Here is a 47,392-nt window from a genome sequence, read left to right on the forward strand (position 1 = left end):
CAGCACCTGTGGCTCCTCCAGCGGTACGGCCTTGAGAATCGGGTGAGGGGTACGCGGCATGGCGATCGAGGGGACGGCCGCCACGCCCAGCCCGGCCTCCACCAGGCCTATCGCCGTGGTGACGTGCCGGGTCTCGCAGATGCTGTCCTTCGCAGGGTGCAGGCGCTTCAGCGCCTGGCTCATGATGAGGCGGTTCCCCGATGTCTTGTCCAGGGCGATGTAGTCGTGCTCATACATCTCCGACCAGGTCACCGAGGCCCGGTCCGCCAGGGGATGATCACGCCGGCAGGCCATCACATAGCGCTCTTCGAGCAGCAGGTCGAACGTCACTTCCGGGCTCAAGTGCCCACTGAAGCTGACGCCGAAATCCGCCTCGCCACTGGCCACGGCGCCGTTCACTTCATGGGCGCTCGCATCCACGACCGTGATCCTGATGCGTGGATACAACCGATGAAACTCGCTGATCGCCTGCGGCATGAAGTAATAGGCCGCCGAAGGCACGCAGGCGACCGTGACGCGCTCCGTCCTGCTGGAGGCGATATCGCTGATGCTCATCAACGCGTTGTCCAGCTCGTCGAGCACCCGCTCCACTTCGGGAACGAAGGCACGCCCGATCGCCGTCAGGCTCACCCGGCGGGTCGTCCGCTCGAACAGCTTCACGTTGAGGGCGGATTCGAGTTTCTCGATGCGCCGGCTCAGTGCCGGCTGGGTGATCTTCACCGCCTCGGCCGCCTTGCGAAAACTGCCGTTCTCCACCACGGCCCGAAACGCCTGGAGGTCGTTCAAATCGAAGTTGATGCTCATCCGAGTCACCGTATTGATAACGGGAGTGCATCAATACCATGTTTGGAAAACTCCGGGTCGATGGGATTCGCTTCGGTTCCCCACCTGGGCTGTGCAGGTGGGGAAGGGCGCTTCGCCAGATGGCTCGCGGATTCCGGCGCAGTGATCGGCGGGCTCCCTGGCTGTATCGCTCGTCGGCCTCGGGCAGGTCCACTTTCCCTTCTTGCCTGCTATTGACCTTAACTTAGCTTGAGGTTCTATCGTCCTGCCCGTTCTTGCCCGCCACCCAGAGCGTGGCAAGCGTCTTTTGCAACCAACAAGGACCCGGAATGGACACCCAGACTTCATTGATGATCTTCCAGGCCACGTGCTTCCTCGGATTCGCGCTGTGGCTCGGCATTGCCCTGGTCAACAACCTGCACGGTTTCGCCAGCTCGGTGGGGGCGGTGGGGGCGACGCTGTCGATGGCGCCCTTGCGCCAGCCGCCCGTGGTCGACATCCCCTTGCTCAGCCGGGCACTGGTTTCGCCGACGCTGCATCGCCTGGCGCTGGGGGTGATCGTGGTGCTGCAGGCGGTGGCCGTTCTCGCCGTGTGGGCGGGGTGTTATCTCCTGCTGTTCGGCGGTGGCCTGGAGGCCGCTCGACCCTGGTTGAACCTGGCGCTGAGCGTGGCCCTGGCCTCGCTCTTCGCCATGCTGCTGGGCGGGCTCTGGTTCGCCTACTGGATACGCCAGGAGGGCCTGCAACTGACACACCTGGTGCTGGTGATCTGGGTGTTGCTGAACTTCCTCGTGCTCAATCTGCGCTGGAGCTGACCTTGTGAAGATGATGGTGATAGGCGCCAGCCGGGGCCTGGGTCGTGCGTTGGTGGAGGGGCTGGGCAAGCCGGGGGACCGGATCGTGGGTGTGTCGCGCAGCCGGCCGGATCGGCTGGCGGTCGCCGCGGGCGTCGACATCCAGTGGATCGAAGCCGACCTGGCCGAGCCGAAGGTGGCCGTGGCGCATATCGAGGCCCAGGCACCGGCAGAGCTCGATGTGCTGATCTGCAACATCGGCATCTGGGAGCCGCAGGCCTTCAGCGAGGGCTACGACTTCCTGAACGACAGCGATGAGACGCTCGCCAGGTTGGTGGAGGTGAACATCACCGCCACGCTGTTGTTGCTCAAGCGCCTGGTGCCGCGGCTGCTCGGCTCTGCCAGGCCGCAGCTGATCCTCACCGGCTCCACCTCCGCCCTGCACCGCAGCGGGCGGCCCGAGGTGGCGTTCGGTGCCTCCAAGTTCGCGCTGAACGGGATGGCCGATGCATTGCGCGAGGGCTTCCGCGAGCAGCGGCTGGCGGTGACGGTGCTGCAACTGGGCTATCTGAATAACGATGACGGCCTCGCCACTCCGCTGGATGAGGCGGCGGCACGAGGGGAGGGTCAACTGATCCCGGTGCACGACGTGGTCACCCTGGTCGACGCATCGTTGCGCCTGTCGACGGCGTCCTTCGTGCGCGAGCTGGTGCTGCCGGCGATGGCAGACGAGCGCTTCTGAGGCGGATCGGGGGAGAGGGTAGAGGGCTTGTCATGAGAGCGGACGCCGCCAACGGGCGCGGAGAAGCGTGGGGCGATCCGCTATAATCGTGCGGTTGCTGACAGGAGGTTCACCGATGCCAACGCCGTCCCTGCAAGCCAAGAGGGCTTATTACGCCAAGGCGCGCCAGTCCAACTACGCGGCCAGCCTGCGCCTGGAAGGGTTCGAGACCACGCCAGCCGACGGCGAGCGAAAGCTGCCCTCACGTGAGTCCGTACTGAGTGCCTACCGCTCCAGGCAAGACTGATGGTCGACAAGTACGGTACGGGCTAGGACCCGTACTGCTACCCCGCCACCCGGGTCCTGCGCAATCGCCTGGGTCTGACCAGCGACGTGGCTCTGAACCGAGCCGAACGCTCCCTCTCCAAGATTGCTGCCAGCGCATCTCTCGAACACCTCATCGTCAATGCGGGCTATGAAATCAGCTGGTGGTCGGTAGAGGCGGACGAGTGGCTGCGGGCCAATATCGAGGCTGTGTTCTGTGACTACCGGGGCCTTGAGCGAATCTTCGAGCGCTGCATTGGCGGGCCCATCGCTTAGCGTGCGGCGGGTCTGTCGTGTGCGGACTTCCGCCTCCGGTCTGGCAGGTGCCCCTTCCGTGTGTGTCCGTGTTTCCAACGCCACCCGCATCGCGCCTTACATCCCCGCCATCGCCTCTCTACCGCCCACGCCATAGCCCCCGTTCTCCCTGCATTGCTAGCGTCGCTTTCGCCCATTCGGGGCTCGCTTCAGGGAGAAGCCTTCATGCCGAAAATCGTGCGTATAGCGGACATCATCGACGACAGCCCGCTCTCCTGGTTGCAGGTGCGGGTACTGGTCCTGTGTTTTCTCATCGTGTTGCTGGATGGCTTCGACACCGCCGTGATCGGCTACGTCGCGCCGGAGCTGATCCTCGAGTGGGGGCTTGAGCGCAGCGAGCTGGCGCCGGCCTTCGGCGCAGGGCTGTTCGGCATGCTGCTGGGGGCGGTGTGCTGCGGGCCGCTGGCCGATCGCTTCGGGCGCAAGCGTGTGCTGCTGGCCGGCATCCTGGTGTTCGCCCTGGGCACGCTGGCGGCGGCGTTCTCCACCTGGCTGGGGCAACTGGTGGTGTTGCGCTTCGTCACCGGCATCGGCCTGGGCGGCGTGCTGCCCAACTGCATCACCCTGTCATCGGAGTATTCCCCACGGCGCCGGCGCATGCTGCTGGCCACCCTGAGCTATTCGGGGTTCATCCTCGGCCTTGCCCTGGGTGGCAGCGTGGCGGCCTGGTTGATGCCGGCGCTGGGCTGGGAGGGGATGCTCGCCCTCGGCGGCCTGGCGCCGCTGGTCCTGGTGCCGGTGCTGATGCGCTGGCTGCCGGAGTCGCTGTACTTCCTGGTGGGCCACAAGCGCCAGCGCAAGGCGCTGTTGCGCCTGGTCACCGCCATTGGCGGCAGGGACAGCTGGCGCGGCGCGATCCTGGTGGGCGACCTGCCCGAGCAGCCGCGCTCGCCGGTGTCCGTCCTGTTCCAGCGGGAACGGGTGCTGCGCACGCTGATGCTGTGGCTGACCTTCTTCTGCGGGCTCTTCGTGTTCTACCTGCTGACCAACTGGCTGCCCACCATCCTCCGTTCCAGCGGCTACGGAGCGAGCGAGTCGGCGCATATCGCCTCGATGATTCCCATGGGCGGGGTGCTCGGCAGCATCGCCATGGCGCTGGTGCTGGACCGCGTCGGGCCGCGCTGGGTGCTGCCGTTGCAGGCGGCGTTCTCGGCGCTGGCCCTGGGGATGATCGGCTCGCAGCTGGGCAGCGCCAGGGAGCTGATGCTGATGGTGTTCATCGCGGGCTTCGGCCTCAGCGGGCTGCTGGCCAACCTGAGCATCGTCGCCGCCACGCTGTACCCGGTGGATGCCCGGGCCACGGGCGTGAGCTGGGCACTCTCGGCGGGGCGCGCCGGGTCCATCGTCGGCTCCATGCTGGGCGCCTGGCTGTTCGCCCAGGCAGGCAGTCTGCCGGGTTTCTTCCTCTGGCTAGCGGTGCCGGTATTGGTGGCCAGCCTGGCGCTGGCGGTGCTGGGCTATCGCCGTCGCGCCTTGCTGAGCGTGGCACCGGAATGACACTTCCCGATCGGCCGGCGCGCGCCCTTTTGCGTCGGTCGCCTTTCTACCCGGCTCGCCAGCGGTCCACCTCGGCCGAGCACCCCTCTGGCGAGGCCGGAGGGGAGTGGGCGGTGCTGAATGTCGCCGCCACCGCGCGTCGCCAGGGGCCTGCCCCGGGCGCCGCTCATAGCCAGGGCCCACGCAGGCCCATGAGTGAAGGAACCACCATGAACGAGGCAACGCTCTACATCGACGGCTGCTGGGTCCGCCCGAGCCGTCCCAACCGTTTGAGCAGCATCAACCCCGCCACTGAAATGACCCTGCAGGAGTTGTCGGCGGCCGGCATCGAGGAGGTGGACCTGGCGGTGCAGGCCGCGCGTCGTGCCTTCGAGGGGGAGTGGGGCCAAACCGGGGGTGCCGTGCGTGCACGTTTTCTCGAGGCCATGGCCGATGACCTCGAACGCCGTGCCGATGAGCTGGCCCTGCTGGAGGTGCTCGACAATGGCAAGCCGCTGCCCGAGGCCCGGCAGGATGTCGCCGAGGCCATCGCCTGCTTCCGCTACTACGCCGGGCTGGCCTGCGAACTGGACGAGCGCCAGGAGCAGCCCCTGGCGCTGGACGACCCACGCTTCAGCTGCCGCATCCGCCACGAGCCCGTGGGCGTGGCCGCGCTGATCGTGCCCTGGAACTTCCCCCTGCTCATGGCCGCCCGCAAGGTGGCACCGGCCCTGGCAGCGGGCGCCACCTGCGTGCTCAAGCCCTCGGAACTGACTCCGCTGACCGCCTTGCAACTGGGCCACACCGCCCATGCGGTGGGCCTGCCGCCGGGTGTGCTGAACATCGTGCCCGGCCGTGGCCACGAGACGGGGCAGGCCCTGGCGCAGCACCCGGAGGTGGACAAGCTGGCCTTCTCCGGGAGGCTGATCACCGGCGCCAGGCTGGTGGCCGATACCGCTGCCGACTTCAACAACCCGACCCTGGAGCTGGGCGGCAAATCCTCTCTCATCGTCTTCGACGACGCCGATCTCGATGCCGCCGTGGAGTGGGCCCTGTACGGCATCTTCCGCAACCAGGGCCAGGCCGGCAGCGCCACCTCGCGGCTGCTGGTGCAGCAGGGCATCGCCGAGCGCTTGCTGGAGCGGCTGGTGGAGGCCGTGCGCGATATCTGCATCGGCCCCGGCACCGAGCCGGGCGTGCAGATGGGGCCGCTGGTCAGCGCGGCCCGCTACAGCCAGGTGATGGAAGTCATCGCCCAGGGCCGGCAGGACGCGCGCCTGCTCACCGGCGGCCGCCGCCCGCCGGGCTTGCACATCGGCTACTTCATCGAGCCCACCGTCTTCGACGAGCCCCACACCGGCAGCCCCCTCTGGCGCCACGAAATCCTCGGGCCGGTGCTGAGCGTGAAGCGCTTCGGCACCGAGGAGCAGGCCGTGGCGATGGCCAACGACAGCCTCTACGGCTTCGCCGCCGCCGTGATGAGCACCGACCTGGACCAAGCCCGCCGCGTCGCCGGGCAACTGCGGGTCGGCGTGGCCTGGATCAACTGCTCGCAACCGGCCCTCGTCCAGGCCCCCTGGGGCGGCACCCGCCTCAGCGGCCTCGGCCGCGAGCTGGGCCCCTGGGGGCTCGACAACTACCTGGAGGTGAAGCAGGTGACCGAATACATCAGCGAGGAGCCCTGGGGGTGGTACGGGCGCTAGGGCGGGGCCGGCAACGGGGGCATGCAGCCCTGCGCTACACGAACAACAACAAGAAAGGGGTAACGCAATGCAGAACTCGACAATGCGCCGTGGGCTCAATGCCCGGCATATCCGCTTCATGGCCCTCGGCTCCGCCATCGGCACGGGGCTGTTCTACGGCTCGGCGGCGGCCATCCAGCGCGCCGGCCCCTCGGTGCTGCTGGCGTACCTGATCGCCGGCGCGGCGGTGTACCTGATGATGCGCGCCCTGGGCGAGATGGCCGTGCGCACACCGGTGGCCGGTTCGTTCGGCCACTACGCCAACCACTACCTGGGGCGCTTCGCCGGCTTTCTCACCGGCTGGACCTACGTCTTCTCGATGCTGATGGTGTGCCTCGCCGACGTCACCGCCTTCGGCATCTACATGGGCCTGTGGTTTCCCGATACGCCGCGCTGGGTCTGGGTGCTGGGCATCGTTTTCGTCATCGCCGCGATCAACCTGTGCAACGTGCGGGTGTTCGGCGAGCTGGAGTTCTGGCTCTCGCTGCTCAAGGTCGTGGCCATCGTCGCGATGATCCTCGCCGGGCTCACGGTGCTGGTGTTCGGCATCCGCCTGGGCGATGCGGGCGGGGTGGCCTCCTTCGCCAACCTCTGGGCCCATGGCGGCTTCTTCCCCAATGGGCTGGAGGGCATGGTGGCGTCCTTCACCATCGTCATCTTCGCCTTCGGCGGCATCGAGGTGATCGGCCTCACCGCCGGTGAAGCGCAGGACCCGCAACGCATGATCCCCAAGGCCATCAACTCGGTGCCGCTGCGCATCCTGCTGTTCTACGTGCTGACCCTGCTGGTGCTGATGGCCATCTACCCCTGGCCGAAGATCGGCAGCCAGGGTAGCCCCTTCGTGCAGATATTCAGCGGGCTGGGCATCGACGCCGCCGCGACCCTCCTCAACCTGGTGGTGATCTCGGCGGCCATCTCCGCCATCAACAGCGATATCTTCTGCACCGGCCGCATGCTCTACGGCATGGCCGGCAATGGCCAGGCGCCGGCGTCCTTCGCCCGGCTCTCGCCTGCCGGCGTGCCCTGGATGACGGTCCTGGTGATGACCCTCGCGCTGCTCGTCGGCGTGCTGCTCAACTACCTGCTGCCCAACGAGCTGTTCCTGCTGTTCGCCTCCCTGGTGACCTTCGCCGTGGTCTGGGTGTGGCTGATGATCCTGCTTTCCCAGGTCGCCATGCGCCGTCGGCTCGACGCGGATGAGGTCGCCGCGCTGCGCTTCCCGGTGCCGTTCTGGCCCTGGGGGCAGTACCTGGCGATCGCCTTCATGCTGTTCGTCTTCGCCGTGATGGCGAGCTTCCCCGACACCCGCACCGCGCTCTATATCGGCGGCCTCTGGCTCATGCTCCTCGGCATCGCCTACCTGATGAAGGGGCCTGGCGACGAGCCGGCCGATGCGGCATCGACCCTTCGTCCCTGATCACGCACGCAAAGGAAACCGCCATGACCCGGCACCGCTACGAATTCGAGCTACCCCATTCGCTGATCGAAGACTTCCACCGCGACGGCGCCATCTGCGTGCGCCAACTCTTCAAGGCCCAGGAGGTGGCGCTGCTCAGGCAGGGCATCGAGCGCAACCTCGCCAACCCCAGCGAGCGTGCCAAGGTCGCCAGCCGTCCCGACGACCCGGGCTGGTTCTTCGAGGACTTCTGCAACTGGCGGGAATTCGACGAATACCGCCGCTTCATCTTCGAGAGCCGCGTCGGCTCGGTCGCCTCGCAGCTCATGGGCGGCGGCACCGCGCGGCTCTATCACGACCACCTGCTGGTCAAGGAACCCAACACCCGCCAGCGCACGCCCTGGCACCAGGACCAGCCCTATTACAACGTCGAGGGCCGGCAGAACTGCAGCATGTGGATGCCCGTCGACCCGGTGGCGCGCGCCTCAACGCTGGAGTTCGTCGCCGGCTCCCACCTCGGCCCCTGGCTCATGCCGCGCACCTTCCTCGACAACCAGGCCCGCTGGTTCCCCGAAGGCTCCCTGGCCGACCTGCCGGATATCGAAGCCGACCGCTCCCGCTTGAACATCCTCGGCTGGGAGCTGGAGCCGGGCGACGCGGTGTTCTTCCACATGCTCACCCTCCACGGCTCCGGCGGCGGGGGCGGCAACCGCCGACGCCGCGCTTTCTCCCTGCGCTTTCTCGGCGACGACATGGTCCACGCCCCCAGGCCCTGGAACACCTCCCCGGAATTCCCCGGGCTGGCGGACGAACTGGCAGCCGGCGCACCCATGGAGCACCGCCTGTTCCCGGTGCTCTGGCCGAGGGTTTGAGGGGGAGAGGTGTGGGTTGGGCCGAGGCACGAGGCCCAACGCGCGGGGTTTAGCGTCACGGCGGTGGCTCATCTGAGGTTCCGCAGCCCTGGGATGTCGGGACAGCCGCCAATGCTCACGCTGACGGCGGCAGTTGGGTCGCCTGAATGACGCCGTTCTCGGTGCGTGATCAGAGCGGTGCTGGTTCGCTTTGATCTTTCAACGAGTTAGGTATACGTTACATTCAATTCCATTTGTTACGTATATAGAACATGGATCATTCCCTTATCACGGCACGTCTTGGCGAGAAGATCCGGCAGTGCCGCCTGAATCGCGGGCTCACGCAGGCCAGGCTGGCTGAGCTGGCGGGTATCACCCGGCAGAAGGTCATCGCTATCGAGAGAGGCGATTTGTCGGTTGGCATGGTGGCCTACGCGCGAGCGCTGGGAGCCATGGACTGCGAGTTCGCGCTGGTACCTGCGGCCATGCCGACGCTGGACGAGATCCAGGGAGTGTTCGCCTGATGACAGCCGTGCTGCGGGTGGCAACGCCGGAGGGCGAGAGCGGGAGGGTTCTCGACTCCAACGGGGACTATCTGTTTCGCTACCACGAAGAGGCCAGGGCGCGGGCGTCCATCAGCCTGCTTATGCCTGTGCGTGTTGATGAATACCGCCACCGGGAGCTGCACCCGATCTTCCAGATGAACCTGCCGGAAGGCTATGTCCTGGAACAATTGCGCAATCGCCTGGCCAAGATGGTGCGTGTCGATCCCATGTTGCTGCTGGCGCTTTCCGGCAGCAGTTCGCCTATCGGGCGGGTAGCCGTCAGCTCGGATGAGGTCGATGCGCTTCTGCGGCGACAGCAGTTCCCGGGCGAAAGGCTGGAGGAAATCCTGGCCTGGGATGGTACCGAGGATATTTTTGCCAGCCTGGTGGATCGTTACATTTTGCGCGCCGGGATCTCGGGCGTGCAGCCGAAGGTGCTGGTTCCGGAGCAGTCGGGCGCAGCTTCACAGCGGTTCACGTCGAAAACCTCCGAACTGATCATCAAGAGTGGCCGAGACGAGTTTCCTGGGCTGGCGATCAACGAGTTCCTCTGCATGTCCGTGGCCAAGGAGGCGGGGATTGCGGTGCCGGAGTTCTACCTGTCCGACAACACCAGGCTGTTCGTCATGCGCCGTTTCGATCGGGATGAGCAACTCGACCCCATCGGCTTCGAAGACATGGCCGCGTTGATGGGCCTGGCTGCAGAGCAGAAGTACAGCAAGAGCTACTCGGCCATCGCCAAGGCCATCCGTCTGTTCTGCTCGCCGGAGCAGGTGCAGGATTCATTGGCCCAGTTGTTCGCGATGGTCAGCTTGAGCTGCATCGTTGGAAACGGTGATGCCCATCTGAAGAACTTCGGACTGCTGTATTCCGACCCTACGCAGCGTGATGCACGGCTGGCGCCTGCCTACGACATCGTCAACACCACGGCCTACATTCCCGAGGACGTACTGGCACTGGATCTGGTCGGTAACAAGTCACTGTTCGCTTCCAGGCAGGGGTTGCTCGAGTTCGCCAGCGTGTGCGACGTAGCTCGGCCGGAGGAGGTCATTCGTGGGCAACTAGAAGCGCTAGAGCGTGTGCTGGCGCGTTCGACCGAACTGTGTGAGCGGGCGCCGAACGTGGCTGCCGCTATCCGCCTGAGTGCTGGGCCATACATGCAGACGTTCAGCTAGCAGGCTGTTGAAAAGCTGACTGTGTTGCTGTTGCGGCGCCCTGGGTTACACACGAAGCCAACGTGCCCTATGTGAATGGCTCAGCTCCATCCCACTTCCGGAACACCGGCGGAGTGGATCGATACCGCCGGCGCCCTATTTGTTTCCGCTGACCAACAGTCAAGTCGGCAGCAGCCGCGCCCTGGCCTCGGCATATTCGCGCTTGAGCTGGGCGATGTACTCCGCCGCCTTCTGCACCTTGTCGATCGGGGCGATGCCCTGGCCACAGCCCCAGATGTCCTTCCAGGCCTTGGCCTCGCTGCTGCCGAAATTCATCTTGCTCGGGTCGCTTTCGGCGAGGTTGTCCGGGTCCAGCCCGGCCGCGAGGATCGAGGGCTTGAGGTAGTTGCCGTGTACGCCGGTGAAGAGGTTGCTGTAGACGATGTCATCGGATGAGCACTCGACGATGGCGCGCTTGTAGCCTTCGGTGGCGTTGGCTTCCTCGCAGGCGATGAAGGCCGAGCCGATGTAGGCGAAGTCGGCGCCCATCGCCTGGGCCGCGAGGATGGCACCGCCGGTGGCGATGGCGCCGGAGAGGGCCAGCGGGCCGTCGAACCATTGGCGGATCTCCTGGATCAGCGCGAACGGGCTCTTCACCCCGGCATGGCCGCCGGCACCGGTGGCGACCGCGATCAGGCCATCCGCGCCTTTCTCCACGGCCTTGCGGGCGAAGGCGTTGTTGATCACGTCATGCAGCACCACGCCGCCATAGGAATGCGCGGCGGCGTAGATGTCCTCGCGGGCACCCAGCGAGGTGATGACGATGGGCACCTTGTACTTAACGCAAAGCTCCATGTCGTGCTCCAGGCGGTCGTTGCTCTTGTGCACGATCTGGTTGATCGAGAAGGGCGCCGCCGGGTTGTCGGGGTTCGCGCGGTTGTAGGCGTCCAGCGTCTCGGTGATCTCCGCCAGCCAGTCCTCCAGCAGCGAGGCGGGGCGCGCGTTGAGTGCCGGCATCGAGCCGACCACGCCGGCCTTGCACTGTTCGATCACGAGTTTCGGGTTGCTGATGATGAACAGCGGCGAGCCGATGACGGGGAAGGGCAAGCGATCCAGCGGGGCGGGGAGCCGGGACATGTGTATTCCTACCAGTCTTTGAATGAGAAGAGTTTGCAGACTGTCGTTCCGCTTCCCTTCCGGTCAAGCACCGGTTCGCGGGTTCGGCATGAAGGCCCCCGGGGTTGGCGGGAGTGCAATGCCCGCCGCGGCATCACCCGCGAGCACGGCGGCGAACTGCACCTGCACAACCGCCCCGAAGGCGGCCTGCGCGCGCGGGTGGAGTTGCCGTGGGGGTGATGGGCGCAGAAGGCCGCTCTTGTAAGCTGGGCTGAGGCACGAAGCCCAACGAGCCAGGCCGAGCCTTGCCCCGTTGGGCCTCGCTACGCTTGGCGCCAACCTACGGCGCTTAAAGCTCATATTGCTCCCACCATTCGCTCTGCTGGCAATGTGCCAATAAGCGACTATTCCTATATCCAGTGCATCAACTGGCACACAGTGGTGATGGAATACTTCACAGGGAGCGTGCAATGAAACTGAATTGGCCAAGCGTTGGACCTATTGTCGGAGCGACCGGCCCCGACGAGACACGTGTCTTCATTAGGGCTGGGAAAGAGGTGCTCGGACAGGATCAGCGGCGCTGTTTTGGGGCTTTGCGTTGGCGCCAGGCAGGGGGCGCCGCCTGGTCCTTGCCCATCTTCAACAAGCTCTCTCCTATCTTCGACTTCAGTTGCGTATTCGTGATTCAGGGGCTCGCCCCTGAGACCTTGTACGAGTACCAGGTCGGCTGGTTCTTTGCCGAGGCTGAATTGGAAGGCGTCCAAGCCCTTGCCGGCGATCTGCAATGGCCGGCTCCAGAACCGGATTTCACACTGAGCTTCACGACTGGCCCAGCGGCGAAATCGGCCCCGCGCCGCTACATCGTGGGTTCCTGCCGCTATGTACTGCGGCTATTCGGTGGCAACTTCTTTGATGATCGGGGCGACAAAGCCTTCCGTTCTGTTCTGGAGCAGATCGCCGGTGGCCAATCCGTCGATGCATTGTTGATGATCGGCGATCAGATCTACGCGGACGACCTCAAGGGGCTGGCACCTGACCAGACCCTGGATCAATTCCTTGAGCGTTATCGAGCTGTTTTCGCGCAGGAATACATACGCAAGCTCATGGCGAGAGTACCGACCTACATGATCCTCGATGACCACGAAATCGAGGACAACTGGCCGGTTGACGCCACAAGCAGTGACCGGACTTCGAAGTACATCTGGGCAATGCATGCCTACCAGATTTATCAGTGCAGCCACAGTCCACTTTTTCCTAGCCATGGCGAGCGTATCGAGGGGACGCTCTCGCATTTCTGGTACAGCTTCCGGGACGGCTGCGCCGACTGGTTTGTCATGGATGCTCGGACCGAGCGGGTACTCGAGGCGGGCGCTCGAAGAATGGTCAACGACAGGCAAATGAGCGCGCTGCTCAAATGGCTGGATGATGGCTCTGGGAACGTCAAGTTCATCGTGACCTCGGTGCCGGTGTTCCCCGATATGAAGAGCGACAAGAACGACAAGTGGGATGCATTCCCTGAACAACGCCAGCAGATCCTCGACTTCATTCACAGCAAGCGGATCAGGAAAGTGGTCTTCGTTTCCGGTGATGTGCACTGTTCGTTCACCAGTGAACTGCGCCTGGTAGGAGACGACGACTTCCTCGTGCACCAGATCGTTTCCTCCTCGTTCTTCTGGCCTCTGCCGCATATGCGCCAATCAAGCTTCGGTTTTGGTGAGGTACTGAAGGGCAAGGGGAACCAGCGCTACGTCGGCGCTCTTACTTCGGAGATGCACTCCAAAGACAATTTCGCGCGTATCGAAGTCGACCAGACGTCTGTCGTGGTGTCGTTCTATGAACGCAAGGGCGACGCGCTTGGAAGCACCACACTGGTTTTCTAATCGCCAGACTTAAAAAGGGTCGAGCCAGCCTTTCGGTACACGCAGTTTGTGCTTTTCAACAGCGAGGATTCTTCATGGACGAGCAGATCACCCAGGCATCGGATGTGTTGGCTTCTAGCCCGACGGCGACTGGTACCGCCCGATCCATAACTTCCCAGTCCACCGAGTTGTATGACTTGATGAGGGTCGTTGTAACCGATGCAAGTTTGTCGACCGAGGAGAAGAAGATACTCATCGACGAACTGCGCAAGAGCACCCCGGCCAGTGACCGCTGGACGTTCCGGTGGGCCATCTGGATTCTCGGGGTAGCGGTATTGCTGACCATCCTGGCCCTTTGGAACCTCAGCTTTGTCAAAATGGACATTCCAGATGGGCTTGTTGCCATTGGGTCAGCAGCAGCTGGTGGGCTGGCAGGCTTGCTAACTCCCAGCCGACGTGAGTGATTCAAAGGCGTGCGGTTGCTATGGAGTAGGCGATGACCAGTGCTTGGTTCGTTCTGTAAGGTAACAGCGGATTCACCTGCATTGAGATTCGACTCATACCTGAAGCCCAACCCCACCGTTGGGCCTGGCTGCGCTCGGCGCCAACCTACGGTGAGTCGGGTGCTTGCCTAGATCTTGCCAAGAATCGCCTGCAACCCCTTCTGGTCCGCCTCGCTAATCGTGCCTTCCAGCCCGCAGCTGCTGAATTCGACCTTGGCGCCGGTGGCGAGGGTCTTGAACAGGCCGAGGTCCACCATCACCACCACCTTCTCGCTGGAGGTGTCGCTGTCGACCTGCAGTTCGCCGTAGCCCTCGTTGGCGATGGCGCCATCGACCTTCCAGGTGATCACGCCGCACGGTTCCATGACGGGCGTGCGGGTGCGGTGGACGATCGCCAGCGTGGCGAAATTAGCCTTGCCGGCTTTCGGCACGAGCACCGTGGCGTCGAGCCCGGCGGGGCCTTCGAGCTGGGTGTCGCTGGTCCAGTTCAGCACCGTGCCGCCGAGCATTTCTTCGGCCTGCTCGGTGAGCGTGCCGGCGAAGACAGGGGTGGCGGCGAGGGTGAGCAGCAGGGCAGAAGCGGTGCGCAGCATGGGGGTGATCGTCCTTGGTCGAGGGAGCGGGTTGGGACGCGCAGTGTGCGGTGCTGAGCGCCGCTGGGGCTACCTCTTTTTGTCGGCGGGTGAGAAGCAAGAGGCCCAACCTGCGGAGTGGGATTCCGCAGCGTTGGGCCTCGCTGCGTTCGGCGCCAACCTACAGGTTGCTCCGTGCGCTATTTGCGGTGGGGTTTACCAGCGGTAGGCGACCCCGGCCGTGACCTGGCGTTCAGCACCGTAGAAGGCGGCGTAGGTGTAGGTGAGGTAGTCCTCGTCGGTGAGGTTGGTGACGTTGAGGGTGAGGTCCCAGGGGCCCATGGCGTAGCCGAGCATGGCGTCCACCAGGGTGTAGGAAGGCGCGACGATGCTGGTGTCGAACAGGCCGGGGACCTCGTCCACGTAGCGCACGCCGGCACCGGCGCGCAGTTCGCCCGGCCCGACCTGGCCGAAGCGGTAGTCGCCCCACACGGAGAACATGTTGCGCGGCATGCCGCCGCTCTTCTGGCCGGCTGCGCTGCTGGTGGTCTGCTGGGTCACTTCGGCCTTGGTATAGGCGTAGGAGGCGGTGATGCTGGCGTTGGCGCCGATGTCGGCCTTGGCCTCCAGTTCCAGGCCACGTGAGCGCACCTCGCCGGTCTGCACCTGGAAGCCGTTGTTCACGGGGTCCGTGGCCAGCACGTTGCTGCGGGTCAACTGGTAGATCGCGGCGGAGTAGAGGGCGTTGCTGCCGGGTGGCTGGTAGCGGATACCGGCTTCGTATTGCTCGCCTTCGGTGGGGTCGAACTTGGTGCCGGCGTGGGAGGTGCCGATCTGGGGTTCGAAGGATTCGCTGTAGCTGACGAAGGGCGCCAGGCCGTTGTCGGCGAGGTAGACCAGGCCCACGCGCTTGGTGAAGGCGTCGCTGTCCTGGCGTGAGCGGTCGTTGCCGTACAGCGCGTCTTCCTTCTGTTTGGCCCAGTCCTGGCGGCCGCCGAGCAACAGCACCCGCTTCTCGTCGAACTTGATCTGGTCCTGCAGGTACACGCCGCTCTGGCGGGTACGGTTCCTGGAGCTGTACGGCGCTGGGCCGAGGGGGGTGAAGATGCCGCCGTAGACCGGGTTGAAGACATTCAGCGGGGTCAGGTCATAGTTGTAGCGGTCGGTCGTCAGGTGGCGATCGCCGTAGTCGACGCCCGCCAATACGGTCTGCTCGAGGCGTTCGTGATGAAAGCGCGCTTCCAGTTGGGTGTCGACGACGAAGTTGCGTGAGTCGTCGACGCGGTCCTGGGCGCCACGTGTGACGGTGGTCATCTGCGGGTCGATGAAGCTGTCGAGCCACACCGACGGCATGTCGTTCTCGGATTCGAAGTAGCGCAGGTTCTGGCGCACCTTGAGGTCGTCGTTGAAGGCGTGCTCGAAGCGGTAGCCGATATCCCAGGCGGTGATCACCGATCTGTCGTATCCCGGCTCGCCGGTGAAGGTGTGGCGGGAGATATGGCCGTTGGGGTTGGGCCGCACGGTGCCTTCTGCGGGCAGGCCGTAGACGTAGGCGGTGCGGCTCTTTTGGTAGGTGGCGAGCAGGGTCAGGCTGGTGGCGTCGTCCGGTTGCCAGGTGAGGGACGGGGCGATGTAGGTGCGGTCGTCCGGCACGTGGTGGGTGGTGGTGTCGCTTTTACGCTCCAGGGCGGTGAAGCGGTAGCTGAGGGTGTCGGTCAGGGCGCCGGCGTTGTCGGTGGCCAACTGGTGGCGGTCGTTGCTGCCGGTTTCGGCCTTGATCTCGTGCAGCTCCTCGCGGGTCGGCAGCTTGCTCACCACGTTGATGATGCCGCCCGGCGCGGCCTGGCCGAACAGTACCGAGGAGGCGCCGCGCAGCACTTCCACGCGCTCCATGCCGTAGGGCTCCTGGGTGCCGTCGTAGATGTTGCTCATGTAGCGCATGCCGTCGCGGAAGGTGCTGCCGCTGATCTGGAAGCCGCGCAGGACGAAGGTGTCGGTGAGGCGGTCATCGGCCTCGGTGGCGATCACCCCGGCGGTGTAGCCAAGCGCGTCGCGCAGGCTCTGGGCGTGGATGTCGCTGATCTGGTCGCGGGTGACCACGGAGATGGATTGCGGCGTTTCGAGGATCGGCGTGTCGGTCTTGGTAGCGGTAGTGGCGGCCTTGGCCAGGTAGCCGCTCACCGGGCCCAGGGCGGATTGCTGGCTGGCGGCGCTGATGTCGATCTGCGCCAGGTCGAGGGTGCCGTCGCCGCTCGGGCGTTCCAGGGTGATGCTGCCCGCGCCGTGGCGGAAGTTCAGCCCGCTGCCCTGCAGGAGCATGCCCATGGCCTGGTCGGCGGTGTAGCGGCCGCGCAGTGCCGGCGCTTGCCCGGTGAGTTGCTCTTCGGTGGTGCGCAGCACGGCGATGCCGGTGGTGGCGGTGAACTCACCGAGGGCGTCGAGCAGCGGCTGGCTGGCGATATCGAACTGGAAGTGCGGCTGGCGTTGCTCGCTGGCGGCTTGGGCGCTGTGGGCCTGCATGGGCGCGGCGATGGTGGCGAGCAGGGCGCTGGCGAGCAGCGTTCGGGCCAGGCGGTGGCGGTTGGTCATGCAGTGGTTCTCCCCCGTAAAACGGCAAATGCGAATTATTCACTGCCGATACAACGGGCGAGACCGGGACACCCCTCAAGGATTTTTCATTTTTTTTGCATCAGCGATGCAACACCACCGCCAACCCGGGGATCTGGGTGGTCTTCAGGCCCAGTTCGGTGCTCAGGGCGCTGAGCACCGCGTGGGGGTCGCTGGCGCGGAAGGTGCCGGAAATACGCTGGTTGCGCAGGCCTTCATCGAGCAGCACGACGGGCGGATGGCCGAGGTGCTGGAGGCTGTCGAGCACCTCGCCGAGGCTGGCGCGATCGAAGATCAGCAGCCCGCGTTGCCAGGCCAGGGCGCGGTCGCTGTTGACCGTTTCCGGGCCATGCAGGCCGGTGCCGTCGAGGCTGGCCTGCTGGTTGGGGACCAGGGTGACGAGCGAGTCGGCGGCGGTGCCGCGCACTTCGACCCGGCCACGGCTGACCGTGACCCGCTCGGCCTGGCCGGTGGCGTCGACGGCGAAGGCGGTGCCGAGCACCCGGGTGCGCAGCCCCGGGCTTTCCACCACGAAGGGGCGGTTGGCGTCGTGGCTGACGTCGAACCAGGCGCGGCCGCGCAGCAGGGTGACGCGGCGCTCGCCCGGGCTGAAGTGCAGGTCCAGGGCGCTGTCGGCATCCAGCAGCACGTGGCTGCCGTCGGCCAGGGTCAGTTGCTGTTGGGTGCCGGGGGCGCTGGCGTAATCGGCCGCGTAGCGTTGCAGCAGGCCGGGGTCGCGCCAGAACAGCGTGCCCACCGCCAGGCCGAGCACGCAGGCAGCGGCGAGTGCCGGCCAACGCTGGCCTCTCACCGAGCGGCGGTGCCAGCCATCGCCGGCGAGCTGCCGCGCGGGCTCGCCGAGTTTCTGCCAGAGCCGCTCCACCGCCTGGAAGGCTTCGGCGTTGGCCGGTTCGCTGTCCAGCCATCGGCGGAAGTCCATGCGTTCGCTCGCCGACAACTGCGGGTTCTGCAGGCGCACGTACCAGCGGGTCGCCGTGTCCTGGCGATCCTGCCGTGCTTGCTGTTCGGGCAAGGTCTTCACTCTGCTTGCGTTCCACGAATCGAGGGGGCTGTCAGTACAAGGTGCGACACCAGGTCAGCCCTCCGTGCGCTGGCAATGCTGGAGGACGCGGATGATGTCCTTCTCCACCGTGCTCAGAGAGACCCCGAGCCGCTCGGCGATGCTCGCATAGGAAAGGCCATCGACGCGACTGAGCAGGAACACTTGCTGGCAGCGACGGGGCAGCCCTTGCAGGCGGCGCAGCAGGTGTTCGAATTCCTGGTGCGCTTCGGCTTGCTGCTGCAGGTCGATGGTGTCGTCTTCGTCGCTCTGTTCCCGGGCATGGCGGCTGCGCACCTGGCGTGCCCGCAGGTGGTCCAGGGCAAGGTTTTGCGCGGTGCGGAACAGCAGGCTGCGGTCGCCATCGCCGAGCTCCCGGTCCCAGAGCCGCAGGAAGGTGTCCTGGGCGAGGTCCTCCGCCGTGCTGCGGTCACCGACGATGCGTCGGATCAGCTGCAGCAGCCGGTTCTGCTCGCGCAGGTAGAGGGCCAGGAAGGGCGACGACTTGCTCATGGGCGGGCAGGCGACGGTTCGGTGGATGAAGGGAGTGCGAGATTAATGCGTATGCAATCACTTCTCAATTACATCCTTGTACACCCCCCACCGCCTCGCCGGCCCTGCGGATTCAGCCGGCTTGCCGCCCCTGTGGCTCCAGCGGCAGGCTTAGGCGGAAGCAGATGGGCGCGTCCTTGCCGGTGCTTTCCAGGGCGATCTCGCCACCGTGCAGGGCCGCGATGCGCTTGACCAGGTAGAGGCCGAGGCCGGCGCCGGGGGATTGCTGGGCCTGGCTGCCGCGGAAGTATTTCTGGAACAGCAGCGGCGCCTGTTCGCGGGGGATTTCCGGGCCTTCGTTGACCACGCGGATGTCGAGCATCCCCGCGTCCGTGCGCTCGCGCACGTCGAGGCGGATGACGCTGTCGGCCGGGGCGTGGCGGTCGGCATTGGCGATCAGGTTGCGCAGGGCGATGCGGGTCAGGCCGGTGTCGCAATGCAGCGTCTGGCGCTGACTGTGGTACTCGATGCGGGTGCGTCCGGGGGGCACGTCGCTGGTGCTGCGCGCCAGCAGCTCGGGCAGGTTCTCTTCGGTGCGGCGCAGCTCGGTGCTGGTCTCGGCCATGCGGTCGTGGTTGAGGTAGTTGTCCACCAGGGTCAGCAGGCGGGTGGTGGACTCGCGGATGTTCTGGCAGCGCTGCTCGTTGCGCTCGGGGGCGCTGCCGAGGTTGCGGGCGATCTGCTGGGCCGAGGTGGCGATGATCGCCAGCGGCGTGCGGAATTCGTGGGAGACCATCGCCACGAAGTCGCGCTGCTCCTCGCGGATGCGCTGCTCCTGGCGCAGCAGCTCGCGCAGCTCGCCCTCCAGCTCGGTGCGCCGGCGGATCTCGTCGCGCAGTTCCAGGGTGCGGGCGTCGATCTGGCGTTCGAGGTGGGCGTTCTGGTCCTGCAGCACGTGCTTGAGCCTGCTCTCGGCGCGGCTCTTTTCGTCCTTCAGCTTCCGGTAGTGATTGATGATGCGCATGCTCATCAGCAGCATGTGCAGCAGGGTGCCGAGCGCGGCGGCGTTGTCGGTGGCGAAGGAGGTGGGGACGATGCCGAGGTTGCGCAGGAAGCTGACGATCACCCCGGCGTAGTAGATGCCGAAGATGAGCAGGAACACCCGCGCCGAGGCATGGCCCTGGAACAGCATGCGCACGGCCATGCCGATCAGCAGCGGGATGGTCAGCAAGGAGGCGATCTGCACCAGCGGTGCGCCGGTCTGGTAGTGCCCGGCGAGCACCGCCGTGGCGGAGGCGAGGCCGATGACCACGCTGAGCACCGTGAGCACGCGCCGCAAGCTCACCATGTCCCTGGGCCTCAGCTGGCGCTGGGCGAAGATGAAGCCGAGCGGCAGGCTGGCGGCCAGGCCGCAGCCCAGCATGCGGTCGCTGATGCTCCCGGGGATGCCGAAGACCTGTTGCGGCAACCCGTAGCTGAGGCTCTCGATGGCGATGCAGCAGCTCACGTAGATCAGGTACCAGCCGCTTTCCGGCGCGCGGGTCATGCGCCAGAACACGCTGTGGAAGACGATCAGCGCGAGGTAGATGCCGAAGTACAGGCCCGAGCCCAGGTATTCCACGCGGGTGCGGTCGCCGAACTCGGCGGTGGGCATCAGGCGCACGCTCACCGACATGGCGTTGCGCGCCTCCAGCCGCAGCAGCAGCCAGCGCGGCTGGTCGGGCTGCAGGGTGAGGGCGAAGGAGGGCGTGCGGTAGTCGACTTCCCAGTTCTTGCGGTTGATGGATTCGCCGCCCTGGACCACCCGGGGCGCGCCGCCCGTCTCGTAGTCATAGAGGGTCACGCCGTCGATCAGGGCGTTGTTCAGGGTCAGCATCCAGCGCTCGGGTGATTCGGGGCCGGCCTGCACCTGCAGGCGCAGCCAGATCACGCTGCGGGTGAAGCCGGCATTCAGCGCACCGGGCAGCGCCTTCCAGCCTTCGGCCTGCATGGCGCCAGCGGCGTCGAGGCGGCCATCGGGGTCGTCCAGGCGCTCCAGGTAGCCCCGGGTGCCGTGCGTGCGCTCGCCCAGTTGCAGGGTGTCGGCGCCTGCCTGCCAGGGCAGCAGCAGGCACAGGCAGAACAGCAGGAAGTGCAGGGGACGGGTCATCGCTCGGCGCCGGGGCTTTTCGGAAGCCGGGGATTCTAACCGGGCTGCGGCGCGATTCGCTGCGCCGCTCAGATTTGCTCGGTTTTGCCGGGGCCTGCATGGGGTACGGTGCCGCCGTGTTTCGGGCGTGCGGCCGCCGGAACGCCGTTCGTCAGCAAGGGGCCGCAAGGGTGGATCGTCGTGCAAGAACACAGCCGGGCAAACTCGCCGATATCCGTCCTGCGCATGGCTGGCGGGGCCGCCGCATCGCTCGCGCACATGCGCCTTCTGGTGGTGGAGGCCGCGCCGGACAGCCAGCCGGACCTGTGCCTGCGCCTGCTCGGCAAGGTCGGCTTTGTGACCATGAGCACCGTCGGTTCCCTGCAGGACGCCGAAATCGCCCTGTTCGGGCCGCACATCGTCCTGCTGGAACTGGAGGGGGAGGGCCGGGCCGGGCTCGAGCTGGCCGCCCGCATCCGTAACCTGTGGCCGGGCATCGGGTTGATCCTGCTCACCGAGCCCGGCCGGCTCGACCAGCGCCTGGCGGGCTACACCCTGGGGGCCGACCACTGCCTGGGCCGTGCCGTGGCGGAAGACGAACTGCTGTCGGCCATGGAGGCGCTGATGCGGCGCCTCGACATGCAGGCCGCACCGCTGGGCGACTGCTGGGTGATCGACGCGAAACGGCAGGCGCTCAGCGCACCGGACGGCCAGCAACTGGAGCTGAGCCGCAAGGAATGCCGGATCCTGGGGCTGCTGCGGGAGGCGCCGGAACAGACCGCCAACCGCCGCGTGCTGGCCGAAGGGCTGGGCGAGGACTACCTGACCTACGACGAGCGCCGCCTGGAGGCCATCGTCAGTCGCCTGCGCCGCAAGATCGCCGGGCTCGATGGTGCGCCAGCGCCCATCCGCTCGCTGCGCAACCAGGGGTATGCATTCATCGGTCGCCTGCTCTGCGTGGGCTGATCCCGGGCCGCTCAGGCGACGATGCGCACCTTCTCGTAGAAGCAGTAGCCGGTGTTGCGCAGGGTCTTGAGCGGCAGTTCCAGGCCGGCGGCCTGCTCCACGTTACGGCGCAGGCGGCGGATCTGCGTGTCCAGCCGGCGCTGGTCGTAGGTCATGTAGTCCTCGTCGAGGGCGCGGACGATCTCGCGCCGCGAGACGATGTCACCGGCGCGCTGCATCAGGCACTGCAGCACCAGCATGTCCTGGTGCGACAGGCGCAGGCGCTGCTGGTTGGGCGTGCGCAGCTGGCGCGAGGCCAGTTCCAGTTCCCAGCGGGTGCCGCCGCGTTGCAGGCCGAGGCGTCGACGCAGGGCTTCGAGCACCGCCGTCAGTTCTTCGAGGTCGCAGCCCTTGGCCAGGTAGTGGTCGGCGCCCACGCGAAAGCCGGTGACGCGGTGGTCGGTGGAGCCCCGGGCGGTGAAGGCGACGATGCCGAGGGTGCTGCCGCGTTCGCGCAACTGCTGGATCAGATCGAGGCCGTCGCCGTCCGGCAGGCCCAGGTCGATGACCGCGAGGTGGTGGCGCTGCTCGTCGAAGGCCTCGGCGAAGCTCGCCAGGCTGTTCGCCGGGGTCACGCGGTAACCACTTTCACCGAGGAACTCGCTGAGTTCCCGGGCGAGGATCGGTTCGTCTTCGAGCAGGATCAGATCAATCATTCACGGAGTTCGATACGGCATCTTCCCTGGTGCGAATTCCGCTTTACCTACATCCATTCGGTAAAGCGCTGTCCTTCAAGTGACAACATTTCCTGCAGCTTATCGAACCTTTATGGAGATGGAAAAGCACGGATTCGTGCCGCTCCGCTTGCCCGAGCGCAGCGGCAGGCGGCCGCGTGAGGCCCGTTCCAGAGCGCCGCAAGCGGTGGATAAAGGGCGCGCGAGGGGGTGAATGTCAGCATTTGTCAGTTTCGCGAGGTGGCATAAAGCTACCATCGCGATGCCCGGTGCCCTGCCGCCGGACCATCACGATGACCTGTAGCGGTGAGCCCTCCATGCTTTCTACTTTGAAACCCGTCCTTCAAGCGCGGCGAGAGTTGCTCGCCACCTGCCTGCTGCTGTGCTCGGCGAATGCATCCGCGGAACAGGGGTTCGCCGACAGGCTCGAACGCATCCTGCGCGAGCACCAGCTGGTGCGCATGGTCGATGCCGACGTCGAGACCGCCCGCGAGCAGGTCGCCGTCGAGAAGACCGCCTATTTCCCCAAGCTCACCGTCAACGGCAGCGCCGGCAAGCAGCACATCGACCGTGAAAACGGCGGCAACGGCAGCTATGACCCGTCCGAGGCCAGTGTCGGCATCAACCAGCTGATCACCGACTTCGGCGCCACCTCGTCCCGCGTGCAGGCCGCCAAGGTGGTGCTGGTCAAGGAAGAGGCCGAGCGCGAGCTGCAGGTGCAGAACCTGACCCTGGCCGCCATCGAGGCGCAGCTGCAGGTGATCCAGGCCCAGCGCACCCAGGCCTACGCCCGCCAGTCCGAACAGAACATCAAGCAGCAGACCTCCCTGGAGAACGCGCGCATGGAGGCGGGCCGCGGCTACGCCACCGACGTGCTGCAGGCCAAGTCGCAGCTGGCCGGTGCCGAGGCGCGTCGCGTCATGGCCGACAGCCGCATGCGTGAAGCGCTGAACCGCTACCGGGTGATCTTCGGCGAGGCCGCCATCGCAGCCGACAGCCTGGAGGGCCTGGCCATCCCCGGTGCGCGCCTGCCGGCCTCCGAGGTGGACATCATCGAAAGCGTGCGCCAGCAGAACCCCGACGTGCTGGCCGCCATCAAGCGTGCCGAGGTGACCCTCGCCGAGCGCGACGCCGCCCGCAGCAAGGAGCTGATGCCGCGCCTGTCGTTCCGCCTGAGCCAGGCCCACTTCGACGATTACGACGGCTCCCCGGGCCGCCGCGACGACACCAAGGCCATGGTCAACTTCGACTGGCAGTTCGACCTCGGCATGCGTGCCGACCACGTCACCCGTGCCGCCGACCAGGCTGTGCTGAGTGCCGAGGAGAAGGCCGACTACGTGCGCATCCAGGCCATCGAGGAAGCCCGCAACGCCTGGGACTCCTGGCAGACCTCCCGCGAGCGTTCCGAGCACCTGCGCAACCAGGTGAACATCGCCGAGAGCTTCCTCGACCTGGCGCGCAAGGAGCGCGAGATGGGCCGCCGTTCACTGCTGGACATCCTCAACGGCGAGATCGGCCTGATCAACGCCCAGAGCGACGCGACCGCCGCCGGTATCGACGAGATCATCGCCGCCTACCGCCTGCTGCGCGCCACCGGCCGCCTCAGCCCCGAGCTGTTCCGCCAGCCCGGCATCGTGCTCCCGGCCGAGCGGGCGCTGCCCGTGGCCGCCCTCGATGCCGGCCAGGCCGACGCCCGCTGAGGCCCGTTGCACGACCGATCCGTCCAGCGCACGCACCTGTCCCGGGTGCGTGCGCGTTTTTCCCCGTACAGGTTGTAAACAGCATCCGCAGGAGTAGCCGAGATGGCTGAATTGACGAGCGCGCAGATCGAAACCCTGGTACGTGCCGTTCAGGTGGTCACGGACTTCCTGACCGGCCATGCGCCCGCCGAGGTCACCTCGCTGGAGCAGGCCCTGCAGACCATGCATGACATGCTCCTGGCCGCCGGCGTACCGCTGCAGATGGCCGCCGCGTTGCGCCAGGCCGTGGCGGCCCAGGCCAACGCCGCTGCCGCCGGCACCGGCGCGGTGGATGCCTCTGCCTGGGTCGGGGCCTGGCTCGCGGATGCCCAGCTCCCGGCCCAGCCGGATGCACCGGCGGAGCGCCACGACGGCGTTCAGGCGCTGGAGGCGACCCGGTTCCCCGGCCAGCCGGACGGCTCGACCATTCCCGGCCCGGCGCCCTTCGACAGCACCTACCGCCCCGAGATCACCGGCCTGTTCGGCCAGGACATCGACCTCGACCGGCCTAACGTCACCTTCCGACCCGAGCAGGCCGCGCTCACCGGCGACATGACCGGTAGCGGCATGCTGCCGCCCGGCGTCCCGCCGGAGCTGGCCATGCTCAACCTCGACGGCATGGGCCCGGGCCTGCTCGGCGGTGTCAGCTCCGGCATCGGCACCGGTGCGGCCAGCCAGGGCACCTCGGGCGTGGCCGGCGGTGGCCTCGGCGTGTTCCCCAACCTGCGGGGCGACACCGGCATCGGCAGCAGCCTGGCTGCCGGCACCAACAGCGAGCTGCCGGCGGGCTTCGAGCCGCCGGCCGCACCGACCCTGACCGGCGAGACCAGCGAGCCGGCCTCGGTACTCAGCGTGGCCGGCGCCCCCGAGGTGCTCGAAGGCGACGACGGCGACACCCTGGTGCTGGTGTTCACCGTCAGCCGCAGCGGCGGCACCGGCGCCAGCCAGGTGCAGTGGAACCTCTCAGGCCTGGACCCGGCCCTGTTCGGCGGCAACCTGCCGGGCGGCCTGCTGGCCTTCGCCGAAGGGCAGATGAGCCAGGAGATCCGCATCGAGGTGCCCGGCGACTACCTGGCCCAGGGCGACCGCAGCGCCACCGTGACCCTCAGCGGCCCCAGCGCCGGCAGCCAGCTCGGCCAGCCCAGCGCCAGCACCCAGATCCTCGACAACGAAGCCACCGTCAGCATCGTCGCCACCCGCGTGCAGGTGCTCGAAGGCGACGAGGGCGACCAGCAACTGCTGACCTTCGTGATCACCCGTGACAACGGCCGCGCCCCCGCCACCGTCGACTGGAGCGCCAGCGGCCTGGACGCCGCCGACATCGGCGGCCCGCTGCCCTCCGGCAGCCTGGTCTTCGGCGTCGGCGAGGTGAGCAAGACCATCACCATCCCGCTGCTGGGCGACCGCGTGGTCGAGCCCAGCGAAGTGCTCACGGTCACCCTGGGCAACCCCAGCGCCAACCTCATCATCGGCACCGCCAGCGCCAGCACCACCGTGGTCAACGACGACGGCCTGGTGTCCATCCGTGCCAACCAGGCCCAGGTCACCGAGGGCGACAGCGGCACCACCACCACGGTCAGCTTCACCGTCACCCGTACCGATTCCCAGACCGCCGGCTCGGTGCGCTGGTCGGTCAGCGGTGTCGATGCCGACGACATCGTCGAAGGCATCGACGGCGGCATCCTGGAGTTCGCCGCCGGCGAGACCAGTCGCGACATCGTCCTCACCGTGCGCGGCGACCGCGACGTGGAGGAGAACGAGACCCTCACCGTCAGCCTGCAGAGCGACCAGAGCAACCTGCGCGTCTCCGGCGGCAGCGCCAGCACCCAGATCGTCAACGACGACACCGGCGTCAGCCTGCGCGGCGTGACCATGGACGTGGTCGAGGGCGGGCAGGGCCAGCAGACCGCGATCACCTTCCTGGTGACCCGCTCCGAGCTGCTGGGCCAGGACCTCACCATCGACTGGCGCTTCGTCCGGGTCGGCGCCCACGCCGCCGACGCCAACGACTTCGTCGCCGGGCAGAACCAGCTCGGCATGGCCGACGGCATGCCCAGCGGCAGCGTCACCTTCGCCGCCAACGAGACCCAGAAGCTGGTCACCGTCTGGGTCAAGGGCGACAACCTGGCGGAAACCGACGAAACCTTCGGCATCGTGCTGCACAACCCGCCGGCCGGCGTGCAGGTCATCAACGGCGAGGCCTACGGCACCATCCGCACCGACGAGTCCACCTACAGCATCGAGGCGCTGACCGCGTCCACCACCGAGGGCAACGGCACCGGTGGCGTGCAGGCCTTCGTCATCACCCGCACCGGCAACACCAGCGGCGCCGGGCAGGTCGGCTACCAGATCGCCGGCTATGGCGAGCTGCCGGCCGACGTCAACGACTTCGCCGCCGACCAGCCCATGAGCGGCGTCGTGCAGTTCGCCGCCGGCGAAAGCAGCAAGGTCATCTACGTGCGCCTCAACGGCGACAGCCTGATCGAGGGCACCGAGAGCTACACCGTGGCGCTGCAGGCCCAGGACGCCAACAGCCAGATCGACGTCGGCGCGGCCCTGGCCAGCATCGACCCGGACGACCAGGCGGTGTCCATCAGCGCGCGCACCGCCAACGTCCGCGAGGGCACCAGCGCCGCTCCGGTCCTGGAGTTCGTGGTCACCCGCACCGGCGAGCTGTCGCTGCCGGGCAGCGTGCAGTGGCACGTGCAGGGCTACGGCAACAACCCGGTGGACGCCGCCGACTTCGGCGGCACCCTGCCGTCCGGCACCGTCGAGTTCGCCGCCGGCCAGAGCAGCGCGGTGATCCGCTTCAGCCCCACCCCGGACAGCCACTACGAGCCCACCGAGGGCCTGCAGGTGGTCATCAGCACCAGCACCCCGGGCATGAGCGTGATCCAGGATCGCGCCACCGGCAGCCTGATCAACGACGATGCGCGCCTCTCCCTCGACGGCAGCGGCCTGACCGCCGCCGAAGGCAACAGCGACACCCCGCGCCAGCTCAACTTCACCGTGCAGCGCCAGGGCGACCTGACCCAGAGCGTCAGCGTCGACTGGCGCGTGGTGTTCGGCAGCGACGCCGACTCCGCCAGCCTCGCCGACTTCCTCTCCGGCACCGCCTTCAGCGGCACCCTGGAGTTCGGCCGTGGCGTGCAGAGCCTGGTGGTGACCCTGCCGCTGTCCCCGGACAACGTGCTGGAGGCCAACGAAACCTTCCAGGTGGTGCTGAGCAACCCCAGCGCCGGCGCCGAGATCTCCGTCGGCCAGGCCACCGGGGTGATCCGCAACGACGACGTGGTGTTCAACCTGCTGCCCCAGGCCGACAGCTTCGAAGGCAGCGGCGGCACCCGTGAGCTGCGCTATGTGGTCGAACGCAGCGGCGATCTCGCCGGCAGCGACAGCATCACCTGGAGCCTCGCGCCCGGCGCCCTCAACGGCGTCGACGGCAGCGACTTCGTCGGCGGCGTGCTGCCTTCCGGCACCCTGGTGTTCGCCGCGGGCGTCGATCGCCTGGAGATCGTCCTGCACATCGCCACCGACTCGCAGCTGGAGGGCGACGAGAGCTTCGTCCTCAGCCTCGGCACGCCGAACCCCGGCGCCACCGTGGGCAACGGCAGCATCAACGGCCAACTGCTCAACGACGACCAGCAGTTCTCCATCCAGGCCCAGGCCTCCAGCGTCAGCGAAGGCGGTGACGGCCAGGTGGCCCAGCTGAGCTTCGTGGTCAACCGCAGCGGCTACCTCGGCGGCACCGGCAGCGTCGCCTGGCGCGTGGTGGGCGAGGGCGGCAACCCGGTGGACGGCGCCGACTTCGTCGGGGGCGTGCTGCCCGGCGGCATTCTCAACTTCACCAGCGGCGCCACCAGCCAGACCATCACCCTGCAGGTGGCCGGCGACTACCACCTGGAGGCCAGCGAAGGCCTGCGCGTGGAGCTCTACGACCCGGCGACCGGCTCCAGCCTGGGCACCGCCACGGCGTCGGCCACCGTCACCAACGACGACACCGGCCTCTCCATCGCCACCACCCGCAGCGGCCTGGCGGAAGGCGACAGCGGCACCGTCATCCATGAATTCACCGTGACCCGCTCCGGCGTCACCAGCGGCACCACCACCGTGGACTGGAGCCTTTCCGGCCAGGTGGACGCAGCCGACTTCGCCGGTGGCGTGCTGCCGGCCGGCACCCTGACCTTCGCCCCGGGCGAGACCAGCAAGGTGATCCAGGTCGCCGTGCGCGGCGACCGTGATGTCGAGGGCGACGAAGCCTTCACCGTCACCCTGGGCAACGCCAGCGGCCACGCCGAGATCATCACCGGCCAGGCCCAGGGCAGCGTCGTTTCCGACGACGTGGGCATCAGCATCCAGGCGCAGCAGGCCGAGGTGGCCGAAGGCGCCACGGGCGAGACCCAGGTCCTGCGCTTCACCGTCACCCGCAGCGGCGACCTGTCCGGCCCGGTCAGCGTGACCTGGACCGCCAGCGGCCTGCAGGCGGACGACTTCGCCCCCGGCACCGCCCTCAACGGCCTGGTGCAGTTCGCCGCCGGCGAGACCAGCAAGGTGATCGAGCTGACCCTGGCCGGCGACGCCGTGCTGGAAAGCGACGAGACCCTCACCCTGACCCTGGGCAACCCGGCGGAAAACCCCGCCCACGACCAGACCCAGCTGCTCACCGGCAGCGCCAGCACGCTGGTGCGCAACGACGACGTCGGCCTGTCCATGGTCGCCGACCAGGCCAGCGCCGCCGAAGGCGATGCCGGCCAGGAGCGCAGCTTCACCTTCACCGTCACCCGCTCCGGCGACCTGCGCGCCACCAGCGTCGACTGGAAGGTGCAGGTGGGGCAGGGCGTCGACGCCGCCAGCCTCGCCGACTTCATCAGCGGCCAGGACGCCCTGGGCGCGAACGGCGGCCTGCCGTCCGGCACCCTGCAGTTCGCCGAGGGCCAGACCGCCGCCCAGGTCACCGTGCGCGTGTCCGGCGACGGCCACATCGAGCTGGACGAGACCTTCGGCGTCAGCCTGGAGGCCCGTGACGGCAACACCGAACTGACCGTCGGCAGCGCCGACAGCCGCATCGACAACGACGACCTGGGCTTCTCCATCAGCCCGCTCGCCGCCGACAAGGCCGAAGGCCACAGCGGCACCACCGCCTTCACCTTCACCGTGACCCGTGCCGGCGACCTGGGCTCGGCCGCGCTGGTGGACTGGTCCCTGGCCGGCATCGCCAATGCCGCCGACTTCGACGCCAGCACCGGCACCCTGAGCTTCGCCGCCGGCGAGGCCAGCAAGACCCTGACCGTGCTGGTCAAGGGCGACCTGGTGGTGGAAGCCGACGAGGCCTTCAGCGTCAACCTGGGCAACGCCCGCCTGGACGACGGCACCCCGCAGAACGTGGTGGATGGCAGTGCCGAGGGCGTGATCCGCAACGACGACCAGGGCTTCGCGGTGGTCGCCGAGCGCACCACCGTCAGCGAAGGCACCGGCGGCAGCCAGACCGTGATCTACCGCATCGTGCGCAGCGGCGAGCTGTCCGGCAGCGCCACGGTCGACTACGCCGTCAGCGGCGCCAACGGTGGTGACGCCAGCGACACCCTGGGCGGCCTGCCCAGCGGCACCCTGACCTTCGCCCCGGGCCAGTCGGAACTCACCGTCAGCTTCGAGCTGGCCGGCGACAGCCGCGTGGAGGGCAGCGAGGCCTTCACCCTGACCCTGAGCAACCCCAGCGCCGGCCTGGTGACCGGTGCCACGGCCACCACTACGGTGCAGGACGACGACACCAACTTCAGCATCAGTGCCCCGGCCGCGCAGGCCGAGGGCACCCAGGGTGCCTTCACCGACATCACCTTTACCGTGACCCGCAGCGGCCTGAGCAATGCCGCCGGCTCCGTGCAGTGGCGCCTGAAGAGCGCCACCGGCCTGGACACCGCCGACTTCGCCAGCGGCCAGGACGGCAACGGCAACAACGGCGGCCTGCCCAGCGGCACCGTGACCTTCGCCGCCAACGGCAGCGACACCCAGACCATCACCATCCGCGTGCGCGGCGACAACCTGGTCGAGGCCGACGAACTGCTCCAGGTGGAGCTGTTCAACCCGCAGGGCGGCACCGTCGAGGCGGGGCAGGGCAGCGCCAGCACGCGCATCCTCAACGACGACGCCAGCTTCGCCATCGCCGCCGATGCCGCGAGCCTCGCCGAAGGCAACAGCGGCGAGCGCCTGGTGAGCTTCACCGTGACCCGCAGCGGTTCGCTGTCCGGCAGCCGCGACCTGACCTGGACCCTCGGCGGCGGCCTCGACGCCAGCGACCTGGGCGCCGGCCAGGGCAGCACCGGCACCGTCAGCTTCGCCGACGGCCAGGCCACCGCCACCGTGGTCATCCGCGTCAAGGGCGACTCGCAGTACGAGGGCGACGAAGCGGTCACCGTGACCCTGTCCAACCCGCCGGCCAACAGCAGCATCAGCACCGCCAGCGCCACCACCACCCTGACCAACGACGACGCCACCCTGAGCATCGGTGCGTTGTCGGCGGACAAGGGCGAGGGCAACAGCGGCTATGTGGACTTCACCTTCAGCGTCAGCCGTGGCGGCTACCTGAACCAGGCCAGCAGCGTGCAGTGGCGCGTCGACCCGAGCGTGGCCAACGCGGTGGACGGCGCCGACTTCTACGGCAGCCAACCGGGCGGTGTGCTGCTCGATGGCGACGGCATCCCCTACGGCACCCTGACCTTCGCCGCCGGCGAGAACAGCAAGACCATCACCGTGCGCATCGCCGCCGACAGCAAGCTGGAGGCCAACGAGGTGCTCAAGCTGGTGCTGGAGAATGCCTCCGCCGGCACCGAGATCACCACCGGCAGCGCCACCGGCACCGTGCGCAACGACGACGCCGAGCTGAACATCACCGCCGGCACCACCAGCCGCAGCGAAGGCGACGGCGCCCATGGCACCGGCGCGCCCTTCACCTACACCGTGACCCGCACCGGCAACCTGGACCAGGCCAGCACGGTGAACTGGAGCGTCCAGCACCTGGACACCAATGCCGCCGACTTCACCAACGGCTCGGCCTACCTGACGCCCTCCGGCACCCTGAGCTTCGCCGCTGGCGAGAGCAGCAAGACCATCACCGTCTACGCCTACGGCGACACCGGCGTGGGCAGCATCGAGGGCAACGAGCGCTTCAACCTGGTGCTCAGCGGCGCCAGCAGCGGCACCTCCATCGGCGCCAACGGCAGCTACCAGAGCACCATCGCCAACGATGACACCCGCGTCACCGTCGAGTGGGTCCAGGCCAGCCAGGCCGAGAAGGTGGCCGGCGAGAACACCACCTACACCATCACCCTGACCCGCAGCGGCGACCTGGCCAAGACCTCCACGGTCAACTGGAGCACCACCGGCCAGGACGTCTGGTCCTACAGCAACGGCCGCTGGGAATACGCGGCCGACGGGGCCGACTTCAATGGCGGCACCCTGCCGTCGGGCAGCGTGACCTTCGCCAGCGGCGAGACCAGCAAGACCATCACCCTCACCGTGCGCGGCGACGACACGGTGGAGGACGACCAGTGGTTCAAGGTGCTGTTCAGCAATGCGGGCGGCATCGACGAGCTGGTGGCGCCGCAGACCGGCAGCCAGAACATCTACACCAGCGACACCACGCTGCAGACCAACACCAGCGCCAGTGGCGTGTACCTGTTCGGCGAGATCCAGCGCGACGAGGCGGAGTTCTACATCCAGGACACCCCCACCACCGGGCGCACCCGCGTCGAGGGCGACACGGTGGCCGACGGCGGCAGCGCGGCCGATGGCTACATCGAACACACCTTCGCCGTGTACCGCACCGTTTCCACCTCCGGCACCGCCTGGGTGGACTGGGCCGTGCAGACCAGCGTCAGCGGCTACACCGCCACCGACGCCAGCGACTTCTGGAACAACACCGTGCCGTCCGGCCGCGTGGAGTTCGTCGATGGGCAGTCGGTGGCCTACGTCACCATCCGCACCAAGGTGGACGACGCCGGCGAGCAGGACGAGGCCTTCCGCCTCTACCTCACCCAGGCCAGCCCGGGCAGCAGCATCCAGGGCGGCTCCAGCGCCAACCCCGGCTACGTCAACAACCACGTGGTGCTGCAGAACGACGACACCCGCTTCGACGCCAGCGTGGCGCATGTCAACGAAGGGCAGGACCTCGTCTACACCATCACCCGCAGCGGCGACCAGCGCGGCACGGATTCGGTGGACTGGTCCATCCAGCTGGGTGGCTCCGAGAGCACCAACGAGACCAACAACACCCGCAGCACCTGGTACAAGCTCGACCCCGCCGACCTGGACATGGACTGGATCCTGGCCAACAACCCGGGCCTGTCGTGGAACGCCGGCACCCGCACCCTGAGCGGCAGCTTCACCTACACCGACGGCGAGCTGACCAAGACCATCACCCTGCGCACGATCAACGACGGCCTCGCCGAGACCTGGCGCGAGGAAGCCACCCTGGTGCTGGGCAACCCGCAGAACCTGGACGGCGACATCGAGACGCCCTCCATCGGCTCCAGCGCCACGGGCCGCGTCTACGACGACGAGCCGGCCGCATTGCTGGGCGTCAGCGCCGGCAGCACCCAGGTGTTCGAGGGCAGCGCCGCCAGCACCAGCGTGACCTTCACCATCACCCGCACCGTGCAACCCGGCGGCAGCATCGACTACGCCAGCACCGTGGCCTGGCAGATCGTCGGCAACAACATCAACTGGGGTGGCAACAACGGTGGCCAGGTGAGCGGCTATGGCGGCAACACCGTCTGGTCCAGCTCGCCCTACTACAACACCACCTACGGCGTGGTGAGCTTCGCCGCCGGCGAGACCAGCAAGCAGGTGACCGTGACCTTCGGAGGCGACACCGTGATCGAGCCGGACACCGGCCTGACCATGACCCTGCTGGACCCGCGGACCGCCTACGACAACGGGTTCATCAGCGGCAGCTACCGCGACGAGTACGGCCCCACCAACATCGACCCCGCCCAGGCCAGCGCCAGCACCACGCTGCGCAACGACGACATCCGCCTGTGGATGGGCAGCTTCGGCAACACCACCCCGAGCGTCGCCGGCTACGAAGGCCAGCCGCTGAACTTCACCCTGGTCCGCTCCGGCCGCCTGGATAACGACATCACGCTGAACTACACCCTGACCAACGGCAACACCAACAGCGCCGACTTCGTCAGCACCAGCGGCACCATCACCCTGGCCGGTGGCCAGAGCAGCTACGCCATTTCCCTGGCCAACCTGCTCAAGCTCGACGGCAGCATCGAGAGCACCGAGGGCTTCACCCTCAACCTCAGTGCGCCGGGCGACACCACCGGGTCCACCGTGCGCTTCGGCGTCGACTCCATCGCCGCCAGCACCGCCACCAGCATGAGCGTCGGCGGCACGCTGTACGACGGCGACACCGCCTACAGCATCACCCCCACCGCCACCAGCCTGGCGGAAACCGGCGCCGGCCAGTCCGCGACCTTCTCGCTGAACGTGGTGCGCAGCGGCTACACCGGCTCCGGCACGGTGAAATGGCGCGTGGAGGGCATCGGCGGCAACCCGGCGGACGCGGCCGACTTCACCGGCGGCGTGCTGCCCAGCGGCACCCTGGGCTTCGCCGATGGCGTCAACACCGGCACCATCACCTTCAGCGTGCGCGGCGACGGCGCGGTGGAGGCCAACGAGACCTTCCGCGTGGTGTTCTACGAGGAGACCCTCAACGGCCCGGGCGTGACCCGCAGCCTGTCGCAGAACAGCGCGACGCTGACCATCACCAACGACGACACCGGCATCAGCATCGCCGACGCCTCGATCACCGAGAGCGACGCCAACCAGGTGCTGACCTTCACCGTCACCCGTTCCGGCGTGACCAGCGGCAGCTCGTCGATGAGCTGGTCGCTGCTGCACGACAGCACCAGCGCCGCCGACTTCAGCGGCGCCACCAGCGGCACCCTGAGCTTCGCCGCCGGCGAGACCAGCAAGACCATCAGCGTCACCGTGGTCGGTGATGTTACGCCCGAGCAGGTGGAGCAGTTCCGCATCGTCCTGGGCAGCTTCAGCGGCGATATCAGCGACCCGATCCGCACCACCGCCACCGGCACCATCCGCAACGACGACGCCACCTTCTCCATCGCGCCGTTGCAGGGGGCGACCAGCGAGGGCCAGGCGCAGACCTTCGTCATCACCCGCAGCCACGGCACCGAGCAGAACCAGACCATCAACTGGCAGATCCTGCTCAACGGCAGCGCCGATGCGGCGGACCTCAATGGCCAGGCGATGTCCGGCTCGGTGACCTTCGCCCCGGGCGAGCTGACCAAGACCATCAGCATCCAGTCCAGCCAGGATGCCGTGGCCGAGGTCGACGAGACCTACAGCGTGCAGATCACCCTGGGCGCCGGCACCACCGGCGACACCATCAGCCAGGGCACGGCCGAGGGCACCATCCTCAACGACGACGCCGCCTTCAACATCAGCGCCGACCAGGTCAGCCGCGCCGAAGGGCAGGGCGGTACCACCGCCTTCACCTTCACCGTGACCCGCACCGGCGACACCAGCGGCAGCGCCTCGGTGGCCTGGCGCCTGGGCTCGAGCGTGGCCAACGCGGCGGACTTCGGCAGCGCCGACCTGCTCGGCGACAACGCCGGCCTGCCCAGTGGCAGCCTGGTGTTCGCCGACGGCGAGTCGAGCAAGACCATCACCGTGCTGGTGAACGGCGACACCCAGGTGGAAGGCGACGAGGCCTTCAACCTGGTGCTGGGCAACGCCAGCGGCGCCCAGATCCAGGCCGGCACCGCCAGCAGCACCATCCTCAACGACGACGCCAGCATCAGCATCGCCGCCACCGACGCCAGCAAGGCCGAAGGCAACGGCGGCATCACCGCCTTCACCTTCACCATCACCCGCAGCGGTTCGCTGGACCAGGCCAAGACCGTCGACTGGGCGGTGGTGGGCAACGGCGCGCACCCGGCCGATGGCAGCGACTTCGCCGTCGGCGTGCTGCCCTCCGGCTCGCTGGTGCTGCCGGCCGGCCAGGCCAGCGTCACCCTCACCATCAACGTGCGCGGCGACCTGCTGGCCGAAAGCGACGAAGGCTTCAGCGTGGTGCTGAGCAACCCGTCCAGCGGCCTGGTGATCGGCCAGGCCAGCGCCGACGGCCTGATCCGCGCCGACGACGTGGTGATCGACGTCGCCGCCCCGGCCGCCCAGGCGGAGGGCGATGACGGCCAGACCACCTGGTTCGACTTCGTGCTCACCCGCAGCGGCAAGCTCAGCGGCACCGAGACCATCAACTGGAGCGTCGCCGGCATCGGCGCCAACCCGGCCTCGGCGGACGACTTCCTGACCACCAGCGGCAGCGTCACCTTCGCCGCCGGCCAGGAGCAGCTGACCATCCGCGTGCCGGTGCGCGGCGACTACAGCGGCGAGGCCAACGAGGACTTCCGCCTCAGCCTGAACAGCGCCGACGGCGTGGTCTTCACCCAGGCCACGGCGGACGCCACCATCGTCAACGACGACGTTTCGGTGACCATCGTCGCCAGCGACGCGCGCCACGTCGAAGGCCATGACGGCCTGCAGACCGTCTACACCTTCACCGTCAGCCGCAGCGGCAACCTGGATCGCGCCACCAGCCTGGACTGGAGCCTGCAGGGCCTGGCCGATGCCGCCGACTTCCTCGGCGGCGTGCTGCCCAGCGGCAGCCTCAGCTTCGCCTCGGGCGACGCAGCCAGCCAGACCATCAGCATCGTGGTCCTCGGCGACCGCACCCTGGAGGGCGACGAGTCCTTCCAGGTGGTGCTGGGTAACGCCTCCGCCGGCACCGACATCAAGGTGGGCAGCGCCACCGGCACCATCGTCAGCGACGACGTGCAGTGGAACCTCGCCGTCGTCGCCACCCCGGTGGAAGGCGACAACGGCTCCACCGGCTACAGCTTCCTGGTCACCCGCACCGGCAGCGGCCTGGCCACCAGCCTGGCCTGGAGCGTCGCCGGCAGCGGCGCCAACCCGGCCTCGGCGGATGACTTCGTCGGTGGCCAGCTACCCTTCGGCGAGCTGACCTTCGCCGAGGGCCAGATGAGCCAGACCGTGATCGTCTGGGTCGCCGGCGACAGCCGCCTGGAAGCGGACGAGGGCTTCACCCTCAGCCTGCAGGCGCCCGGCGACAGCCTCAGCCACACCTTCGCCAACCAGCAGGTGGAGGCGGTGATCCGCAACGATGACGACGTGTTCGCCATCGTCCCGCGCGCCGCCGAGGCCCATGAAGGCACCGCGCTGACCTTCACCGTGACCCGTACCGGCAGCACCGAAGGCACCTCCACCGTGAACTGGCGCATCGTCCACGGCGACACCGATGCCGGCGACTTCAGCGTCACCAGTGGCACCCTGACCTTCGCCGACGGCCAGAGCGAGATGGTGCTGAGCATTCCGGTGCGCAGCGACCGCGACATGGAGCTGGACGAAGGCTTCAGCGTCGAGCTGTACCAGCCGGGTGCCGGCAGCAGCATCGACCCGGCCGGCTCCAGCGCCGCCGGGGTGATCCGCAACGACGACGTCGACCTGACCCTGGCCAGCGTCACCGCCCAGGTGTACGAGGGCGACGCCGGTACGCCGGGCCGCCTGCACTTCACCGTGACCCGCAGCGGCGATTCCAGCGGCGAGACCCGCGTCGACTGGTCCGTGCAGGCCGGCAGCGCCAGCGCCGCCGACTTCCCGGGTGGCGTGCTGCCCAGCGGCCAGCTGGTGTTCGCCGCCGGCGAGACCCACAAGGACATCTACATCGACGTGCTGGGCGACGGCCTGGACGAGGGCGACGAGCAGTTCACCCTGCAACTGTCCAACCCCAGCGCCCATGCCGACATCGTCGGCAACGGCCAGGTCGGCACCCTCCGCAACGACGACGACAGCCTCGCCCTGAGCGCGGTGACCCGCGAAGCGGTGGAAGGCGACGACGGCCTGACCCTGTTCACCTTCCGCATCGACCGCAGCGGCAGCTCGGTGGGCGCCGCCAGCGTCGACTGGCGCGCCGCCGGCGTGGGCGCCCATGCCCTGAGCGACGCCGAGTTCGCCGCCCTCAGCGGCACCGTGCACTTCGCCGATGGCGAGACCAGCAAGACCTTCACCGTGGCCGTGCGCGGCGACGAGCTGGGCGAGGAGGACGAGGGCTTCCAGGTGTGGCTGGAGAACCCGAGCTTCGGTTCCACCATCACCACCGGCCCGGTGGAGTCGGTGGTGCTCAACGACGACCCGGTGCTGTGGATCGCCGCCGACGCCGCCCAGGTGGTGGAAGGCAGCGACGGCCAGCAGACCGCGGTGACCTTCACCGTGACCCGTGGCGGCGACCTCTCCGGCCCGGCGAGCGTGCTCTGGGACCTGGTGCCCAGTGGCGCCAACCCGGTCAACGCCGAGGACTTCGGCGGCATCTTCCTCAGCGGCGTGGTGGCCTTCGGCGCCGGCGAAACCACCAAGACCATCACCGTCTACGTGGATGCCGACACCCTGGGCGAGCGCGACGAGACCTTCTCCGTGGTGCTCAGCGACGCCGAGGGGGCGACCATCCTCACGGGCGAGGCCAGCGTCACCATCGTCAACGACGACCGGGGCCTGAGCATCGCGGTGCTCGGCAGCGACCGCCAGGACGAGGGCAACCAGGGCCAGGTGACCGAGTTCACCTACCGCGTCGAGCGGGTGGGCGACAGCAACGGCAGCGTCAGCGTGGATTGGGCGCTGCAGGGCGCGGGCACCTACCCGGCCAACGCCGGCAGCTTCGTCGGTGGCGTGCTGCCGTCGGGTTCGCTGGTGTTCGCCGACGGCGAGACCTTCAAGGACATCGTCATCCGCGTGCAGGGCGACGACGTGCTCGGCCCGGACCAGGGCTTCGAGGTGGTGCTCAGCGACCCGCAGGGCATCGACCTGATCAACGACCGCGCCAGCGGCACCATCGTCAACGACGACAACCAGTTCGCCATCCGCGTGGTGGACAGCGTGCTGGCCGAGGGCAACGGCGGGGCCACCACCATCTTCCGCTTCACCGTGACCCGCAGCGGCGACACCAGCTCGGCGGCGAACATCGACTGGTCGGTGGCCGGCAGCGGCTCGGCACCGGCGGATGCAGCCGACTTCGTCGGTGGCGTGCTGCCGGGCGGCGTGCTGCAGTTCGCCGCCGGCGAGACCAGCAAGGTGCTGGAAGTGGCGGTGTACGGCGATGACCTGGGCGAGTCCGACGAGCAGTTCACCGTGCAGCTCTCCAGCAGCGGCGGTGGCAGCAGCGTCAACCCGCTGCAGGGCAGCGCCCGCGCCACCATCCAGGGCGACGACGTGGCCCTGACCGTGCTGGCCATGGACAACAGCCGCCTGGAAGGCGGCCCCGGCACCACCACGCCGCTGACCTACCGCATCCTGCGGGCGGGCCCGGACAACGCGGCGCTGACCCTCACCTACAGCATCGCCGGGGCGGTGGACGCCAACGACTTCAACGTACCGCTGACCGGCACCATCACCCTGGCCGCCGGTGTGTCGGAGATGGTGTTCAGCCTGCCGATCCGTGGTGATTCCCTGCGCGAGGGCGACGAGTCCTTCACCCTGACCTTCAGCCACCCGGCCATCGCCGGCGGTTCCACCAGCCTCGGCGGGACCATCCGCGACGACGACCTGGGCCTGGGCATCAGCGGCCCGGACAGCGTGCTGGAGGGCGACGCGGGCACCAGCCTGGTGACCTACCAGGTGACCCGCAATGCCTCGGCCAGCGCCGAGACCTTCTACTGGAGCCTGCAGCCGGGCGCCGGCCAGGGCGTGGACGCCGACGACTTCGGCGGCACCTGGCCGTCCGGCAGCGTGACCTTCGCCGCCGGCAGCACCACCGCGAGCTTCAGCTTCTCGGTGAGCGGCGATCGCGCGGTGGAGGCCGATGAGCTGATGTCCATCGTCCTGCGCTCGGCCGCCAACAGCCCCTATGTGCTGATCAGCAAGGACGTCACCCTGCGCAACGACGATGTCGCCGGTGCCGGCGACGACCTGCTCACCGGCACCGCCGGCGCCGACAACCTCGCCGGCCTGGGCGGCAACGACCGGCTGTTCGGCGGGGCGGGCAGCGACGTGCTCGACGGCGGCGACGGCGACGACCTGCTGGTGGGCGGCAGCGGCGCGGACGTGCTGCGCGGTGGCGCCGGTGCGGACCGCTTCCACTACACCTCGCCGGGCGACGGCATGGACGCGATCCTGGACTTCCAGGCCGGCGTCGACCACCTGACCTTCGACCCGGCGGCCTTCGGCGGGCTGGGCAACCTGACCTCGGTGTCCCAGGCCTTCACGGGGGATGTGATGGACACCCTGGCGCAGCTCGCGGCCCAGGGCAACGCCGATGTCTACCGGGTGAGCTTCGCCTCCGGGCAGTTCCAGTTCGGCACCGGCAGCAACGGCCAGCTCGACGAGCTGGAGGCGATGATCAGCGGCAGTGGCCAGCACAGTGGTTCGGCCTTCTTCCTGATCTCCAACGGCGACGTCACCCGGCTGTACTACGACGCCGACACGGCCAGCGGCACGGACGGCAGCGGCCTGGTCGCGCTGGCCGAACTGGCCAACCAGCCCGATGCGCACAACCTGCCACAGGACGTGATCCAACCCCACACGGTGTGACCCGATCCCCTCCGCGCTGCAACGCGGAGGGGATTTCCGCTTTTACCGAGTAGTACCGAGATGAACGAGTTTCTCCGCCGCATCGCCCTGCAGCCCAGGCTCCGCCTGGAATTGCTGCTGTCTTCGCTGTTGATCAACCTGCTCGGCCTGGCCAGCTCGCTGTACAGCATCCACGTGCTCAACCGCTACCTGGCCCTGGGGGTGGACGCGACCCTGCTGACCCTGACCCTGGGTGCGCTGCTGGCGGTGGGCTTCGAGGTGCTGCTGCGCAACGCCCGCCTGCGGGTGGCGCAGTGGCTGTGCGCGCGCGCCGATGCCGAGCTGGGCGATACCCTGTTCGAGAGCAGCGCGCGCGGCCAGTACGCGCTGGTGGAGCAACTGCCCCACAGCGCCCGGCGCGAGATCCTTTCCGGGCAGAGCACGGTGCAGCAGTGCTTCGGCGCGCCGAACCTGGTGACCCTGCTGGACACGCCCTTCGCCTTCGTCTTCGTGGTGGTGCTGGGCATGCTCAGCCCCTTCCTCGCCGGCATGACGCTGCTGGTGATGGCCGGCGTGGCGCTGGTCTCCCTGCTGGCCCAGCGCCGCCTGCGCGAGCCGATGGAGGCGCAGAGCCGCATCGCCATCCAGATGGCCGGCTACCAGCACAACCTCACCGCCGGTGGCGAGATGGTGCGGGCCTTTTCGGCGGCCGATGCGCTCAAGGAAAAATGGCGGGCCTGCGCCGACGACCAGGCCGAGCAGCGCGCGCAGCTCAACCGCCTGCAGAACACCATGCAGAACGCCAGTTACGCCGGGACGCTGATCCTGGGCATGGTGATCATGGGCCTGGGTGCGCGCCAGGTGCTGGCGGGCAACCTCGATGTCGGCTCGCTGATCGGGTGCAACATCCTCGCCAGCCGAGCCCTGGCGGCGCTGACCCGGGCGCTGGGCCTGGGCGAGCAGATCGGCCGCGGCCAGCGCGCCCTGGACCTGGTGCGCCAGCTCTGCGCCATCCCCCGCGAGCGCGCCGAGGGCGTGCGCCTGGGGCAGATGAAGGGGGCCCTGCGTTTCGAGGACATGGCCTTCTCCTATCCCAAGCAGGCGGTGCCGGTGCTGGAGCACTTCGACTACCAGCTGGAGGCCGGGAAGGTGCTGGCCTTCACCGGTGCCAACGGCAGCGGCAAGAGCACCATGGCGCGTCTCCTGGTGGGCCTGCTGGAGCCCCTGCGCGGGCACCTGCTGGTGGACGGCATGGACCTGCGCCAGGCGGACCCGCAATGGTGGCGCCGGCAGGTGGCCTACCTGCCGCAGGAGCCGCAGTTCTTCGACGGCACCCTGCGCGAGAACCTCTGCGTGCTGGCGCCGGATACACCGGACGCGCGGGTGCTGGAGGCCTGCCGCGAGCTGGCCGTGGGCGCCTTCGTCGAAGGCGGTGCCGAAGGCCTCGGCCTGGCGCTGCGCAACGGCGGCGCGAACATTCCGCTGGGCATCCGCCGGCGCCTGGCGCTGGTGCGCGCGGTGCTGGGGGAGGGGCGCCTGGTGGTGCTGGACGACCCCACCGAGGGCGTCGATGCCGAGGGCTGCAAGGCCATCGCCGCGCTGCTCAGCCGCCTGGTGCGCGAGGGCCGCACGCTGGTGGTGATGAGCAACGAGCCCTTCATTCTCGGGGCCGCCGACGTGGTCATCGACCTCAACCAGAAGCCGGTGCCGCGCGTGCTGCGTGAACCCGCCCGCGAGCCCGCTCAAGCAGGAGCCAGCCATGTCTGAGAACAGCCTGCCCCTGGACGACCAGCCGACCCGCCTCGGCCGCGCCGCTGATCGTGTGCTGGGCGCCTTCGAGAACAACCCGGTGCTGCGCCGCCTGGTCGGTATCTTCCTGCCTGGCAGGGGCGATGCGCTGCCGGGTGACGAGCTGCTGGGCAGTCGCCTGACCATCCGCCTGCTGGCGTTGCTGCTGGGGGCGTTGCTGCTGTGGTCGGCGCTGTTCACCCTGGACATCGCCAGCCACTCCACGGGCGAGGTCGCCTCGATGGGGCAGACCAAGCTGGTGCAGCACCTGGAGGGTGGCATCGTCCGGCGCATCCTGGTGCGCGAGGGCCAGCGCGTGGCCGCCGGCGAGCCGCTGGCCGAAGTGGAACGTGTGGCGATGCTCTCCGAGGGCCGCGAGACCGAGGCGCTGCTGGGGTCGCTGCGCATCCGCGCCATCCGCCTGGAAGCGCAGCTCGCCGGTGCCGACGCGATGCAGGTGCCGGAGGAGCTGGCCAGGGACTACCCCGAGCAGGTGAAGGTCAACCGCGACCTGTTCATCGCCCAGAAGAGCCGGCTGGGCAGCCGCTACGAGGAACAGCAGCAGAAGATCCTCCAGCGTGATGCCGAGGAGAAGGAGCTCAAGGCGCGCAGTGCGCACCTCAACGCCAAGCTCAAGCTGCTGCGGCAACAGATCGCCATCAGCGAGAAGCTGATGAAGGAAGGCCTGGCCAACCGTTACGAGCACCTGGAGCTGCTCAAGGACGAGGAGCAGTTGCGCGGTACCCTGCAGGAAACCCAGGCCTCCCTCGGCCGCGTGCTGGCGGCGCAGCGGCAGGAGCAGGCGGCACTGACTTCGCTGGATTCCGGCGGCAACGAGGAGCTGCAGAAGGAGCTGGCGGAAGCGCGCCGGCAGATCACCGAGCTGCAGGAGCGCCTGCGCAAGTTCTCCGACAGCCGCGAGCGGCAGGTGGTGCGTTCGCCCATCGAGGGGGTGGTGATGACCCTGCAGGTGGTGACCGAGGGCGGGGTGATCCAGCCCGGCGGCACGCTGATGACCCTGGTGCCGGCCGATGAGCCGCTGATGATCGAGACCCGCCTGCCGGTGGGCGACATCGGCATGGTCAACCCGGGCCAGCAGGCGCGCATCCAGCTGGTGTCCTCGATCGCCCGGGGCTTCCAGCCGATCGATGGCGAGGTGGTGGACATCAGCCCGGACTCGGTGCTCGACGAGCAGAAGGTGCCTTACTACCGCGTGCGCATCCGCCCGGCGCAGGACGCCTTCGTCCACCGTGGCACGCGCTACCCGCTGCTGCCGGGCGTGCCGGTGAGCGTCGCGATCCTCACGGGCGAGCGCTCGCTGTTTAACTACATCGCCGGGCCGCTCACCGACGGCATGCACCGCTCGTTCAGCGAGCCGTGATGGGGCCTTGAGGAGCCGCAGGCGCAAGGCCGGCGGCTCCGTGACGATGGGGTTCGCGTAGCTCTACCCTTCCTACGGCGAGCTCGGAGGATGGGGCTGGCGGCGCTCCGCGGGCGGAGCGAAACCCCTGCTGCCTGAGGTCCTGTGGCGATCAGGGCAGGCGGCGGTACATCACGTCGGTGCGCAGCACGTATTTCACCCCGGCCCTGATGGTGGCGCCCTGGTGCATGACCGGGTGGGGGAAGACCAGGAGCATGCCGGCCTCGGGGCGGATGTGGTCTTCGTCGCGGAACTGGGTTTCGCCGCCCTCGTAGTCGTCGTTGAGGTAGAGCAGGAAGGTCAGCTGGCTGAGCTCGTCCTGGCTGCGGCGGTAGAAACCGTCCCGGTGCCATTTGAAGTACTGCTCGGGCGTGTAGCGGTAGAAGCGGAAGCGCTCGTTCAGCCCCGCCAGTTGCCATTCGTTGTCCAGGCAGGCCGGCAGCCAGGGGCGCGCACGCTCCAGCAATTGGCTGGCCAGCGCCGGGTCGTCGAAGAGGATGCGGTCGTTGTTGCGGATGTTCTTGTGGATCTCATGCCCGCCATCACGCATCTGGATGGCCGCCTCTTCGTAGCCCATGGCTTCGCTCATGCGGATATGGGCCTGGCATTCCTCGCGGGACAGAAAGCCCCGGATGAGAAAGCGAGCGACGCCGAGATCGGTCTTTTCCATGTTTCCCTTCCTTGTCGGGGCCTGGCCCCCGTTCCTCTATGGCGCGGCCTCGGGCCGCCGGCGGATGCTAGGGGCGCGGCGGGGTGCTTGTCGAGAAGAGGACGAGGGCGCGGTGATGCGCTTTCTATCGTGCCGCGTTGTGTTCGACCTCGGTGAGCTGGCGGGTGCCGGAGGCGAGGTCGTAGACGTGGAAGTTGTGCATCAGCCGGCCGTAGAGGTGCAGGCTCACGGCACGCGGGCGCCCGCCGGGCACGCCGGTGATGTGGATGTGGTCGGGGTTGGGCACGAAGCTGGTGACGGCGCCGGGTGGCAGCAGGAGAGTGCCGCCGCGTGCCAGTTCGATGCCGTCGTCGCGGTCGTTGGCGGAGGAGGTGCAGATGAAGGTGTGCTCTTCCAGCATGCCTTCGAGGATGCCGACCACGCCCCAGCTGCCGTGGTCGTGCACGGGCGTCCACTGGCCCGGCAGCCAGACGATGGCGTAGAGCGAGAGCTCGTCGTTCGCGGCGCGGTGGATGAGGTTGCGGGCGTAGTGCGTGGGGTCGCTGCGGTAGTGCTCGGGTTCGAGGAAGCCAGGTGCGTTGTGCAGCAACTCGGCCATGACGGGCGCGAGGGCGGCGACGCAGTCGCAGGGGGAGGCTTGCTGGTGGCTCAGTTCGGTGGCGTGTTCGATGAAGCGGTTCAAGGCGGTCTTCGGCATGTGCGGCACCCTCCAGTGGTTGCTCCCGGCTTGTGGCCGGGGCCGAAACGGTCGCCGCCGGTAGGGCGACGACGGGTTTGCGGGCGGGACGCCGGGGTGGCCGGCGCGCCTCCGGACTCACTGTAGACGCTTTGCGACGCGCCGCCCGGGGAGGGATTCAGCGGGCGAAGCGGCGCGCGCCGGCGACGCAGAGGATCACCGCGAGGGTGACGCCGAGCATGGCGGGGCTGACCCGCTCGTGGAGCAGCCCGGCGGCCAGCGCCAGGCCGAAGAAGGGCTGCAGCAATTGCAGTTGGCCGACGGCGGCGATGCCGCCCTGGGCGAGGCCGCGGTACCAGAAGACGAAGCCGATCAGCATGCTGAACAGCGAGACGTAGGCGAGGCTGGCCCAGGCCGGCGCGCTGAGGGTCGCGAGGGTCGGCGGCAGCAGTGCCACGGTGAGCAGGAGCATCACCGGTAGCGACAGGACCAGCGCCCAGCAGATCACCTGCCAGCCTCCGAGCGTGCGCGACAGTCTCGCGCCTTCTGCATAACCGAGCCCGCAGACGACGATGGCCAGCAGCATGAGCAGGTCGCCCCGGGGGGAGGCGGTCAGCCCCTGTGACAGCGCGAAACCCACCACCAGCAAGCTGCCCAGTACAGAGAATGCCCAGAAGGCGGCAGGGGGTCGTTCGCCTCCGCGCACCACGCCGAACAGGGCGGTGGCCAGGGGCAGCAGGCCGAGGAAGACGATGGAGTGGGCGGAGGTCACGTATTGCAGGGCCAGCGCGGTGAGCAGGGGAAAGCCGAGCACGACGCCCAGCGCGACGACGACCAGGGGCAGCAGTTGCTGGCGGGTGGGCCGCCGCTCGCCGGATGCGAGGAGCAGGCACAGGGCGAGAAGCCCGGCGATGCTGGCGCGAGCGACGGTGAGGAAGGTGGGGTCGAGTTCCTGTACGGCCACGCGGGTGGCCGGCAGCGAGCCGCTGAAGATCAGTACGCCGATGAGGCCGTTGATCCAGCCACGGGTGGCGTTGGCCTGGGGGCGGGAGGCGGTGAGGGGCGATGGGGTGGCTTTCATCCTGGGTGCTCGTCGCGGGTCGCTGGGGGCCGCTGGGTTGGCCTTTTCGGGCGCTGCGCGGCTTGATGGGACGGATGCTAGGAGCAAGAATCAGCACAATCAAAATATTGTCATGGATACATCTGATGCCTCGTTCGCGCTACAAGGCCCTGGTCGATGCGTTTGCCGCTGATATCCGCGCGGGGCGCCTGCTGCCGGGCGCACGCCTGCCGACCCATCGCCAGCTGGCGGCGGAGGAGGGGCTGGCGTTGGTCACGGCGTCCCGGGTGTATGCGGAACTGGAGGCGATGGGGCTGGTGAGCGGGGAGACGGGACGCGGGACGTTCGTCAGGGAGGTGTCGCTGCCGCCCGGGCTGGGGGTGGACCAGCAGGATGTCGAAGCCGGGATGGTCGATCTCAATTTCAACTACCCCTCGGTGCCGGGGCAGGCGGAGCTGTTGCGCACCGCGTTGCGCCAGCTGGCGCTGAGCGGTGACCTGGAGGCGCTGCTGCGCTATCAACCCCACGGCGGGCGTTTGCACGAGCGCGCGGTGATGGCGCGTCATCTGCTCTGCCGGGGGCTGAGGGTGGCGGCGCAGCAGGTGCTGATCGTCAATGGCGCGCAGCACGGGCTGGCGGTGGCGATGATGGCGCTGCTGCAGCCGGGGGATGTGGTGGCGACGGATGCCCTGACCTACCCGGGCTTCAAGGTGCTGGCGGAGGCGTTGCGGGTGGAGCTGGTGGCCATCCCCTCTGGCGCGGCGGGGCCGGATCTCGCGGCGCTGGAGCGACTCTGCCGGGAGAGACCGGTGCGGCTGCTGTATACGATGCCCACGCTGCACAACCCCTTGGGCTGGGTGATGGCGGCCGAGCAGCGGGAGCGATTGGTGGCGATCGCTAGACGCCATGATCTGCGCATCATCGAGGATGCAGCCTATGCCTTTCTCGTCGAGGACGCGCCGCCGCCATTGGCTGCGCTGGCGCCGGAGCGGACGGTCTATGTCTCGGGGTTTTCGAAGAGCGTGGCCACGGGGTTGCGGGTCGGTTTCATGGCGGCGCCCGCATCCCTGGTGGCGGCGCTGGAGCGCACCATCCGCGCGACTGCCTGGAATACCGCCGGCGTGCTGACGGCGATTGCCTGCGGCTGGGTGGAGGACGGCACCGTGGAGCGGCTGGAGTCGGAGAAGCGAGAAGACGCCCGGGCACGGCAGGCGCTGGCCGGTGAGCTGCTGGCGGGGCTGCGCGTTGTGCGTCATCCCGATTCGTACTTCCTCTGGCTACCGCTATCCAAGGATGCCCGGGCCGACCAGGTGGCGATGGCGCTGATGCGTGAGCAGATCTCGGTGTCGACCGCCGAGCCTTTCGCGACGTCTGCCCAGGTACCCCATGCGCTGAGGCTGGCATTGGGGTCTGTGGGAATGGGGGCGTTGCGCGATGCGCTGGTGAAGGTGCGCTCCACCGTGGAGGCCTTCACCTAGCCAGGCTCCTGACGGCGGCAGGAGGAGGGGGCGCTGCGCACTCTATCGCCTTCTATATATAGAGGGACTCAGCAGGTGCTCGATTGCTGCCGTTCCTTGCAGATGCGCTCGTAGATCTCTTCGCGGTGTACGGCGACATCCCGGGGGGCTTCGATGCCCAGCTTGGTCTGCGAGCCCTGGGTGGCAATCACTCTGACGACGATGCCATCGCCAATCTGGAAGTGCTCACCGACTTCGAATGTCAGCTCGTGCATGGAGGTTCCTCTTCTATAGGGCTGTGCCGGGGTGGCAAACGGTTCGGACCTTTGAGTAGCAAGTCGGCCATCGGTTCAGCGATTCGTTCGGCAGAGGCTCCAGGAAGCGGCGGCTGTCGCACTCCGGGGCGGTCTCGCGAAAAGATTTCAATAAAGTGTTGACGTGCCGTTTCGTATCCCTATAATGCGCACCACTTCCACAGCGGAATCCAAGAAAAACCTCTTGTAAATCAAAAGGTTAAGTAATCGGAGGGTGGTCAGGCCAAGGTTTGATCGGTGTGGTGGAAGGGTGGTGCCAGGCTGGTTTCAGGCATCGCCAGTTTCGCTCGGATGACTCCGAAAGAAACTGAAAAAGAGGTGTTGACAGCGAGTTTGAACGCTGTAGAATTCGCCTCCCGCTGATGTGAAGCGAAAGAATCACTGAAGCGCAAGTTGTTGAGTAGAAAGAAAAAATTCTTCGAAAAACAGCTTGACAGAAAGAAAGGCTGCTGTAGAATGCGCGGCCTCGGTTGAGACGAAAGACTTGATCGAAATTGCTCTTTAACAATTTGAATCAAGCAATTCGTGTGGGTGCTTGTGATGTAAGA

The 47,392-nt window shown here is 67.8% G+C and carries 30 protein-coding genes (1 of these 30 cut by a window edge); 18 read left to right on the forward strand and 12 right to left on the reverse strand.

What is annotated here, in order from left to right; genetic code table 11:
* Positions 1-804 carry the 5' portion of a LysR family transcriptional regulator gene (locus HSX14_RS10905; RefSeq protein WP_173179396.1) on the reverse strand. It extends 105 nt beyond the left edge of the window, so the window shows 804 of its 909 coding nt (coding positions 1-804); its start codon is at positions 802-804; its stop codon lies off the left edge, out of view.
* A gap of 308 nt (positions 805-1,112) precedes the next feature.
* Here HSX14_RS10905 and HSX14_RS10910 point away from each other — a divergent pair, with 308 nt between their 5' ends.
* From HSX14_RS10910 to HSX14_RS10950, 10 genes are all read left to right on the forward strand, one after another.
* On the forward strand, positions 1,113-1,598 hold the full coding sequence (locus HSX14_RS10910; protein ID WP_173179398.1) for a DUF2165 family protein: 486 nt from the start codon (positions 1,113-1,115) through the stop codon (positions 1,596-1,598).
* A 4-nt stretch (positions 1,599-1,602) separates the two neighbouring features.
* On the forward strand, positions 1,603-2,319 hold the full coding sequence (locus HSX14_RS10915; protein ID WP_173179400.1) for an SDR family NAD(P)-dependent oxidoreductase: 717 nt from the start codon (positions 1,603-1,605) through the stop codon (positions 2,317-2,319).
* Between the two features lie 115 nt (positions 2,320-2,434).
* Positions 2,435-2,605 carry a YhfG family protein gene (locus tag HSX14_RS10920; RefSeq protein WP_173179402.1) on the forward strand — a complete coding sequence of 57 codons (171 nt, stop codon included), beginning with the start codon at positions 2,435-2,437 and terminating at the stop codon, positions 2,603-2,605.
* 56 nt (positions 2,606-2,661) lie between these two features.
* Positions 2,662-2,898 carry a hypothetical protein gene (locus HSX14_RS31160; protein ID WP_228723617.1) on the forward strand — a complete coding sequence of 79 codons (237 nt, stop codon included), beginning with the start codon at positions 2,662-2,664 and terminating at the stop codon, positions 2,896-2,898.
* A 204-nt stretch (positions 2,899-3,102) separates the two neighbouring features.
* The gene (locus HSX14_RS10925; protein ID WP_173179404.1) at positions 3,103-4,434 is read left to right on the forward strand and encodes an MFS transporter; all 1,332 of its coding nucleotides are present in this window, start codon (positions 3,103-3,105) and stop codon (positions 4,432-4,434) included.
* 209 nt (positions 4,435-4,643) lie between these two features.
* Positions 4,644-6,116, forward strand: a complete 1,473-nt coding sequence (locus tag HSX14_RS10930; RefSeq protein WP_173179406.1) for an aldehyde dehydrogenase family protein — start codon at positions 4,644-4,646, stop codon at positions 6,114-6,116.
* Positions 6,117-6,183: 67 nt separating this feature from the next.
* Entirely contained in the window at positions 6,184-7,572 is a 1,389-nt protein-coding gene (locus HSX14_RS10935) for an amino acid permease (protein WP_173179408.1), read from the forward strand.
* Between the two features lie 23 nt (positions 7,573-7,595).
* Positions 7,596-8,423, forward strand: a complete 828-nt coding sequence (locus HSX14_RS10940; protein ID WP_173179410.1) for a phytanoyl-CoA dioxygenase family protein — start codon at positions 7,596-7,598, stop codon at positions 8,421-8,423.
* Between the two features lie 251 nt (positions 8,424-8,674).
* The gene (locus HSX14_RS10945) at positions 8,675-8,926 is read left to right on the forward strand and encodes a helix-turn-helix transcriptional regulator (RefSeq protein WP_173179412.1); all 252 of its coding nucleotides are present in this window, start codon (positions 8,675-8,677) and stop codon (positions 8,924-8,926) included.
* Positions 8,926-10,122 (forward strand): type II toxin-antitoxin system HipA family toxin, encoded by a 1,197-nt coding sequence (locus HSX14_RS10950; protein ID WP_173179414.1) that lies wholly within the window; start codon positions 8,926-8,928, stop codon positions 10,120-10,122. Before HSX14_RS10945 ends, HSX14_RS10950 begins: the two co-directional genes overlap by 1 nt.
* 159 nt (positions 10,123-10,281) lie before the next feature.
* Here the strand turns inward: HSX14_RS10950 and HSX14_RS10955 are convergent, their stop codons facing one another.
* A complete protein-coding gene (locus HSX14_RS10955; RefSeq protein ID WP_173179416.1) occupies positions 10,282-11,238 on the reverse strand; it encodes an NAD(P)H-dependent flavin oxidoreductase in 957 nt (318 codons plus the stop codon).
* Between the two features lie 449 nt (positions 11,239-11,687).
* On the opposite strand from HSX14_RS10955, the gene HSX14_RS10960 reads away from it, so the two are divergent.
* Together HSX14_RS10960 and HSX14_RS10965 are read left to right on the forward strand one after the other, a co-directional pair.
* On the forward strand, positions 11,688-13,097 hold the full coding sequence (locus HSX14_RS10960) for an alkaline phosphatase D family protein (RefSeq protein ID WP_173179418.1): 1,410 nt from the start codon (positions 11,688-11,690) through the stop codon (positions 13,095-13,097).
* 74 nt (positions 13,098-13,171) lie between these two features.
* Entirely contained in the window at positions 13,172-13,540 is a 369-nt protein-coding gene (locus tag HSX14_RS10965; protein ID WP_173179420.1) for a hypothetical protein, read from the forward strand.
* A gap of 167 nt (positions 13,541-13,707) precedes the next feature.
* Here HSX14_RS10965 and HSX14_RS10970 read toward each other — a convergent pair whose 3' ends face one another.
* From HSX14_RS10970 to HSX14_RS10990, 5 genes are all read right to left on the reverse strand, one after another.
* Positions 13,708-14,172 carry a hypothetical protein gene (locus tag HSX14_RS10970; RefSeq protein ID WP_173179422.1) on the reverse strand — a complete coding sequence of 155 codons (465 nt, stop codon included), beginning with the start codon at positions 14,170-14,172 and terminating at the stop codon, positions 13,708-13,710.
* Between the two features lie 195 nt (positions 14,173-14,367).
* On the reverse strand, positions 14,368-16,740 hold the full coding sequence (locus HSX14_RS10975) for a TonB-dependent siderophore receptor (protein ID WP_197970217.1): 2,373 nt from the start codon (positions 16,738-16,740) through the stop codon (positions 14,368-14,370).
* A 100-nt stretch (positions 16,741-16,840) separates the two neighbouring features.
* A complete protein-coding gene (locus tag HSX14_RS10980) occupies positions 16,841-17,800 on the reverse strand; it encodes a FecR family protein (RefSeq protein WP_173179424.1) in 960 nt (319 codons plus the stop codon).
* A 54-nt stretch (positions 17,801-17,854) separates the two neighbouring features.
* Entirely contained in the window at positions 17,855-18,331 is a 477-nt protein-coding gene (locus HSX14_RS10985; RefSeq protein ID WP_173179426.1) for an RNA polymerase sigma factor, read from the reverse strand.
* Positions 18,332-18,443: 112 nt separating this feature from the next.
* Positions 18,444-20,459, reverse strand: a complete 2,016-nt coding sequence (locus HSX14_RS10990) for a sensor histidine kinase (RefSeq protein ID WP_173179428.1) — start codon at positions 20,457-20,459, stop codon at positions 18,444-18,446.
* A gap of 258 nt (positions 20,460-20,717) precedes the next feature.
* Between HSX14_RS10990 and HSX14_RS10995 the strand changes: the two genes are divergently transcribed.
* A complete protein-coding gene (locus HSX14_RS10995; protein ID WP_173179430.1) occupies positions 20,718-21,404 on the forward strand; it encodes a response regulator transcription factor in 687 nt (228 codons plus the stop codon).
* A gap of 11 nt (positions 21,405-21,415) precedes the next feature.
* Here HSX14_RS10995 and HSX14_RS11000 read toward each other — a convergent pair whose 3' ends face one another.
* The gene (locus HSX14_RS11000) at positions 21,416-22,099 is read right to left on the reverse strand and encodes a response regulator transcription factor (protein WP_173179432.1); all 684 of its coding nucleotides are present in this window, start codon (positions 22,097-22,099) and stop codon (positions 21,416-21,418) included.
* Between the two features lie 335 nt (positions 22,100-22,434).
* Between HSX14_RS11000 and HSX14_RS11005 the strand changes: the two genes are divergently transcribed.
* From HSX14_RS11005 to HSX14_RS11020, 4 genes are all read left to right on the forward strand, one after another.
* A complete protein-coding gene (locus tag HSX14_RS11005) occupies positions 22,435-23,817 on the forward strand; it encodes a TolC family protein (RefSeq protein WP_173179434.1) in 1,383 nt (460 codons plus the stop codon).
* A 102-nt stretch (positions 23,818-23,919) separates the two neighbouring features.
* Positions 23,920-39,480: a Calx-beta domain-containing protein gene (locus HSX14_RS11010; protein WP_173179436.1), complete on the forward strand. Its 15,561-nt coding sequence runs from the start codon at positions 23,920-23,922 to the stop codon at positions 39,478-39,480.
* A 60-nt stretch (positions 39,481-39,540) separates the two neighbouring features.
* Positions 39,541-41,226: an ATP-binding cassette domain-containing protein gene (locus HSX14_RS11015; RefSeq protein ID WP_173179438.1), complete on the forward strand. Its 1,686-nt coding sequence runs from the start codon at positions 39,541-39,543 to the stop codon at positions 41,224-41,226.
* Entirely contained in the window at positions 41,219-42,628 is a 1,410-nt protein-coding gene (locus HSX14_RS11020; protein WP_173179440.1) for an HlyD family type I secretion periplasmic adaptor subunit, read from the forward strand. Before HSX14_RS11015 ends, HSX14_RS11020 begins: the two co-directional genes overlap by 8 nt.
* 151 nt (positions 42,629-42,779) lie before the next feature.
* On the opposite strand, the gene HSX14_RS11025 is transcribed toward HSX14_RS11020, so the two are convergent.
* The 3 genes from HSX14_RS11025 to HSX14_RS11035 form a co-directional block, all read right to left on the reverse strand.
* On the reverse strand, positions 42,780-43,337 hold the full coding sequence (locus HSX14_RS11025) for a 2OG-Fe(II) oxygenase (protein ID WP_173179442.1): 558 nt from the start codon (positions 43,335-43,337) through the stop codon (positions 42,780-42,782).
* 124 nt (positions 43,338-43,461) lie between these two features.
* Positions 43,462-44,034, reverse strand: coding sequence for a cysteine dioxygenase family protein (locus HSX14_RS11030; protein ID WP_173179444.1), 573 nt, complete (start codon positions 44,032-44,034; stop codon positions 43,462-43,464).
* A 157-nt stretch (positions 44,035-44,191) separates the two neighbouring features.
* Positions 44,192-45,094, reverse strand: coding sequence for a DMT family transporter (locus tag HSX14_RS11035; RefSeq protein WP_173179446.1), 903 nt, complete (start codon positions 45,092-45,094; stop codon positions 44,192-44,194).
* A 125-nt stretch (positions 45,095-45,219) separates the two neighbouring features.
* On the opposite strand from HSX14_RS11035, the gene HSX14_RS11040 reads away from it, so the two are divergent.
* On the forward strand, positions 45,220-46,551 hold the full coding sequence (locus HSX14_RS11040) for an aminotransferase-like domain-containing protein (protein WP_173179448.1): 1,332 nt from the start codon (positions 45,220-45,222) through the stop codon (positions 46,549-46,551).
* Positions 46,552-46,619: 68 nt separating this feature from the next.
* On the opposite strand, the gene HSX14_RS11045 is transcribed toward HSX14_RS11040, so the two are convergent.
* Positions 46,620-46,805, reverse strand: a complete 186-nt coding sequence (locus HSX14_RS11045) for a carbon storage regulator (RefSeq protein WP_173179450.1) — start codon at positions 46,803-46,805, stop codon at positions 46,620-46,622.
* Positions 46,806-47,392 lie beyond the last annotated feature (587 nt).

The sequence above is a fragment of the Pseudomonas tohonis genome, assembly GCF_012767755.2.
Classification (GTDB): domain Bacteria; phylum Pseudomonadota; class Gammaproteobacteria; order Pseudomonadales; family Pseudomonadaceae; genus Metapseudomonas; species Metapseudomonas tohonis.

Coding starts and splice junctions, on each gene's coding strand:
- HSX14_RS10910 (WP_173179398.1), top strand. CDS start 1,113: ATGGACACCCAGACTTCATTGATGATCTTCCAGGCCACGTGCTTCCTC.
- HSX14_RS10920 (WP_173179402.1), top strand. CDS start 2,435: ATGCCAACGCCGTCCCTGCAAGCCAAGAGGGCTTATTACGCCAAGGCG.
- HSX14_RS10925 (WP_173179404.1), top strand. CDS start 3,103: ATGCCGAAAATCGTGCGTATAGCGGACATCATCGACGACAGCCCGCTC.
- HSX14_RS10930 (WP_173179406.1), top strand. CDS start 4,644: ATGAACGAGGCAACGCTCTACATCGACGGCTGCTGGGTCCGCCCGAGC.
- HSX14_RS10935 (WP_173179408.1), top strand. CDS start 6,184: ATGCAGAACTCGACAATGCGCCGTGGGCTCAATGCCCGGCATATCCGC.
- HSX14_RS10940 (WP_173179410.1), top strand. CDS start 7,596: ATGACCCGGCACCGCTACGAATTCGAGCTACCCCATTCGCTGATCGAA.
- HSX14_RS10945 (WP_173179412.1), top strand. CDS start 8,675: ATGGATCATTCCCTTATCACGGCACGTCTTGGCGAGAAGATCCGGCAG.
- HSX14_RS10950 (WP_173179414.1), top strand. CDS start 8,926: ATGACAGCCGTGCTGCGGGTGGCAACGCCGGAGGGCGAGAGCGGGAGG.
- HSX14_RS10955 (WP_173179416.1), bottom strand. CDS start 11,238: ATGTCCCGGCTCCCCGCCCCGCTGGATCGCTTGCCCTTCCCCGTCATC.
- HSX14_RS10960 (WP_173179418.1), top strand. CDS start 11,688: ATGAAACTGAATTGGCCAAGCGTTGGACCTATTGTCGGAGCGACCGGC.
- HSX14_RS10965 (WP_173179420.1), top strand. CDS start 13,172: ATGGACGAGCAGATCACCCAGGCATCGGATGTGTTGGCTTCTAGCCCG.
- HSX14_RS10970 (WP_173179422.1), bottom strand. CDS start 14,172: ATGCTGCGCACCGCTTCTGCCCTGCTGCTCACCCTCGCCGCCACCCCT.
- HSX14_RS10975 (WP_197970217.1), bottom strand. CDS start 16,740: ATGACCAACCGCCACCGCCTGGCCCGAACGCTGCTCGCCAGCGCCCTG.
- HSX14_RS10985 (WP_173179426.1), bottom strand. CDS start 18,331: ATGAGCAAGTCGTCGCCCTTCCTGGCCCTCTACCTGCGCGAGCAGAAC.
- HSX14_RS10990 (WP_173179428.1), bottom strand. CDS start 20,459: ATGACCCGTCCCCTGCACTTCCTGCTGTTCTGCCTGTGCCTGCTGCTG.
- HSX14_RS10995 (WP_173179430.1), top strand. CDS start 20,718: ATGCGCCTTCTGGTGGTGGAGGCCGCGCCGGACAGCCAGCCGGACCTG.
- HSX14_RS11000 (WP_173179432.1), bottom strand. CDS start 22,099: ATGATTGATCTGATCCTGCTCGAAGACGAACCGATCCTCGCCCGGGAA.
- HSX14_RS11005 (WP_173179434.1), top strand. CDS start 22,435: ATGCTTTCTACTTTGAAACCCGTCCTTCAAGCGCGGCGAGAGTTGCTC.
- HSX14_RS11010 (WP_173179436.1), top strand. CDS start 23,920: ATGGCTGAATTGACGAGCGCGCAGATCGAAACCCTGGTACGTGCCGTT.
- HSX14_RS11015 (WP_173179438.1), top strand. CDS start 39,541: ATGAACGAGTTTCTCCGCCGCATCGCCCTGCAGCCCAGGCTCCGCCTG.
- HSX14_RS11020 (WP_173179440.1), top strand. CDS start 41,219: ATGTCTGAGAACAGCCTGCCCCTGGACGACCAGCCGACCCGCCTCGGC.
- HSX14_RS11025 (WP_173179442.1), bottom strand. CDS start 43,337: ATGGAAAAGACCGATCTCGGCGTCGCTCGCTTTCTCATCCGGGGCTTT.
- HSX14_RS11030 (WP_173179444.1), bottom strand. CDS start 44,034: ATGCCGAAGACCGCCTTGAACCGCTTCATCGAACACGCCACCGAACTG.
- HSX14_RS11035 (WP_173179446.1), bottom strand. CDS start 45,094: ATGAAAGCCACCCCATCGCCCCTCACCGCCTCCCGCCCCCAGGCCAAC.
- HSX14_RS11040 (WP_173179448.1), top strand. CDS start 45,220: ATGCCTCGTTCGCGCTACAAGGCCCTGGTCGATGCGTTTGCCGCTGAT.
- HSX14_RS11045 (WP_173179450.1), bottom strand. CDS start 46,805: ATGCACGAGCTGACATTCGAAGTCGGTGAGCACTTCCAGATTGGCGAT.